Origin of the sequence: Vibrio sp. vnigr-6D03 (assembly GCF_002835515.1) — a bacterium.
In the GTDB taxonomy this organism is placed as follows: domain Bacteria; phylum Pseudomonadota; class Gammaproteobacteria; order Enterobacterales; family Vibrionaceae; genus Vibrio; species Vibrio penaeicida.
Window position 1 is genome coordinate 713 of sequence record NZ_PIZL01000018.1, and the last position, 57671, is coordinate 58383.

The window sequence follows — 57671 nt, forward strand, 5'->3', positions numbered from 1 at the left end:
TTAGCTTGCATTCAATGAACAACATCTTAGCCAACAAAACCTGCTGCAACCAGACCACAGAACCCAAAACACCGGATCAGTCGAAAATTTAGAAAAACGAACCAAGAGCAAAGCTTCAAAATTCACTGAACCCAATTAATTTTGAAAGCTTGTAACGACTTGGTTTGCTGAGAATTTCCCACTTTGAATCAAGTTAAGGAATCGAACTCAAAAACCCTAAAGCCAGCAACTTTCGAGAACCTGACAGCCCTTGAATTATCAAAGCGCTATAACGCCCAGTTAAGTAGCCAAAAACACACAAATGCTGTTTCTGCAAACTACCCTAACCACTAAACTCAACGCAAACTAAAAATGCCACGCGTTTTTGGTCTGCTTGAACTGTTTGTTGTAGCGCAACGAATAACAAACTAACTTGGCAGTGACGCATTTAACTTGCATTCAATGGACGCCATCTTAGCCAACAAACCCTTCTGCAACCAGACCACGAAACCCAAAACACCGATTCTGTCGAGAATTTAGAAAAACAAACCAAAAACCAAGCTTCAAGATACGATGACCTCTATTAGCTTGAATATCCTACAGCAACTTGGCTTGCGGCGCTTTTACCACCTTGATTCAGGTTGAGATATCGAACGAAAAACGCTGAAGCCAGCAATTTTCGAGAACCTTACAACCCTTAAATTATCAAAGCGCTATAACGCCCTGTTAAGGGGTTAGCAACGCAATACTGAAGCTGCCGCAAACCACCTTAATCACTTTAACCAACGCATAGTAAAAATGCCACGCGTTGCGAATCCCTCTTGAACAGTTTGTTAGCTTAATTGCCACGATAAGGTATCGGTGTTTTTGTTACTTGCACTGCCGATAAATTGGATTTAGCAAGCAGCAACTCGAGTGATTTTTTCGCAAGATCCGAATGAGGGTTTGGACCAATGATCAATTCCTTTACACAACTGCTATTAACATTTAGCCGAACATAAGGAATTAAGAAATAGTCAGAACTACGTAAGTGGATATTTATATGTTCTTGCCCATAGACAACGTACCGCCACTCACACTCTTCCTTAAAGCCTGCATCTTTCATTAGTGTACATGCAACTTGAGCTTTCGAAATAAAGTCTGAGATTGCGGACTGATTATCACCGTTCGGAGACATGGGTTCATTGATATAGTCTGTCAATAAATCTTTAGCATATTCATATTTAAATTCATCATCATATATAACTGGGTAAAGAAGGCTCTTAGTATTAAGCTCTGATTCAAAGTTTGGAGAAATACCTATAGAGACACCATGCCCATTAGGGGTATAAGCTCTCCACTGACTCAATAGATCTTTCTGACTTGTCAATGAAAGAACAAAAACTCCAGCGTCCTGCGCGAAGGACAAGTTTGTTCCAATTGTTTCAGTGAATCGGAAAAAAGATTCTAAACCACCTAAATGTTGTAGGATTAGGGGATTTCCTTGATTTTCAACTTTAAACTCAGTGAAAACATCTTTGAGCACTCTGAACCCATGAAAATACTCCTGATGATCATTGAGAAAATTTATTTCACTAACCCAAAAAGATAGTTTCCCACTTCCTTTTACAATGTTATTGATTGCATCAAATGATGTGTAATGCCAAAGAGCATCAGGTTTGTCTTGATGCAAGTATTCAAGGTAGTCTTTATACAACTCTATCTCCATTACCTAAATTATTAAGCTAACGCCCAGTTAAGTAGCCAAAAACGCACAAATGCTGTTTCTGCAAACTACCCTAACCACTAAACCCAACGCAAACTAAAAATGCCACGCGTTTTTGGTCTGCTTGAACTGTTTGTTAGAGCGATACAAACAAAAAACTCGCTTGGCAATGAAGCACTTAGCTTGCATTCAATGAAAGGCATCTTAACCAACAAAACCTTCTGCAACCAGACCACAAAGCCCAAAACACCGATTCAGTCGAGAATTTAGGGAAACGAGCCGGAAGCCAAACTTCAAAACCTGATGAAGCTGAATGGTTTTGAAACCTACAACGGCTTGGCTTGCGAGGATTTACCACCTTGACTCAGGCTAAGGAATCGAACTCAAAAACACTGAAGCCAACAACTTTCGAATTCCTTAAAAACCTTTAATTATTAAAGCGCTATAACGCCCAATTAAGTAGCTGACAACGCTACCAATACACTCAAATTTACCACCATAATCACTGCACCTAAACCGAGTTGAAAATGCCAAGCGTTGGCAGTCTGCTTAAATTGCTTGTTAGTTTGCCACCGTGATGAAGCCCAGGTTTAGCGCCAAGGTGCTGAACTAGAGACGAAATCACTGGCTTTGAACGCAGAGATAAAACTGGAAACTACAGAACTCAAATCCAATCAACAGACGAACTTGGCTAAGAAGACTTTCGTAGAACTTAACGACCACAAGCAGCGAACTTCAAAGCTTACCGATGATATTTCAGAACCAAAGAGACAGCGCTAAAGAACGTTGAGAAACGAACCTTACCAACGCAAAAGAAATGAATAACACGGCAGCCAATTAACCACAAAATTGGCTACGTGTGATGAGAATTCGATGACAAATATTTGGGGGGGCTTACAGGTGAATAGCAAGGATGCAGAACCAAGCTTTTAGACCATTAATGCTTTTCTACCCTTTGCAAACTAACGCCCGCTTAAGCCGCTGCCAACGCAATACAACGGCTACCGCATTGCGCCTTAAACACAATTTTTCCTGCAAACCAAAAATGCCACGCGTTGGCGGTTGGCTTGAAGCGCTTGTTAGAGCGATACAAACAAAAAACTCGCTTGGCAATGAAGCACTTAGGATGCATTCAATAAACAGCATCTTAAACAACAAAACTTACTGCAACCAGACCACAAAGCCCAAAACACCGATTCAGTCGAGAATTTAGGGAAACGAGCCTAGAGCAAAGCTTCAAAATTCAGTGAATTCAATTGGTTTTAAAACTTTCAGCAACTTGGTTTGCGACGACTTTTCCATCTTGGTGCTGGTTTAGGAATCAAACTCAAAAACACTGAAGCCAGCAACTTTCGAGAACCTGACAAACCTTGAATTATCAAAGCGCTATAACAACTTATTAGACAGATACAATCCGCCTATCTCTATAGCTTGTATCCACCTAACATGCTTACGCTCTGTTCTTAAACTATTTTAAATTCATACGATTATGCCACGAAATTGATTTCATAGGGTTGTGAAGTCTGGAAAATGTCGAGCTAAAACGAGATTGTACAAAAAAGTATCAGATTGGTTGTATGTACAGTAAGAAATGATGAAGTATCGCAACGGTGAAATGTATACGTATAAAGCATAAAAAAGCTGCCTGCCTTGGGGGAGACAGACAGAAATGTAGTGCTCGGTTAAGGGTATATGCTTTTATTGTTCGAGCCGCTTCCCGTTCGGAACTCTAAGATCCTTATGATCTGAAATCCTTAGTATTTTCCTGAAAGCAGTGACCCAAAATCAGGAACGTGGGTGTCAATGCCTAGCTCTTTCATCATTTTGTATGCGGTAGCAACGGATGAAGAAATAACAGGGATACCAATGCGATCTTCGATAGGCTGTATCGAAGGTAAGGAAGGCATCTGTACGCATGCAGACGCCACCAGCACGTCTACCCCAGAAGTTTGCAGCTTCTTGGTTATCTCAATAGGCGCTTTCGGATTTTGTGTACCTACCTCTAAGTTATTCGATATCTCCAATGAAAGGCTATCAACCACTTCAATCCCCTCACTTTCAATATAATCAATCACAAGCGCGGTGAGCGGTTTCATGTATGGTGCCAACAGCGATATTCTTTTAGCTCTTAATGCATGAAGCCCTTCAACCAATGCGCCAGCGCTCGTCACTACAGGGCAGCTAGCCCCATTTTGTGTCGCCACATCACCCAAGCGTTTTTCCGATTCTCGGTGATACTCTCGCCCCATACTCATTATCGCAACCAAGCAGGCATACCCCATCACATCCACGTGCGCATCGGACAATTCCAACGCGCACCGCAAGCTGTCGCTGTCCATTTTTTCCAATTCAGATTTAGTCACGTTCTTCATTCGCATTCGCGAAGAATGAAAAGTAAATCGTTCAGGGTGAACACTTTCTCGCGCTCGGAAAATCGCGGGGACTTCCGTTTCCATTGTAATGTTGGAAGACGGAACAATTTGACCAATACGGAAACGTTGTTTTGCCGTCATAAGTCACGCTCCTTTACTGAATGAGTTTTATCTGTACTTGTTTCTGCGGAATTATCCAAGGCGACATTATTCGAGGCTTGTTCATCACCATCGTAAAAATGGGCAGGCTGAATCGGATTGCGATTCACATGAAGTTGGAACACGTCGAATCGATTGTAGTGCCCCGTTATGTCATGCATCTGCCTTGGTTGAATACACTTGTTTAGATCAATCTCCGCATAAACAATACCTTCTTCATCAATGAGAGGCTCACCTATTACGCGTCCATCGGGGCCAATAAACCCAGTGAACGCACTGCTATTTCGCTTCAAGAGCGCTTCAGATTCTGGGTGCGTCTCTTTAAATGTGTCGATGATTTCCTGCGAAACGGTCGAGCAAGACACCGCCGTAAACACCTTACCTTCAAACGAATGCGCAGAAGATCGGAGCTTTATGGCTTCTGCCATATTGTAATCTGGCGGTGCGACGGGCAATGAAATGTAGTTTGCGACATGCATCAGTTCCCCCTGAGCAAGCAAAGAGAAGCGAGCCAGAGTATTGGTATTCTCACCACAAGCTAACGCCCCAAGCGGACCAACCGACGTTTTATGCACTTTCAGTTGCGAACCGTCTCCCGGTGCCCAAGTGAGCTTTTCCGCCCACGTTGGCACGAGCTTTCGGTGCTTCCCTATTATCTCGCCCTCATCGCTGATAATTACAATCGTGTTATAAAGCGTCCCAACGCCCACCGAACTTCGCTCGTTCACACCAATCACTACATTCGCCTTAAAACGAGCGGCTTGCTGAGCAATTTTCTCGATTTCCGGACCAGGGATCTCAATTGCACACTTACACAGCTTTTCAAACCATGGGCTGCCTTCTGGCGGCGTCATGATCCAGTTCCAATAGGGGTAACCGGGAATGAAGACTTCAGGAAACGCAATCAGTGTAGCACCCTCTAACGCCGCCTCTTCGATGAGATCGCATGCCTTATCAACGGTCGCGTCTGTATCGAGGAAAACAGGCGCAGCTTGAATGGCGGCAGCTTTAAACACATTCAGTTCTAATGCTGGCATAACGCCCCCTCACTTTGCCGCAACAACGGAATGTCTGAGGCTGCCTACGTGCTCAAGCTCAGCCTCAATTACATCACCGGGCCAAACCCACTCTTGAGGTTCACGCCCAGCCCCCACACCTTCTGGCGTTCCCGTTGCAATAATGTCGCCGGGTTCGAGTGTGATCCCTTTGCTGATGTCGTTGATGAGTTCGTTCACTTTAAAAAGCATATGACGAGTATTCGAATCCTGTTTCGTCTCACCATTCACCTTTAAACTCAAATTCAAATTCTGTGGATCAGGGATTTCATCTGCCGTGACAATGCACGGGCCAAAGGGTGCGAACGTGTCTTGCCCTTTTGAATAGATCCATTGACCTGCACGGCGGCAATCTCTGGCACTCATATCAATAAGCAAGCTGTAACCAAACACGTAATCCAGCGCGGACTCTTCCGACACCCCTTTGGCTTTGGTGCCCATAACAACCGCCAGTTCGACTTCCCAATCCAACTGTTGGGTGATCTCGGCATTGTGCTCAATCACATCATTCGGGCCTATCACCGTCGTGGGCGGTTTTGAGAAAATCACTGGCTCTTTCGGCAAAGCTTTGTCGGTATCCAAAGTACGGCTCGATTCAGCAACATGCTCAACGTAGTTCAAACCAATTCCAAAAATGTTCTTCTTAGGACGGGGGATCGGAGCGAGTAATAACGCATTAGCAAGCGGAGTACAGCTGTCCGCTGGCCAATTTTTATCGTGGCTTTCGAGCAGTTCCGTAGCAACGCGAATGGCATTCGGTCCTAGCTCGATAAAAGACTGCATGCAACTGGGTAAATCAATATTGTTGTGGCTTGCGAGTTTGGATAGATCAATCACTTGGTTATCGACTAATGCCCCCAAACGCGATTCCGATTGAATGTGTGGGCGAAAAGTAACGAGACGCATAATAAATTCCTTTTTTTCGTGTGAATATTTGACTGAATAGCCTATTTGTTTAGGCTGATTAAATTAGCTATTCGATACGGGTTGATGCCCATCGTTTTCTGCGAGTGCTTCCTCTCGATACAAACCCAGAGCTTCAATGGTGGGCAAATCGCTGAAGCAAAACAGGCACGCATCTTCCGTATCAGAGGCGTTCACATGTTCATGAAATGCCCACGAAGGCACACAGAAGATGTCTCTTTCTTTCCAATCAAAACGTTTGCCGTTAATGATGGAATGCCCCTTCCCTTTTGCAACATGGTAGATAAAGCTGCCTGTGTGGCGGTGCGCTTTGCCCTTGAACCCGGGTCGTAGCATTTGCATACTCGCGCCCATGGTTTTCATCACGTGCCCCCCTGTAACAGGGTTGGTGTAATGCATTAAAATATCGTCGTAAGGGTTACCATCGGACACCGCCGCCATCTTAGTTAGCGCGTCGTAGGTGGGTTCCCATTGGTATTTAAATAATGGGGAATAGGGCTTATCCCAACTCACGTTTTGAGGGCGCAGTGCTCGCCCAGCCCAAAGCCCAATGGAGTTATCAACGGGCTGCGTGATCGCCTGATTTAAGTCTGGGTGAACTTCATAAAAGCCCGCTTCAAATGCGTTAACCAAAGGAATGTCGAGCCCATCTTGCCAAATACACGGCGTGCCACCTTCTTCAACTCCATGCTCGTGCCACGTACCATTGGGGGTGAGTACAAAGTCGTTAGCGCCAAGAGGCATTTTTTGCCCGTCCACAATGGTGTAAGCGCCACTGCCTTCCATAATAAATCTGAGAGCAGAAGAAGAATGCGCATGAGCACTGGCTGCCTCTCCGGGGAACATCACTTGTAACCCTGAATACAACCAACCCACTGCAGCGGCAACGTCTTGGCGACCCGGGTTATTTAAGTAAACAACGCGTCTGCCCGCTTGTTCTGGGGTGACCAGCTCCGCCGACTTAAGTACTTTGCTGCGAAGTTCTTCGTAACGCCACAACACAGGTTCAGACTCCGATTTTGGCTCCCAAGGTTCTATTTTGTTCGCCACCGTCCAAAGTGCGCCCGTATTAAGCGTTTTAAGATCTTTGTAATAAGAAACCAATTCAGGGGTATCGGCCACATTGGCTCGACCGATCACGTCTTCAAGATAATCATCGTAATTTTCGGTAGACATGGTGTTTCTCCTTTAAAGGGATAACGTTTCGCGTTAAGTAACGTTTATTTGTTGGATCTTTCCGTTTCAAGCACTCTGCGATCTTTAGGTAAAGCCGCTAGATAAGGGCGAGGCAATGGCAAAGGCCAATCCATACGGTTGCACTCTTCTATCAACCAATTTGGGTTGAGCATAAAAGGGCGAGCTAACGCACACAGATCGGCCCGACCCGCCGCGATAATGCTATTAACTTGGTCCGCGTCTGTAATGTTGCCGACCGCGATGGTGGGCACGTCGCCTTCGTTGCGGATCCGATCCGACATTGGGGTTTGATACATACGCCCGTACACGGGTTGCTGCTCTGGTGTTACTTCACCAGTTGATACCACGATCATGTCGGCACCCGCTTGTTTAAAGAGGCGAGATATTTCTATCGCTTCATCGACTGTGGTGCCGCTCTCCACCCAATCGGTTGCAGAGATACGAACGGAAATTGGTTTGTCTTGTGGCCAAGCTTCACGAACGGCAGCAAACACTTCGATAGGGAACCGGACTCGGTTCGTTAACGCGCCTCCGTAGCGATCTGAACGGGTATTACTGATAGGCGAAACAAAGCTCGACAGCAGATACCCTTGGCTTGCTTGAAGCTCTATCCAATCAAACCCCGCTTCATCGGCTCTTTTGGTGGCGTCCACAAAATCTTGAATAATATTGACCATGTCTTCGCCCGTCATTTCTCTCGGCACTGGGCTAACGTTGGGTAAGTAAGGAATAGGAGAAGCAGACACCGTCATCCAGTTGCCTTCTTTTAGCGGGTGATCCGGTTTTTCCCAGCCGAGTTGAGTGGAACCGCGACGCCCTGCGTGCCCTAACTGAATCCCAATGCGTGCTGAGCTGTTTTCGTGAACGTAGGCGGTAATGTCTGCCCACTTGTGCTGCTGTTCTTCATTCCAAATCCCAGCGCAGCCTTCTGTAACGCGGCCACTTTTCGACACCGACACCATCTCGGTCATCACAAGCCCTGCACCACCTAGGGCACGGGCACCTAAATGCACCGTATGCATGTCTGAGGGCATACCATTGTTGGCGCTGTATAAAAGCGTTGGCGACACAACCACTCGGTTAGCCAAGGTAATACCCCGAGCCTGATAGGGAGACAGCAAAGGCGCCGAGCTACCATGACTCGTTTTGTCACTTTGAGCCTGTTGCAACCATTTTTCGTAGCGATTAATCCACGCAGGATCACGTAGACGGAGGTTTTCATGAGAGATCCGCTGAGAGCGCGTCAGCAAAGAATACGCAAACTGCTGCGGCTCCATGTCTTCATAACGTTCTACGTTTTCAAACCACTCTGTCGAGTTCCTAGCCGCGTTTTGGATCTTCATGACTTCTACGTTTCGGATTTTTTTGTAGTATTCCAAGCCCGATTTAATGTTCGATTTGGACTGCCTTAAACATTGAGTCAGCTCTATGGCATCTTCTAAGGCTAACTTGGTGCCAGAACCAATCGAGAAATGCGCAGTGTGAGCGGCATCGCCCATAAGAACCAGTGGTACGGTTTTCTGGGAATTTTCATCCGGTTTAATCCAATGCACCCAGTTCTCGCAAATCACTCTAGGGAATTGAATCCAAATGGCAGAACCGCGCAAATGGGAAGCATTAGATATCAGTTTGTGACCATCCAGCCATGGGGAAAACAACTGTTCACAAAATTCGATGCCTTCTTCTTGGCTCATCTTATCAATGCCGGCTTTGTGAAACGTGTCGTCTGTAGTTTCGACAATAAAGGTAGATCGCCCCTCTTCAAACTGATAAGCATGGACCTGAAACCAACCGTACTCGGTAGGCATAAACAAAAAGGTAAACGCATCGAAGATCTTTTCAGTTCCTAGCCAGACAAAGCGGCACTTTCTTACGTCGATGTCTGGCTTAAATTCCGATTCGTATTTAGTTCGAATCGCACTGTTAATGCCATCGGAAGCGATAATCAGATCCGCGTCGTATTCACGAGCGATGTCTTTTTCGTTCTCTACATTGGTTTCAAAAACCAACTCGACCCCGACTTCTTCACAACGGGCTTGCAGAATATTGAGTAATCTCTTTCGCCCGATACCAATAAACCCATGCCCTGAACTGCGTATGGCCTCGCCTTTAAAATGGATATCAATGTCGCCCCATTTGCTGAATTCAGATTCAATGGTTTTTGCAGAAACCAAATCGGCTTTTTGTAAGTTCTCTAACGTGGCGTCGGAAAATACGACGCCCCAGCCAAAGGTGTCGTAGGGTCGGTTCCGCTCTATCACTACAATCCGATTTTCGGGGTTCTCCAGCTTCATTAATAAGCCGAAATACAGCCCAGCTGGTCCCCCGCCAATGCAAACAATATTCATAGAGTGCTCCTTTGTTTTTGCGTCCCTTCATTGGAAGAAGAGAGTTCGTTAGTCGTAGTAGGCTCTTGAGAAGAAATCGCTTGAGGAGAAGACAACTCAGAAGACCGCTCTTGGGCAGAGGTATTTAGAAAGTATTGGATAGCCACATTCAGCTCTTCAGGAATAGCAATCGAGCAGTGCGTTTCTAGCGAGGTTGTTACTAAGGTTTGTTGAACCTTCATTCTTGGATCGCCGTTCTGCCCGATGCAGCGGTATTCAAGGGTGAACGATTTCGTTCCGAGGCGTACCACATCGAGCTCTAGGTAGACGTCGTCTCCCATCTGGCTCACTGCGGTAAAATCTGCCTCTAAGTGGACAATGGGCATGCCGAATTTAGCTCGCCCAATGTAGCCAGCAAAACCGCCTTCTAATATGGAATCGACCCACGCTTCTAAAAGATCATTGAACATGACGAAGTACTGCGGATAGAACACGATACCTGCCGGATCGCAGTCCGAAAATCGTATTTTATAAGGTAAAGAAAACGAACGTTTCATTGTTCCTCCTAATTAATCTAATGAGTATTGGGCTTTAAGGGTGTTCAGCTTGGCGCCATGTTCGTCGGCCAGTGCGGCTTCCCTTAACTCCCTTAAGAGATCTGGTGTTAATTGTTTCGGGTAGCGCTCGGCGACAGACATAACTTGTCGGTAGTTATTCATCCCGCGTTTGTGTGTGTCTCCGTAACCCTTCACCAACCGTTGGCACAAGGCGATTTCTTTGGCTATCGCAGGGTTGGTGAGCGCGGCACGTTTGATCCGCTCAACCCAATCCAAAATGGCGGCTCGTTCGTTTTTGTAACGCAGAGTGATTCGGCGGCATTTACGCCAATTCGCCAATGAAAACAGTAATAAAAATCCCGATAGCGAGCTGGTTCTCACCACTCGCCCCTCTTGGGTCAGCTTTGTGACCAAGCCTGATAGCATCTTCGAACGCTTTAACCAACGCCCTAAGGAAGCGGGCAGCGGATCGCAGATTTCGTCCAACCCAGGGTGCATGAACTCCTCGATTTGCAGCAGCTGCGCTTGGGTCGCGCCCACCTCTTCTCTTACCCGTTGAAAACGCGATGCGCGCACTTTTAAATCCGCGACTCTCATTACGTCTTCATAGCTGAGCCAAAGCGCCAAGTGCCTCGCCACAACTTCTAGAAGCTGTGGGTGCTCAGTCAGAGACATTTCCTTCAGCAAATCGACGTATTCTTGTGCGTAGTTCAGATCCTGATAATCCAATAGTCGTTCAATGCCATTACTGATCGTCGCTTGGCACTCTTGCGGAAAGGTGCGGCTTAAAGGGTGAAGCGAAAGGCGTTGATATGTCGGCTCGGCGTCGGGCTGCTCTGTCGACCCATTCGATGTAAGAAGACACGCGGCGTTAAACGCATCTAAGCTTTCTTTTACTCCAATGCCACCTTGTTTGATGGTGTGTTCAAACGCTTCTTTAGAAAAAGGCAGTACACCCGATTCGCTCAATGCCCCAAACAGAACAGAGCTGATCACGCTTTTGTTTTCCGCCGCGACTTTTGCCATATCGAACTTGATCAAGCGCTTGGAGGACTTTTCTGCGTGCGCAATCAGAGAATGGCTGTCGACACGCCCGTCGCCCATATCGGAACGTTCTTGATAGGAATACACGCGGTGTGTTGAAGAAATCAGAACCGTTTGCGCTCGCGTGACCAGCCCACGTTGTATTGCTCGCCCCGCTTCCATGAGTTCGGAAGTGAGAACGATATCGACGTCTTCGGGAATAGGCATTAAAGCCAATACTGGTACGGCGTTATGCTTTTCCGCAATATCTCGGGAAAAGAGCTCGACATAATAGATGGTTGAGCCGGTTCGTTGGGCAACCCCAGGCACGGATGTCGTTTGGGCATAAAACCCATTCGCTTCGGCTAAATGTACGATCCAGTCGGCTAACACGCCTCCCCCTTCTCCGCCCATAGCAAGAATGGCAATTTTAATGGGTTTGTTCAGATTCATAAGTCCTCCTTACCCTTCTACGCGGCTAATTTGGCGCTCATAGATATCTTGAAGCCAGTGAATAATTTTGTTTTGAATGCGCTGCCACATGGCCTCTAGTTTTTTAGGGTGGGTAATGATTCGTGCGCGATAAAATGACGGGCAAAGCACCGCAGCGTGGGAAACCTCGCCACATAAGCCGCACCCAACGCAGCTATTGAGCACGGTGGCAACGGGGTCTTGCCTCAATGGATCGGGGTTTGTTTTTATGGAAAGCGATGGGCAGCCAGAAAGGCGAATACACGAATGATCACCAGTACAGGTATCCGAATCTATCCCAAAGCGTTCGCGAATGTTTCTGACGCCATTGGCAATGTCTTTTCGAACTTGTCGCTTCACCCTTCTCTGCTTATTGAGCATACATTCACTTTGGGCAACGATGACTTTAGGACCTCCTTCTTTCGTTGTGAGCGCTTCGCGGAGCGTTTTCATCATGTTTTTCAGGTCATAAGTTCGCTCAACGGTTTTTATCCATTTCACGCCAACGCCTTTGGCCGCTTTTTCAATATCGTGCCCGGTACTGCGGCTTTCGTTTTTGGCGACGGACGACAAAATATCTTGCCCGCCTGTTGCTGCGGTATAGCGGTTATCGACCACCAGCGTCACGTGATCGCTTTTGTTAAAAACAGCATTCGCGATACCACTGGTTAATCCGTTGTGCCAGAAACCTCCGTCGCCCATCACGGCAATGGCTCGCTTTTGAGATTCGGTGTGAAAAGCGGAAACGCCGGCACCGCCCAATCCATAACCCATTGTGGTGTTACCAAGATTGAAAGGCGGCAAAATGGAAAACAAATGACAGCCAATATCAGCACTGACGTGATGAGTTCCGATCTCTTTTTCCAACATTTTTAATGCCGTAAATACTGGGCGTTCAGGACAGCCCGTACAAAAACCAGGGGGGCGAGGGTTAATCAGGGTGTTAAGCGGCTCGGGCTCGACTTCCTTTACAGGGCTTGGCTCACTGATTTCAACAACCGAGATATTGGAGCCGATGGATTTGCAATCGGTATTGTGTGAAATGTCATACTGCCCCAAAAACTGCGATATCCCTTTGATCAGCGTTTTGGCGTTGTACTCACCCGCTAGTGGCAACACATCTTTACCGTGCAGTTCTGTGGTGATTTCTCTTTGCTTAAAAATGCTGGCTATATTCTGTTCGATAAAATTGGGTTGCCCCTGCTCGATAACCAGAACCGCATCCTTACTTTTGCAGAAGGATTCGAGCTCCTCTTCCACCAGTGGATACGTCACGTTCAACACGTATAAAGGGATGTCGGACTCGCCATAAATGTCGCTCACACCCAGTTTTTCGAGGGCACGAATCACATTGTTGTAACAACCGCCTTGGAGAATAATGCCAATGTTTTTTTCTTTGCCGGAAAAGAATTCGTTGAGCTGGTTTTGCTGAATGTATTCCACCGCGGCGGGCCAGCGCTTTGTGATCTTTTCTTCTTCATGCAAAAAGCTCGCAGGGGGTAAGACAATTCGGTCAATATCCCGATACGGGTTCTCTATTGCGTCTTTGGGTGTGTATTTCGCGCGAACGTTATCGGATGTTTCAAACTGCCCATGTAAGTGACAAGAACGTATGCCAATTTGCAACATAACAGGCGTGTTACTGGCTTCTGAAAGCTCGAATCCCGTTTTTACGGCATTCACAATGGCGGGAATATTGGGGCGCGGATCCAATAACCATATTTGCGATTTCATGGCAAAGGCGTGGCTTCGTTCCTGCATGATAGAAGACCCTTCGCCGTAGTCTTCCCCCACAATGATCAACGCCCCCCCCTTTACGCCACCCGAAGCCAAGTTGGCGAGCGCATCACTGGCAACGTTGGTGCCCACTGTCGACTTAAACGTGATGGCACCGCGAAGAGGGTAATTAACCGACGCCGATAACGTTGCCGCAGCGGTGGCTTCACTTGCGCTGTTTTCAAATCTCACATCGTATTCCGACAGCACTTCTTGTGCATCGGCTAACACATCCAATAGATGCGATATGGGCGAACCTTGATAACCCGCTACGTAATTCACACCGGATTCCAAAAGCGCTTTCGTCACGGCGAGTATCCCTTCGCCGCTAAACACTTCCCCTTCACCTAAACGAAGTTTGCTCATTTCGTTTACAAAAGATCGTTCAGCCATGTCTTCCTCTCACTTCCTTGTTGACCGTATTTTTCAACAGCGTTTGCTGCGTTGTGTGCGGTGCGATTGCAGCGCCATTGCGGCAATATTGGCGACAGCACTTTCTGCGCTCGTTGCAGTATTTCTGTTTGCTGTGTCCTATTAGTACAAAGCACCAGAGGCTCAACATCAATCGATAAGAAGGGGTGAAAATCGCTTTCTCGCGAGTAGTGGATAGAGGGTGCAGAGACTGGATAACTTCTTCGTGTATAAGAAAAAATTAAGTTTGGATGTGCTGGCAAAATCGCGCTGTAAACGAAAAAATCACACCCTAACGAAACGATAGAAGCGTGATTTGATTGAGGGGAAAATCTCTATTTATCGAAGCAAGAAATCAAGACGAAGAAAAAATCAAGACGAAGAAAAAAAGCGTTTCTTGAGCAGTTGCCGCGCGACCAAATAGCCCGACGTGGCACCTAAACCGGGGCCGGGGTGGGTGCTCGCGCCAATATGCAGCACATTTTCAACCGATGTTTGATGACATTTAGCCGAGCCAGCAGGAGCAAACGGTCGCAGCCAGAAAAACTGATCTGGGCTACACACACCAGAATACGGGTCGCCCCCCACTAAGTTGCAGTTCAACGATTCCAAGTCGGCAGGGCTGTAGGATTTACGCCCTACAATCAATGACGATAATCCCGGCATCACGTTTTCTAGTCGATCTTGCACACGCTGTGCGACCGCTTCACGGACTTCTTCTGTCCATTGACCATCTTCGGGTATTGGGATTTGATTGAGTTCATCCCCTTTCAACTTAGATGGCAGTTCTTGCATCTGAACCCACAGTATCCAGCCTCCTTCGGGTGCTCGGCTAGAATCGACAGCGGTCGGCTGACCAATTCCCAGCGTCGGTTTTGCAGGAATAACGCCGTTATTAGCTTGTGTGACCGACAAGCACACTTGCTCCATACTTTCGGTTAAATGCACAAGAGGGACATTCACCAGTTCCGGCTCGGTCCAAGGTGGTGGCGCACTGAGTGCAAAATGCACTTGCATGCCTCCCCGACCGAATTGATAGCCTTTTGCTCGTCTTCTCACCTCTAAAGAAGCCTGTTTTTTGTTTTTTAAAAAGCGCCCGTAAAGTTGATCAGGAGCGACGTTGCACACCACGTATTCCTTCGCAGAATAGAGGGTTTGGTTTGCCACAACACCCTTAGCTACCTCGGAGTCACCTTTAGCTGAAAAGAGACGTTTCTTTGGTTGGGTGACGATTTCATCTACATTTGCGTTGTGAATAATAGCGCCACCATACTCTTCGATAACTTGCGTTAGTGCATTCACGAGTTTGTTGCTGCCGCCTTTCACAACGGGCATTCCACCTGCGACAACCGCTGCGAACGTGAGCTTTCCAATCAGAGCCGAACTGGCTTCATCTGGTCCTAAACCGGTATGAAGAACCCAAGGCGCAATCAGCGCTCGGGTCTTGTCATGCTGAAATGTTCTAAGCGACCATCGACGGCAGCTTTCAAGGGAGTCCGACATAAAAGAAAGTAATCCGTTCGTTCCGCGCTTTCTCCATTCGCTAACAATCAATCGAATGAGGTTCCAACTGAACGGTTGGTTGTTGAGTAAACCAAAGGTAAGAGAGGCATCTTTCCCGAACAGCGTTTCTGCGCTTGTCCCGAACGCGCTGCCATCTCCCGGACAACAAGCCTCTAACCTTTTCACTGTGTCTTCAATATCACTTTTAAGCGCTAACCCAGTACCATCTGGAAAAACAATACCGGTTGAGTAGTCATTTTGAACAAACTCTACCCCTTTGCCATCCAGCGCTCCCTTTAACTCACCATACCCAGCCCCTCCCACAAATAAGGGATACCACATCGACATAATGTCGTGATGAAAATCCGGAAAAAGCTCTTCAGTTCGAATGCACCCGCCAGACACCGAATTGCGCTCTAAGATCAATACGGATTTGCCGTTCATTGCGAGGATCGCGGCACACACTAAGGTGTTTATGCCGCTGCCAATAAAAATCACATCTGCATCAATACTGCTTTTTTTCATGCTACTGCCCCTCTGCCTAATCCTTTATTCAATGAACAGATATACTCGATCTCAGATTCGTTAAACCTTGCTTAACCGCCGACCAAAGCAAGAACACGGAGCGGGCTACCCGAACCCCCTTCTATTTTCAGTGGCGCAGCAACAATCAAAGCACCAGTGGCAGGAAGCTGGTCCAAGTTTTTGAGGCACTGCAACCCGTATTTATTGGCGCCATGCATTAGGGTGTGGCAAGGCAGTGGCGTCGGCCAAATAAAGGACTGGCCCGCATCGGTATTAATGGTTTCGACACCGAACCCCAGCACGTTTCTCTCGTTGATCATCCATTCCACTGCGTCTTGAGTAGGGCCTGGGGTGTGAGTGCCGTCTTCCTTCATGTTTAAGAAAGCAGTAGGGTCGTTCACTCGTTTCGACCAATCTGTTCGAAACAGAACCCACGCCCCCTCTGGGATGGTGCCGTGTTGGCTTTCCCACGATTCAAGAAAATCTACCGTAAGTAACCAATCAGGGTCGTCAGTAACCTCTTGGCTAGCATCCACCACAACAGCAGGGGCGACAAAGTTATGGACGGGAATGGTATCGACCGAGTTTTTGGGGTGATCTTTTCCGCTGATCCAGTGGACGGGGGCATCGAAGTGGGTGCCTGTATGTTCCCCACAACGGAAGTTATTCCAGTACCAGCCCGGACCATTTTCATCGTATTGAGAAATCGTTTCTTTTTTAAATCCCCAAACCTGACCAAATTCTTCCGGTAATTGAAGGGCTGGGAATTCTTCATTCAATGTTTGGGTAAGATCGATAACCTTAACTCCACCATTACCCAAACTTTCTGATAGTGCATTTAGAATTGCGTCCGACATAGCTCTTTCCTTGTAATAGCAACCATGAGTTATGGTTATAGGAATTGAAAATGGCTTCTATCCGGATCAAGAAAACTGTATCCAATCGATGCACCAAACTGTTCAAACTGAGTACAAAAGAAAGGGAGATAAAAATAATAGGATGACGACAAGCAATATGAATAACTGCACGCACTTGCTTCTTGATAGGCTCTAAATTGTGGATTTATATAGCGTTTCAAAACACGTTTTTGAGTTACTTGTCAATTGATTTAGATTTGCGCTATGCTATTCATTCTCTCCTTTCGCACCAATATCACATCAAGTTGCACAGAACTCGCATTAATAGAAATCACCAATTGATTTTATAGAAGAAACCTATTTCCAATCATAAATGTAAAGACCCTATACTGCTTGTTGGCAGAAAAGAGCTTTGAATCTTGTATATAAAGGAAGCAAATATGCAGGTCGTCAAAAGCTTACTTATCGTCTCAATTGGGGTTGCGTCTAGTGCACATAGTACAACAATGACACGTGACAACGGCGCACCAGTTGGCGATAACCAAAACTCGATTACCGCGGGTCCTACAGGTAGTGTCTTACTTCAGGATGTGCATTTAATTCAGAAACTTCAAAGGTTTGCTCGTGAGCGCATTCCAGAAAGAGTCGTACACGCCCGAGGGACTGGTGTGCATGGTGAGTTCGTGTCTAGTGGGGACTATACCGATCTCACTTTGGCTGCACCGTTCGCCCAAAAAGGGAAGAAAACGCCTGTTTTTGTGCGTTTCTCTACCGTTGTTCACTCAAAAGGTTCACCGGAAACATTAAGAGATCCTCGCGGTTTCGCGACCAAGTTCTATACGGATCAAGGTAACTGGGATCTGGTTGGGAATAATCTTCCTGTGTTCTTTATTCGTGACGCCATTAAATTCCCGGATATGGTGCACTCTTTGAAACCATCACCTGTATCTAATGTGCAGGATCCGAATCGCTTTTTTGACTTTTTCAGCCATGAGCCAGGGTCTACCCATATGTTGTCTTGGGTTTATTCCAATATGGGTGTACCAGCAAGCTACCGAAAAATGGACGGTTTTGGCGTTCACGCATTTAAGTGGATTAATGCCGAAGGCGACGTTAATTACGTGAAATTCCAGTGGAAAAGCCAGCAAGGCACGCAGGGATTACGCCCGAAAGAAGTGGTTGAAATGCAAGGTAAAGATTTCAATCATTTAACCAATGATCTGTACAGTGAGATCAATAAGGACAATTTCCCTAAGTGGGATTTGTACGTAAAAGTTCTAACGCCAGAAGCTTTGATGAAGCTGGATTACAACGGTTTGGATGCCACCAAAATGTGGCTCGATGTCGAAGATAAAAAAGTCGGTACCATGACGCTAAACCGAGTACCCGATAACTTCTTCCAAGAGACAGAACAGTCGGCGTTTGCGCCTTCTAATCTCATTCCGGGGATAGAACCTTCAGAAGATCGCTTATTGCAAGGTCGAGTTTTCTCGTATGCCGATACTCAGCTTTATCGCCTTGGAGCGAACCACTCGCAGTTTCATATAAACCGTGCCCGTGTGGATGTGCTTAACCACAATCAGGAAGGGGCATCGAACAACGGCAACACTAAGTCGGACATTAACTATCAGCCAAGTCGACAGTTAGCGCTGGCAGAAGATACTCAGTTCCGAGCCGTACAAACAGAGTTACAAGGGACGGTGCAACAAAAGGCCATCAGTAACCCACGTAACTTCTTCCAAGCAGGTGTGTTTTACCGAAATCTAACACCTCAGGAGCAAGAAGATTTGGTGACGAATCTAGCCGGCGACCTTGGTCGAGTGAGCGACGAGAAAACCAAACACATCATGCTCAGCCACTTCTATCGAGCAGATGAAAACTTCGGTATGGCGATCACCAATGCTGTTAATGGTGACATCAATAAAGTGAAAAAGATCGCAAACATGTAGCTGATTTAAAAATGAAATAAGTACATCTAAGCCCCGTGCGCCACTTCCCCTGCTCTTTTCTGCCAATTAGAGTGGTGGCGTACGGGCACCTTAAACTTGGCTTTTTACTAAAACTAAAAAGCCACTAAGAACAGAAAGTCACTGAGAATAGATCGCTACTACGAACAAATCGCTACCGAGAACTAATCGCTACTGAGACAACTTGCTACTAAGACAAATTGCTATTGAGAATAGGAGGTTGCTATGAAATCCCTACTTATCCGAATCTTGCTTGTTAGCACTATCTGGCTGCCATCACTTAGCTTTGCAACTCAAGCATCCCAACCCGATTCGCTGGAGAGTCAGCAAAAGTCGTTAATTCAATATTTCTTTGCTGCAGCTCGAACGGGCGAAGAAGAGGTTATACGTACCTTTGTGAAATCGGGCTTCCCCATTGACCAAATAAACGCTCAAAGTTACACCGCACTTATGGTCGCCGCCTACCACGGGCAATCTGAAATCGTAAAAACATTGCTCCACTATGGCGCAGATACTTGCATCCAAGATAAGCGCGGTAATACCGCCATCATGGGGGCTTTGATTAAGGGAGAATTTTCTATCGCTACTACCTTGTATGGCTATGATTGCGACCCTACGTTACGAAACAAAGCAGGCATGACATTAGAAGAGTTTGCTGAGTTTTGGGGGCAAAAAGACTTGTTAGTAAAGTAAGAAGCAGGTTGCGTGTTGCAGGTTGGAAGTAAAAGGTAGGTCTTGAGGTAAAAGGCTAGCTCGTCAGCAAACAAACCAGCCTTTAGCCTCGCATGTGAACCATTGAGTTACCGAGAACTAGAGCTAGAAGCAAATATGCATTGCTGCTGGTTGGCCAATTTCGCTTGATACATGGCGCTATCGGCCGCCTTTTTCACTTGCTCTAAATCCTGCCCATTTTCCGGCGCAATGGCAGCGCCAATACTGACACCAACGGTATAATAGTGCCCATCGTACATGATGGGCTCACTCATCAACGTTTGAATTTTACTGGTTATGGTTTCTATATCCTCTTTTTCACGAACCTGTTCCAGCACCACAATAAACTCATCACCACCCACTCGGCTCGCAAACCCTTCATGTTTCACGACGGTTTTTAGGCGCTCTGCGGTCACTTTCAAGCAGTGGTCTCCAGCATCGTGTCCATAGGTGTCATTCACTTCTTTAAACTTATTCAAATCCAAAAATAAAAGCCCGACATGATACTGAGTATTTTTATTCCGCTTGAGAGCCTGATAAAAAAGATCTCGCATTAATTTAAACGTCGGTAACTGAGTGAGGTCGTCGTGATTTGCTTGCCACTGAATATAGTCTCTTTGAAGCTGCAGCTCGTGCATTAAACGCCGAGTGGCATCTCTATATTTATACAGTGAATAACTGGTAATACTGAAAAACATCATCATGCAAATCACATAACCCGCCCAATGTGCAGGGCTGTGAATCAGGTCGACCACCAATATTTTGGGCGTTAGATAGTCCATTATAAAGGCAATTCCCACCAGCACCGTAAAAATGGACACCGCCGCAATATAGCGATTCGTCCACGTTTGGCTGAAACACATTGAGACAACAAAGATAGACAAAGGAAAGAGCAGAATACTGCCAGCCATAGGCCCTATCGATATAAACCCTAAAGCAAAATTAATGAATAGGATCACTACAATAAAAATGGCTTTCTTATGCGTTCTGATTTTTTTACGGCGAAACGTTATGAGTAATAAGCAACAAACCAAAAAAAAGTTGATGGCTAAAGTCAGGTTGAGCCCATAATTCCATGTACGTATCGCAAGAGCAGATAACCCAACGATACTGTACAAACTGCCTAACACGAGAATGAGATTAATCAGCTTCCTTCTCACCGACGCTTCTAAATGAGCGACTTTATTGTTCTTCAGGTACATCTTGATTCCCCACCAGATAAAGCAAAAAGCTTCTATAGTCTTAAGCAAAGTGTGGGTAATTTGGAATGGAGAACAGATTCAAAGCTGATATATTTTTCATAATTTCTCATTTATTAAGCAAATGAGAGACCTTGCATGAATTTTGAGTGACGAGAAATTGAAACTGACACGAGATTGAATTGCCTAACCTTAATAGACTTCAGTGAAAAAGTTGTTAATTTAGTCTCTTGGTTTGCAACCAATTTTTTACATATAAAGCTCAAATATAAGATATCTTACAATCTAGTTTTTATAGTTGAACAGTCATCATAGAAGCCCTAAACCACCATTGATAATGGTATTTTATAAAATTAACATCCTTGGCTGATTATTTATTAATTAGACCAGCAAGGATCTTTCTGTGACACTCTCTAAGCCCTTTTTCACCATTTTTGTGGTATCGACATCACTGCTTTCTGCGTTCAATTCCAGTGCTCAAATAACCCCTAAAGAGCCTAGTTTATTTGAACAATACAGCTGGGGTGCAATACCTCCGAAATACCAATCTTTCCTATCCGATCCGAACAACCAGCACATAACAAAAGCCGTAGTCACCGCCATTGGTACAGAAGACTACCTCGCGAAAGAACCTGTACTAAAACGAATCCAACCTGTGGTAGATGATTGGATTCAAGGCAGAAGAATGTTTTTGACCACAAAAGTGGGCGATGCATTAGAGCTCCTAGAATCTGGACAAGGAAACCATATAGACTTTCAACCAGAGCCCAATATTCAGCGATGCGCGATTATTTCTGGTGAGACCTGTTCTGAGAAAACGAAGCACCTACCCTATCAGGAGCGGCATAAGGCAGAACTTACCTGCAAAATTAACCATATTGAGCAAAACTGCCAAGATTGGCAGGAACACGCTACTCCTTTTTATAAAACGACTCAGATCATCGCAAGTCATATTGCCTTAGCACTCTGGATGGATCTAAATGACCGTGTTCCATGGAGCCTTACCAATAATACTTCTCAAGAGCTGCATTCTATGTGGAAAGAGAAAAACGTTCTGATGGCTTACACACCTTATGAAATGTTGAATACCAAGTCTCGTCGTTTTATCAACGCACACCCTTCACTCGATTCGGTGACAATTACTGATATTGCTTCGTTCTTCTCACCTAAATTTACCTATATCTACAATTCAGCTCCCTATGAGAACTACCAATGGTTAATGAAAAGCTTCAGCTCGAAAATTTCATCTTCAAGCACTCAAGAAGACGTGCTAAGAGAACTGTTTACACTGACTCAGAAATTTGAACACGGATCCAGCACCGACATCTTCTACAAGAACAAAGCTGGACAATCCAGCGCTATTGATGTGGAAAGTAGTATTGATGTACCCAGATACATGCCAGTTCCGTTTTCTTTCCTTCGATTGAGAACTCCGCACATGGCAATTAAGGGCTGCCACAGTGCAACTCGAATTGTCCACTCGTTAGCAAAAACGCTGAATATTCCATCATCGATTATTTTGGGTGACAACAAGTTGCCTGCCGATGTATCACCATTTTCTACGAGTCACTCCATGCTGTATTTTCCAACGATCGACCGTTGGCTTAGCCACGGTGATGATATCTATGGTGAAAGGGATCTTTTCCGATACATAGAAGATAAACTGGACATCACCATCCCGAAATCCCAGTTTACCCAAGCATCTGAGCTGGCTGCCTGTCGTGGGCAAGAAAGCGTTGGGTTGTGTATTTCTTCACGTTGGAAAATCAATAAAACACTCGACGGTTACCTCGCTGACCCAGCCAATCACAAGACCTGTCTGGAAGTCATTCGCGGTACTCTTCCAGGTAATCACGACGCGCTTATTTTCAGTGACAGTGAGCGAAGCGCCATGCTCTCAAGGCTAGGTTTCTCAAACGATGCGTCATTCGAGCAGGCATGTAAAAAAAAGTGGAGCGATATCTTTGGTAGTTAATGTCTGTTGGTAATTAAAGGATGTTGGTAATTAGCTTTGTTGATCCAAATCTTAGCTTTTGATTTTTCGAAAACACATCAATTCGTGAAGTGCCTCATAGTTAGTTGATTTGGAAAAAGAATCTTGATTGAAGACGATATGCATTAAATATAATATCAATGAAATTTTTATTCTTAGTAATCATAATGATAGAAGTAATATATAATTTCATTTGGGTAATGATTGGCATATCGTTTTTTTTCAGTATCGCCATGATATTTGTAAGGAAAGATCACAAAAAAAGCATTAATACCATCCGGAAAAGTGGCTCGTTTAGAGAGCTAAGTGATGAGGAGCATAAAGCATTCAAATTTTTGTATGGCTCTGAACCCTCGGATAGCAAAGTTTATTCATTTAACGGTCAAGTAAGCCCTGTTTACTTTGATATAGAGGAAACAAAAAGAGTACCTGACCTCATTCATGTAGATGGTTTTCCAGTAACCATTCATCCTCAAGCAATTGGTTTTGCCAACAAAAACCGCTCTAGCCAAATCACCTGCGTTATACACAATGGTCATCTATACGCAGTAATGCTGAACGAGTACACATTGGAAAAAGTTCATGGGTATTTAGATGAGATAGACCCAGAGCTAGTGGCGGACCGTTTAGAATTAGAAATACTCGATCAGGAAAGGTTGGTCACTGAAGATGAATTCAACGCGCTAAAGTCGCAACATTCTGTCTGGATATACCTATTCTCTTTCGTCCCTCTTTGCCTACTTTTATACTTCGGGCTTAGCAACGAAATAGTGCTTCCAACCGTTGTATTTTCTTCTCTGTATCTATTGGCGATATATTGGATTTTGTATTCAACGTCCAAAACCACAGCTAGTAAACAAACAGTGACAAAGGCAAAAGGGAAAGTTGAGTCCATCCGCCAACATTCAAATCACACCACGATTGGATTCGAGCATTTTGAGCAAACGGTAGAGTTTCAAGCCCCCATACGCTGGGCTATGGCAGTCAATGTCGGCGATATTGTCGAGTTTGAAACGATTCAAGATACTCGGGAAATGCTTTCTTTAAAAAACGAGTGGTTTCGAACGTACGATGATCAAAAAACCTCATGTGCCGAGAAGAAGCAATGGGGATTCATGACGGGTTTTCTTATGCTGAGTATCATCGCAACCAGCACAATCAATTGGTCTGACATCAAAATAGGATTAAGCCTAAAGGATAATAAGAATGTACTGATCATTGATTCCACACCGCAACAAGTAGCAGAGCAAGCCGAAATGGGGCAATACGTCAGTTTAAATGGATACCGACACTGCATTGTTGGAGAAAACGCTCACGCGAGATGTGAATTCTTCGGTTTCAGTTTAACCCAACCCGATTTTCACTTTAATGACATTGCACCAGGTTACTCAAAGCCCTTAGATACATACCATAAGCTAGACCTCTACCCTCTAATGTCTGAAGGTGAATACCAGTTCTTAGCATCTATGGCATTAGCTTCTGCTGGCAAAGATAAATACAAATATACGGTCGTCGATAGAAAAGCAAACACCTATTACGATGAATATAAACTCCAAGAGCTCGCTCAATTTGTAGAAAAATACTGCCTGACAGAAATTGATTGTGACCGAGCTAAAAATGCCATTATTTCAATCTGGAAGAAAGACTCGTCCGGGCGTTGCCTGAACAAAGAATGTTGGGCAGATATACTAAATGGAGAGACCGATTTTGGTTTTGCATTAATGAGCAAAAAAGACGCAGAAAAAAGTCTAGGCACCGCGTTTAAAAAAATACACTTCACTCAAAAAAGGCAGTTATTTTCAGCCTACATGGATAAACTCAGCAGTCAAAGCCAAGTGTTTGTTTATCTTACATCTAGAGAGCGCCTTTATTCTCCTCCAATTGGATCTATGATGAAAAAATGGTCTGGAGACGTGAACAGTAACTTAACTTCAACAAAGCTAAATACACTTTTAGAAGACATAAACACGTCTTCAAAGATTCAAACGCGAGGCTACATTACCGAAATCGGAAACCACAAAGGTAAACCTGTTATTCACATCAATACCAACATCGCTGAATCTCTAAAAACAACCATGCTGGCAGTGCTAACTCTGGTCATCGTTTTTGTTTCGGCACTGACCTATCACCTATTCCAACTTTGGACCTTGCGACGAACACGCAAACCGCATAAGAACAATGGCGATACTGTCGAAGTCGCCTAACGGAACGACCAAGGAATAACCGAGCCATCGTAAGCTAGTAACAACTCACTTTTCGATGGTTCGGTACTTTTGATCACTGTTAGTAAATCATACATTCTTCATTGAAGTATTCATTGAGCTTCTAACCAATTGGAAAAAATGAGCCGATTAGAAAGGCATACTCAATAAACACCTAAAGCTAAACCCCATAATCTCGTGCTAAAAAAATAGTACAAAGCCTAGATATTTCCGACTATTTCCTCGAAATGAAGAAATGGTCGAAACTCTTCTTTTTAATGAACATTCAATTTCATATTTAATGAGCCAATAATCAAACTATTTTTCATTCTTTGTTCAAAATAAATACTGATAGCACAATCATTTTCATAATTACTCTTAATTGAGCTCGCAAAACAAAATCAAACAGTGAGCCAATAAATAAAGCAATGTCAGCTTAGTTAGGAGAAAAATATGGAGAACTTGACCCACCAGCAAGCATCGCGTTTTCTGGACATGGCTACCATGGGCGTTAAACAGGATGAACTCGCAACATTTCAAACACTGGACGACAGAGATTCATGGATAAACCTACAAATCGAACTCCCCCATTTTAACCAATTAGAGCGTACTCAGTACCAACAAACACAACGCAACTTGAACGAGCCTACCCAAGAGTGTCGCGTCGGCGCTTGGTTCGATTCCGCGTTATGGGATCCGGCACAGCTAAGGCAGCGGGTCGCATTCGCACTCAGTGAAATCTTTGTCGTAAGCGATCGCGACGCTAATCTCACCGAGCATCCTGAAGCACTAGCCCATTACTATGATCTACTGCTCGATGGGGCATTTGGTCGATACATCGATTTACTCAGAAGCGTAACGCTTTCCCCTGTTATGGGGACATTTCTGACCATGGCTGGCAATAAGCCCGAAAACATGACTGGGCAGCTACCGGATCAGAACTACGCTCGGGAAGTGATGCAGTTATTTTCAATTGGGTTATATACCCTAAACGATGATGGCACTGCCGTATCGGACGGCACAGGAACCCGGCTTGAAACCTATACCGACCAAGACATTGAAGCACTTTCTCGCGTGTTTACGGGTTGGGAGATCGACGGAGAAAATCTGATCAGCCCCATGGTTGAGAATAATGAATGTCACGACATGAATGAGAAGTGGATTCTGGGTGAGCAATACTCTGCTGGGCAAACCGCTTTGCAAGATCTAGAACAATTTTTACTTCAAATCAGCCGCCACCCAAACACTGCCCCATTTATCTGCACGCTATTGATTAAGCGCTTAGTCACTTCCAACCCCACCCAAGATTACGTTGCCCGCGTCGCGAGTGCATTTACCGTATCAGATGGTGATTTGTCTTATGTTATTCGAGCAATACTCACCGACCCTGCGACTCTGGAGCCAGCTAGCCCTGAACTTGCCAAAGTACGAGAGCCCATATTGGCAATGACCTACCTGTACCGCGCAATGGATGCCTACCCCGGCAAAAATGGCGATATTGTTTATAACCCTATGGACTACAAAAACACGTTCAGGCAATACCCTCTCGGCGCGCCGTCGGTGTTTAATTTTTTCCAACCCAGCGATACCCCATCGGGTGGCTTGCTGGATCGGAACCTTACTTCTCCTGAGCTTTCAATCATCGACTGGCAGTCACTCATTGATTTATCGAACCTCTTTTACCGCTCGCTATTGGATTTTGGTCAAAACCGCAGTAACTCGAATGCGCAAACAGAGCTCTACATTGCCCCCGTTGACTTAGAAGAACTGGCGGAAGCAGGGAAACGAGATGAGTTAATCGAAGCCATCAATACACGTTTTCTCAATGGGAGTGGATCGCCTAATGTCCTTGAGCGTGTTGCTGCGATTTACGATGGACACAACAACAAGTATTACGCCGTGCCAAAAATGCTGTTTATGGCGCTGATTTCCCCAGAATTCATGGTACAGGAGTAACCTTATGTCTATTACACGCCGAGATTTTTTAAAAGGTTCATCAGCAACTGCCCTTTCTGGCATGGTGCCTCTATCTCTAACGATACCCACATCCAATGCGCTGGCAAGTGAACATAACGATTACAAAGCGCTTGTCTGTCTATTTTTGCATGGCGGCAATGACTCTTTTAATTTGCTGATACCCGATGGTGGTGCCCACTATTCCGATTACGTTACCGCCCGACCTGATATTCACGTATTGCCAGAAGACTCGTTGCCCATTCCCAACACAGAGGCAAATCAAGCAGTCGCACTTAACGCAGCGATGCCGAACCTCGCCGCCATGATGAACGAAGGCACCGCCACCACATTGGTCAACATTGGTACCCTGATAGAGCCGACAGACAAAACCAATTGGAGTGATGTTAAAAAACCCAGCAATTTGGGCGCTCACAATAAACAGCAAAAAGCGTGGCAGACCAGTTGGGGGGACGGCGAATACCACCCATATGGCTGGGCAGGCATGATGATGGATATTTTAAGTAACGATGCCGCCATTGTGTCGGATTCTATTTCCTTTACCGGAAATTCACTGCTCACCGGAAGCAGTTCAAACGATATTCAGGTGTCCTCCGGTGGCGTGAGAGCAATGTACCCAATCAGCCATTCGAACGGAGTAAACAATCAGTTTAAAAAATTAACTGCGACAACGTTTGATTCTCCCTTCCAACAAGAATATGTAAATCGGTTGCAGGGCATTCTCGATTTCCAAGTAGAAATTGACACCATTCTTAATACTTACCCAGCTGATACGCGTATCCCCAGTTCCTATTTAGGGAAGCAACTTCAAATGGTTCGCCGGATGATGCAAGCTGCGAGTTCGTTAGGGCACAGCCGGCAAGTATTTTTTGTTCACATGGGCGGGTTTGATAATCACAGCAATCAAAGAAGCAAACATGATGGGCTACTGGGTGCGATAGACCAAGCGGTGGGCGCCTTTCACATGACCCTAGATGAGCTCAATTTATCTGACCAAGTGGTGACATTTTCGATGTCGGACTTTGGTCGTACGATTCAAAATAATAGCAATAAAGGCACCGATCATGGTTGGGGCAGTAATCAAATTGTGGTGGGTAACGCCATTAATGGCGGCGTGAATTACGGTACTTTCCCTGAGTTTGTACGAGATGGAGAGAACGCTTACGAGAATAAGTTCATTCCTACTCAATCTTCCGAACAGATGGGTGCGACGCTCTGTCGATGGATGGGACTAAGTGAAGAAGGGGTTGATGTGATTTTCCCATCACTCCACCCACAGAATACGAACCCATTTGACAGTCGATATTTAGGGTTCTTGGGAGATTACCGCTCTTCCTCTCTAGAAAGTGAGTTATTGATAAAAAACGTAAACGCCTCTGTAACGCGCGTCAATCACACACCACAAATGGCAATCGACGGAGACATCACCACGAAATGGACAGCAAAAGGAACAGGCATTCATTTCCTTGTTGAACTCTCGAGCACAAGCTACGTGACTCAACTGCTTATTGCACAGGCTAAAGGGAATGTTCGCCAATACTTCATTGATGTAGAAGTCAGTAATAATGGCATCGATTTTGAGCCGTTAAACAGCACAGTTACCCCCGGAAACACAACGGAGTTCATTCCTATTTCCATTCAGAGATCTGGCGTTAACTTTATTCGCCTTACCTGCAACGGAAACAATGATCCTGTAAATACACACTTGCAAGCGTGGAATAATATTCAAGAGCTAAAAGTGTTAGGTAAGGTGAATTGAACGGGAAAGCATTCTACCAAGGAATAACCGAGCCATCGTAAGCCAGCAGTTGCCCACTTTGCGATGGTTCGGCACTTTCAATGACGGCGATCAGATCGCGTGCAACTCGCTCTGGAGTAAACAACTTACCTTCAGGAACATTACGCTGAAAAGGCTCAGAGAGATGAGTATCGGTAGTACCCGGATGCAAAGCGAGTACAGTTGCTTTGGGAAGTGTGCGACCCCACTCGATACTCAGTGTTTTAATGATCATGTTCAGCGCCGCTTTGGATGCTCGGTAGCTATACCAACCACCTAAACGGTTATCGCTGATACTGCCGACTTTGGCTGAAATCGCGGTAAACATAGGGTGGCGACTTTTTCTGAGTAAGGGAAAGGCGTACTTGGCTAGCAAAAGCGAAGGCAGGGCATTCGAATTCATCGCTTCTATAAAATACGCACTGTCTATTTGCTGAATATTCTTTTCTGGTGAATGGTCGTGTGAATGCAAAAAGCCAGCAGCGTTGATGACCCAATCTAGTGTCTGAATTTGACCTAAGGCATTTTTTACGGAATCGTCGCTAGCAGCATCCATTTGTATCCAACGTAAATTCGGATCAGATAATTCTGGCAGGTTGCGTCGATACGTCGCGAAAACGCTATCTTCGGGGTATTCTTTTAGCAGGTGTTTCACCATTGCAAAGCCAATACCTCCGTTTCCTGCCACCACCAATCTATTCAAGTTAGAGCTCCTCAATACGTTGTAAATTCATATCCGCGGTCTTTAAGATCGCCTCTTGCACTTCTAAATCCATGTTGTCCCAGCTTCTGTAGATCATTCCGATACGTGGGTTCTTACTAAGCAATTCTCGGTGTTGATTCATGAATCGCCAGTAAAACCCATTAAACGGACAGGCTGTATCACCGCTTCGCTGCTTAACGTCGTAGTGGCACCCTTTGCAGTAATCACTCATTTTATTGATGTAAGAGCCGCTGGCTGCATAAGGTTTGGTCGCAACAACGCCACCATCAGCAAACAGTGCCATCCCACGAGTGTTCGGCATTTCAACCCATTCAATCGCATCTACGTAGATACCCAAGTACCAAGCATCGACTTCATCAGGATGACACCCCGTTACCAGCGAGAAATTCCCCGTGATCATCAAACGTTGAATGTGATGGGCATAAGCGTAATCTAACGACTGATTAATCGCTTGTTTCATGCAGTGCATACGGGTCTCGCCCGTCCAAAAGTAACGGGGAAGCGGGCGCGTGGCATTCAAATGATTCTTCTGTGCGTATTCCGGCATGTTTGCCCAATAAACCCCACGAATATATTCTCTCCAACCGATTATTTGACGCACGAACCCTTCGATTTGATCAAGTGATACCAAGCTATTGGGTTGTTCATAACAAGTGAGTGCGGCATCTACGACTTCCATAGGCGACAATATTTTTGCATTGAGCGCAAAAGATAGGCGGCTGTGATACAGACTCCATTTGGCTTTATGTTGCTTGGTCATCGCATCTTGAAAAGTGCCAAAAAGGGGTAAGCAAACCTGGCAAAAATGCGCCAACAAGTTCAGTGCTTGAGAACGATTTACCGGCCAGAGCAGGGAGCCATCGATATGCCCGATGGTTTTTACATCGTGCCTTTCCAAACGCTGCAAGATGCCATTAACATCGTTAGCGAACACAAGTGGCTCGGGAAGCTGTTCAATATCAGCGGGTTTGAGCTTCTTGCGATTATTAGCGTCGTAGTTCCACTTACCTCCAACAGGCTTATCGTTCGCATCCAGCAAAATGCCATATTGCTTACGCATGCGCCGATAAAAGTGCTCCATTAAAACATGCTTCCCTTTAGGAAACTGGGCAGGAATGAGCTCCGCATTCAGCATGAAATGTTCTGTGTCTGCATTTCGAACTTCTACTCCCTCAACGCTTAAAGATTTTAATTGCTGAGCTAAGCGAAATTCATCTGGATTTTGGTATTCAAGATATGTTGCCCCAGTTTGTCGACACAACTGGGTCAAAAGTTCAGAGAGGTCTTTGTAGGCTTGTGTGTCATCCAACGTCATATACTTAACTTGATGACCCGAATCTAACAACCAACAAGAAAAAGCTTCCATTGCAGAGAAGAAAGCACATACCTTTTGTATGTGGTGTTGCGCGTAATCCGTTTCTTGTTTTAGCTCCGCTATCAGATAAAGCGTCGATTCATCCACTTGGCGAAACCAAGAATGCTGATAGTTCAGTTGATCGCCCAAAATTAAGCGGATTTTTTTTGTTTTCATAAAACCTCAAAAGTCGGTGTTTTGATTTCACCCTCTTTTCTTACGTCCTACGAATTCAACCGATCACCCATTTTTTCTATCTACTAATCAATCGTTTTTCTACCAACTAATCAATCGCTTTTCCACTCTCACTAAAAAGGCAGCCGAAGCTGCCCTATCTATACGCTTATAAAAGCGAGCAATACACGATCACTTTCCAAGTAGTGCGTCCAAATTGACTTTGTTACCCAAAGGCTGAACCTGAATATCGGCATAGTTCATACGAATAGCTTCAAATTGTTTTGCTAATTCGCGGACATGGGCTTCATCTTTGGCGATAAAGGCAACATGGTAAACAGGTCTTGTTACGCCGTCACTTACCTGTTGAGTATTCAAATATGCAGAGGTCAAAAAGCCCGCTTGATTTAAGCTAACCACACGCTGCAGATCAATCCCCAGTACTCGGTCTATTTCTATTGGATCAACACCTTCTTTCCAAGTCATGGTAATACCATAGTTGTACACCATAGGCGTTTTATCTAGCCACTTTTGCCCCAATGCTTGTATCGCGGCAATCTTCACTAGATCTTGTTTGTACAAAGGCAGCTCTTTAAGTGTTGCTCTTACTTGCTGTTCATTGTCTCCACTGATCACGAAGCGAATCAAGCGAGTGGGCTTTCCGTCCAATTCGCTATCATAAATGTACATATCTTTAACATCGCCTTTTTCAATCAATTGTCCGAATGCTGCCTTTTGCTCAGGCATCGCTTTCAGTACTTTGGATTGGTCTTTCGTGTTCCATGCCAATTCAACACCAAAATCGACCGCATTGGCCGACATTGTGAACAACATAGCGCCTACCAGAAAAACAGCTTTAGAAAATTTATTCATGGTTTACCTCAATTTATAATGATTTTCGATATCTTCGCTGGGTACAGAGTTTGCGAAGAGACCGAGTGTTTGCCTTCCAGCAAATATATTTTGTGCCTACCAACGCGATCGATAGCTTCGGTGACAAGAGCGACAAGTCTTTTCTGCCTGCTTTAACCCTTGTTCCGCTAACGATAAATCCTGCTCTTTACTCCCTTGCTGAAAAGAGACATACCCGTTGTGAAGTTCAACCAACAGGGCATCAAACTTTTCAGGCTTACTCCAAACTAATGCTTTTGCCTTACTCCCACTCTCGCTTCCGTGTGGAAACGCATTGAACAATAAACCGCTGTTTTCAACCAGAACATCACTCGCTTTAAGTGCCGCGTTCCAATCTATTTCAGACTTCCCGATCAAATCGACGGCTTCATCGGTCTTGGTTTCAATAATCGAAAATGCTTCTTGTCTCGATTCAATGGCATCGCCGTGCTTTGCCAATACACAGGCTGGCATAAACAACGCCACGTATGTCACTAGCTTGGTAAACCTTTTGTTAGACGCTCTCATCTTTTGGACACCTATAAGTTCGATTGACGCCGTTATGTGCGCCTTTTTGTTACGACCAAAATAATTTACAACACAACAGTTGCATTTGCAACAGTTGCAAATTACATTATTGGGAAAGCAACCAACTAAAGGGCGACATTATGAAAATTTGGGATTTACCAACTCGTATTTACCACTGGCTACAAGCCGTATTATTTATTGCACTGTTAGGATCAGGTTTTTCAGGTAATGGACCGCACATCCAAATAGGACTAGTACTTTTCACCTTGTTGATGTGGCGGATATGCTGGGGGTTAATAGGGAGCACAACCAGTCGTTTTCAACAATTTTTGGCATCACCCAGTACTGTCGTTAGGTATGTTAAGACCGGAAAGTCGAACCAAATTGGACACAACCCAGCAGGCGGGTGGATGGCGTTCTTGATGATATTCGCGTTGTTATTTCAATGCTTATCTGGAATGGCAATCGCAGGGCAGTTTGATGGGTTAGCATTTGCCGAAAACGTCTTAACAGACGATGTATTTTTCGTTATTGAAAGCATGCATATGATCTGTGCTAGGCTCCTTCCGGCTCTCATTGCTTTGCATGTCGGAGCCATCGTTTTTTATAAATACAAAGGAATACCACTGACTTTGGCAATGGTGACTGGCATTCAAAAACGCCTAAACACTAACGTAACCGTCTATTTTGCTTCGAATATTCGTGCCTTAGTGGTGCTAGCCATCGCAATTTCCGTTACCATTGCAATAGTTGCACTTGCATAAGAGATGACTATGAGCGAAATATTTGAAAGAGAAAAAAGCTTTGGGTGGAAAGTGAACGTTGTCGCAGCGCATGTCGCAAAACTACTGGAACAAGAACTGGCTAAACACGATTTTCCAAAAAGTTTTTGGCCCACCATGATGTGCCTTTGGGAACAAGAAGGCATGACTCAGCGAGAGCTTTCAGATAAATCTCGTATCGAAAACTCTACGACCACCAGAACCCTCGATAAACTGGAAGAGCGTGGCTGGGTTGAAAGACAAGCCGATCCAAATAGCCGCCGTTCTTACCGAATCTATCTAACAGAGGAAGGTCGAAAACTAAAAGGGACTTTGCAGCCTTTGGCTAACCAAGTGAATCAAAAAGCGTTATCTCACTTAGAAGAAAAGGAACAGCAAGAATTACTTCGTCTACTCACAAAAGTCATGGACGGTGTCGCCGGAAAGTAAGCGGATTCGGCTAGAATATATTCAAGGTGCTAGAGCTTCTTATCTATAGATTGAGTATTGCGGTAGGGTAACAGGCAAATTTCTGTTAGAGTCCTGCCCTTCTGAACTAGACCCAACCTGCTTCGGTAAGCGTAAGAATTTAGGAACTTGCTATGATGACAGATGAAGAAAGAATTGAACTACAACAAAACAACCCATTGCACGGGCTTAAGCTAGAAACCTTGCTGCAAGAATTGGTCGATTTTTACGGTTGGGATATTCTTGATACTGCAATGCGATTCAACTGCTTTAATACCAAGCCATCGATAGCAAGCAGCGTTAAATATTTAAAAAAGACCGATTGGGCGAGAGAGAAGATCGAAAACTTCTACCTTTACCGCTTCAAACGTATGCCACGAGCTTCCGCTGAAGAATATGACTTGCCGCCCCGTGCTCGCACGTTTCCACATGGTCTTAAGCCGAAAGATCCAATGGTATTAACCGTTGATTCTATTTTAAAGTCACAAGCTAAAGCGGCTTCTGCTCACAAAGAGCGCTCCTCGAAAAATCGAAACTTCCGCCGCCAGAAATAGCACGGACTAAAAAGCCAAACAGAGTTATTCTTGTTTGGCTTTTTTGATCAGGTATTCCACAACTGAGGTTATTTATCCGGTGCGTTTCCTACCTGCTTTTCTAACGCCAAAATCGAAGCTCTAACACTCTCTGGAATATCGGTTTTAACATTGTCTTTAAAATCAAACATCACTCCTGTCGCGGTGCCGATTGTCGCGACTTTTCCCCACTTCTTACTGAATGCCTGGTATTCCATCGTAATACGATCATCTTGGATGTCGATAACTCGGCTGCCAATAAAAAGGGTGTCTGGATAGGTGATCGGCAATTTGTACCGACACTGTGTATCTCGTAACACGGGACCTATGTGCGTTTTAGACATATCGACTAAAAGACCGATTTTATTGAAGTAATCGAGTCGAGCGGTTTCAAAATAGCGGAAATACACCACATTATTCACATGCTGAAGTGCATCCATTTCTCCCCAAGCAACTTGAATTTCAGTTACCACAGGAAAGTCTTTAAGCATTGAATCCATACTATCCATCCTTGATTTAGAGTTTTTATACTAGTTCCTAAATTCTGATATGTAATACAAATGTTTGAAAATTGTGAAATAAGTAAATTAAAAAGCACCGGTTCGGATTGCGGTCACAGTGACTTCAATCAATACATCCCCTTCTAGATCCACACCTAAGCACGCTCTTTGCGGCCAGTGGTCGGGGTTGCTTCCCATCCAATCGCACCAAACTTTGTCCATTTTAGGCTTATCGGACATGTTAGCGATGTAAACCTGAGCAGATACGATTTTGGATTTGTCACTGTTCAATTCATTCAGGTTATTTTGGATGGTTTTCAACGTAAGTTCGGTTTGCCCAATAATATCGAGAGACGTATCTGAAGACGTGGCTACCGTCCACACAAGATCTTTGTAAGCCGATGATTTGTTTCTTCCCTGGTAATTACCGCGTTTCCTTTCAATCATGGTCATTGCCCTTTCTCATTTCTGAAGCACGCATTATTCCTTTTTCTCGTCAACATTGCTGCAAAAAGTCGACGTTGAATGCACTTGAAAAACTATATCAAAATACGAGCAAGCAAATATCTCGGCAACCATTTGATATAAAACAAATTTTATTAACATTGCTATCAATTATGGTTTATGCCGTTCTAGAGCTTGTTAAATATCGCTTCCATCCTTTACTACATTTAACTTACGGATGTTTTAAAAGACATCATGAGCCTTTCATTATGAAAGGATGACATAAAGCTAACCCGTCTCTAACACAAATGTTTGAAATAAGGACTAATCCTAATTCAACATCAAAACTCTGCTCATTTCTCTAATAACATAGAGCTCAATAAGCAAGGTGGAAATTTGACATAACGACAATATGAGAATTAGAAAAGCGATATGAAATTTAGAAAAGACATAAATGGGCTGAGGGCTTTAGCCGTAATCGCAGTGGTGTTATTCCACTTTAACCCGAGTTGGGTACCTGGGGGGTTTGCTGGGGTTGATGTATTTTTCGTCATCTCTGGTTTCTTAATGACCAGTATCATCTTTAAGGGGTTAGATTCTGGCGACTTTTCCATACTTCGATTTTATTTCGCCCGCGCTAACCGCATTATCCCTGCCTTAGCGGTGATGTGCCTTTTCCTACTTATCTTTGGGTGGTTTTACTTAACACCAGTCGACTATAAAGACCTCAGTAAACACACAATAGGAAGCATCGGGTTCTTCTCAAATTTGGTGTATTGGAAAGAGTCGGGTTACTTCGACGCCGCCTCTCACGAGAAATGGCTACTTCATACTTGGTCACTGTCCGTTGAGTGGCAGTTTTACATTATCTACCCTGTTATTTTAGTCGCGCTCAAAAAGACCTTATCGCTAGAAACATTAAAGAAAGCCGTATTAGCGGCTACCGTGATTGGCTTTTTAGGCAGTGTTCTGATGACCTATCGCTGGCCAGATGCGTCTTACTACATGTTGCAAACTCGTGCTTGGGAAATGCTTCTTGGCGGCGTTGCATTCTTGTACCCACTCTCTTTGAGTTCAAAACACAAGGCAATTACCGAATATACTGGTCTGGTGCTCATACTGGCGTCGTATTTTCTGATGTCCGAGCATTCTTTATGGCCTGGGTATTTGGCACTATTTCCTGTTCTTGGTGCGTATCTCATTATCGCCGCGCAACGAGATAGCAGTGCGATAACACATAACGTATTCATGCAAAAAATCGGACTTTGGTCTTACTCCATCTACTTATGGCACTGGCCGTTAGTGGTAGCAGGGGTTTATTTTGAATTACCTTATTGGATGTGGATCGGCATTCCAGTTTCCGTGCTATTGGGATTTGTTAGCCACGCGCTGATTGAATCAAAGCGTCGAGCCATTCCTGCATTTAGCATTCGCCCATTGCTCACCTATCAGCCACTTTGGTTTGTAGCCATTGTAGGCATCTTAGGCTCCGGTATCTTTATTACCAAAGGGGCTGAGTTCCACTATGATCCAAGCGTACTGGTTGCCAGTAACGAAGCGAATAACAAAAACCCAAGAAGAGACGAATGTTTAGTTCGAAACAATCGAGATGAGTTTTGCCAGTATGGCGAAGGAAAAGTGGGCGCCATTGTATTGGGTGACAGCCATGCCGCCAGCATTGTGCGAAGTGTCGAAAAGGTGTTGGATGGTGAAAGCTTAGCCGATTGGACGATGATGGGCTGCCGAACTATCAAGGGGATCTATAACACTAGAAACCATGGCATCCCTGATCATTCCTGCGGCGATTTTATCGAAGGTAAGCTCGCTAAACTGCCTCAATACCCTAACGTACCGGTGGTGATTCTTAATCGTTACGCCACATTGCTACAAGGTCCAAATGAACCTGAACTGGCTCATCGAAAAGATAAGGTAGAAGAGTTTTTCGAAGGTGAAGAGATCATTGATAAGCGCGGCGAGGCTTATTCAACACAGGCGCTCGGTAAGATGTTCGACACAATATGCGCGATTTCTGAATCGAATCCAGTATACCTATTGGAACCCATCCCTGAGTTAAAACGCAATGTCCCAAAAACCATGGCAAAAGAGTTACTCTGGGGAAATACCGAATTTAGGGTATCCATTTCAAGAAGCGAATACGATGAGAGAAACCAAGCCGTATTTCACATGTTAAATACACTGCAAAATCAGTGTAATGTGCAGATTTTGCAGACATCCCAATACTTCTGTGATGATCAATCTTGCTATGGCGACATTGATGGTCGTCCAGCTTACTTCGATGATGATCATCTTAGCGAATACGGCAGCATCGCGCTTTTATCTGAATTTCGTAAAATTGTTAACTAACGGCAGTCTAGGCTACGTCGCTTTCTACACAAACCGCGCCTACTAGACAATATACTCAAACCACCTCAAGGTGCAGGATTCAGAGCTCTATCTTCTGTGTCAGTTCAAGGAGAAGAACGCAGTGGAATGACGAGTCCTTTCCGAGTTCTTTGACGATGAAATGGGACAGAAGATGAGCTCCCAAAGGCGAGTTTGCTTGGTTTTCATACTGCGTTACCAATTCTTAATTTAGAACCACTAGATCTGCAAATTGGTGCCTTGCCTGAAAACCAAGCAACTCTCGCTGAACCTAGCATCTTGAGGTGATTTGAGTATAGAAGGCGAGAGATACATTCGCGAGTTACTCAAAACCCGTGCTCACTCAAAAAACCTATTTGTTCAAAACCTTGATTCACTCAAAGCCCCTATTCACTCAAAACCAGAGTATCGAACCCCCGAAAGCTGTGCCATTTCTTTATGCCATGTGGCCAAGTCTTCTTTATTGAACTTCGAAAACGAATCATGACCACAAGCGCGCGCCATTACCTGCATAAGCTCCGTAGAGGCTTCAAAGAAATTCTTCAACTGGTTCGATGCTTTAGCTACATTCAAACGCTGACGCAAATCGGCTTTTTGAGTGGCAATACCGGCCGGACAATTGTTGGTGTTACACATACGTGCAGCGACACACCCGATAGATTGCATTGCACTGTTCGATATCGCGACACCATCGGCGCCAAGCGCCATCGCTTTTACAAAATCCATAGGGACTCTTAGCCCACCCGTTACGATCAATGTCACCCTGCCGCTCGCACCTACTTCATCCAAGTAACGTCTTGCACGTGCTAGGGCGGGAATAGTCGGAACGCTGATATGATCTCGGAACATTTCTGGTGCCGCGCCTGTGCCGCCCCCTCGCCCGTCTAAAATGATGTAATCAGCGCTGGCGTCCAAAGCAAACTGAATATCTTTTTCGATGTGGTTTGCACTGAGCTTGAACCCAATGGGAATACCGCCGCTCACTTCCCTTACGCGATCAGCAAATTGCTTAAAGTCGGCAGCGGTGCTCAAGTCTTTAAACGTAGGGGGGGAAATTGCAGATTCGCCTTCCGGAATCCCCCGTACTTGTGATATTTTCCCGATATTTTTCGTCCCCGGTAAATGTCCACCAGTGCCCGTTTTAGCCCCTTGCCCACCTTTGAAGTGAAAAGCCTGTACTCGATGGAGTAACTCTTCTTTGTAGCCAAAGCCTGCACTCGCTAGCTCGTAAAAATAGCGTGAATTTGCCGCTTGCTCTTCTGGTAACATGCCTCCTTCACCGGAACAAATCCCTGTACCAGCGAGCTCTGCGCCAGTGGCGAGTGACACCTTCGCTTCTTCCGATAACGCACCAAAACTCATGTCAGACACAAACAACGGGATTTTGAGTGTCAGTGGTTTTTTCGCTTCTGGACCTATCACCAATTCTGTATTCACAGCCACGTCTTCTAACAAAGGTTTTGTTGCCATCTGAGCGACCATCACTTGAAGATCATCCCAGTGAGGCAACTGGTATCGCGGCACCCCCATTGACGTCATGGGTCCATGATGGCCAAGCTTAGACAAGCCTTCTCGAGCCAGTTGATGAATAAACTCTACGGTGGGTTCTTCTTTTGTCGCTGTGGCGGCGGGTGCCGAAGCACTACCTGCCTGCTGAATTTGTACGCCCGGTCCTTCTTTGCCTACTTGTTCAGTGCTGAACTGTTTATGGCTACCATCGCAAAAAGGGGTATTTGCCGAATGTTTACATTGGCATAGGTAAGATTCTCCATCAGTTTCTGCGGTAAATTTTTTCGGTTTGAAATCCGTTCCTGCATGGGAACCATCACAAAACGGCTGACTTTTGGAGCGTCCACACGCGCAGAAGTAGTAGTCGTCTCCTTTTTTAAGATCGACTTTAACGGGCTTGTTATCAGCCACTACAGGTTTGCTCATCAGGTATTCCTTATTGTTTCCAGTGTGTTCATTGGCATCACCTCCTAGCAAAAAGTACTGGGGCTGCCTTATTTTTTTATTGGCGCAACGCCTTTTTAAGCATAGGTTGATGAGCAAGAAATGAACATTTCAAGGTATGAGATTGACCGTTCTAAAAATTAGAATGTTTGAAGAAAATGCCAAAGTGCTCACTTCAGGAATTGAGATTCCAAGAGTTTGCACGTCTGACGGTTTGGAGAATGGGTTAGAGGAGGTAGCTAAGAGCTAAGCTTTCGTTTGGTAGCTAAGCTTTCGTTTAGTAGCAATGCATTCGAAGTTCTTGTACAAAAGCTTTTGCTGCAAGACCAAGCCTGTCTTCGTCATCAAGAATCAAATACATTTGAGCCGTTCTTTTGTTGTTAAAGGCGAGTGGTAATGCTTTCAGCTTTCCGTGTTCTATTTCAGAGGCAATGGCGTGTTCTGGCAACCAAGCAAAGCCAAAGCCTTCCGTAATCATTTGAATTGACGTTTTCACATTGTCGACTGTCCACCGTTGGTCAGACGATTGCCAACCATCGTCTTTCTTGTCTTTTGTCGCAGAATCGTGAACCACAATTTGCCTGTGACCTTTTAAATCTTCAAGCGAGAGCTCTCTATCCAGTTGATGAAGGGGGTGAGATGGATTGGCCACTGCCATAAACTCGACTCTGCACAATTCTTCATTAAACCGATCGTGCAAAGCAAAACCAGAAATTGCGAGGTCTACTTGAGCTTGCTCTATCACTTCGCTTGATCCCCAAAGGGTAGTTTCACTGAGTTCTATTCTTAACAGAGGAAAAACCTGAGATACCTTCTCGAGCGCTTGATAAATCAAAATGGGAGGGAATGTTTGGTCGACAGCGATCTTAAGTTGTGTTTCTGCTCCCTCACTCAGCATTTCACTTAATGCCTCGACCTTGACGGCTTCATCAAGCAAATTACTGGTTCTTCTAAGTACCAACTCCCCTGCTCGGGTTAACTGTGCTTTACGACCGACTATCTTAAATAGTTTGAGGTTAAGGGACGTTTCCAGCTTTTGAATTGCATGGTGAATACTCGAAGGGCTTTTGTGTATCGCTTCTGCCGCTTGATTGAATCCACCATATTCAGCCACCGCGCGAAACATTCGCCACTGTTCTAACGTTGTTTTTAGCATCCATGCTCTCCAAAAAAATAAAGAGTGCAGGTGATCCCACACTCTTTATTTTTAAGCGATGACTAAAGCCAATGCAAATTCTGCTATTGAGCGATATCTATTTCTTTAACCTGTGGCTGGGGTTTATTCATGACTTTTGCGATAAGCGGAGCAGTGTATCGAATGGTTTTCACTGCGTTTGCCATGCCTTTTAATCCGCATGGTTGCTCATTACATTGGATATCCGGGTTTGAGAATGTGTAGGTACGTTTGCTTACTCCGAATTTATGTCCATAAGCCATGGTCGTCGCAAACTGACCGTTTACACCATAGCCATAGGCACCTGAATAAGATTTTCCATTGGTATGTGGCAGCTTGCCTGAGTACTGCTCGCGTGCATGATACAGCCCCATATTGTGCCCTAGCTCATGAACGAAAGTGTCGTCTTTACACTCGTTGGTATAAACGTGGCTATAAAGCTTTCGTTTAATGTATTTTGGGGAATTATCGTGGTAGTACTTGGTGAGCAAGTGCGCCCGACCACACTGCCTAGATATAGAGTTGTACGTTTTATCGCCTTTGGTGATTTTTTCTTTGGTGTAATCAGGCGAATTTTTGATGTCTAAAGTACGAAACAGCGTCACCATATCTGCGCCCAACTCTGCCCGTTTCCCTTCGACACCTTTGAACGCTTTGTTTGTATAGCCTTTGGTATCTGGCGTAATGTTGTTCAGCGCCACCTCTTGTGAGATTTTCTGCACTTCTTCGTCGTATTTTACTTCCATAGTACCGACGAGGTTGATGCTAACATCCGTCTTGCTCATTTGATGGATCATATTGGCAACGTTCACTTTGTGTTGAATCGCGCTAATAGGATCATCACTGTAATGCGCTTTTAGCCCAGGAGTGTAAACACCAAGCAAGTCAATTTCGGTTACCATCGCTTCAATAACCTCTGTTGGCTGTTTTTGCTCTGCCTGAGCGTATACGACAGGTGTGAAGAATCCTGCGGTCAAGACTGCCGCAATGCCTACTTTATTCATGTTCGTCCTTTTATATAACGAGTATTGAGGTGATTTGTATACCCAAATGACCTAAAGGTACTGGGTATATAGTTTGAAATATTATTGAGGAGAAGGTTCTTCGAAGTACTCTTGCGGTACTTCATACAACCACGCAGTATTATTTAACCCTGTAACTTTATATTCAACATCAGGGTGAGCGATAAAACCAAATACATTTTTCTCACCAAAAGTAAATACAGCCGGGTAATTGTAACCGTTAGAATTAAAAATTCCCGACCAAGTTTTTGTATTATTTACTTGCTTTTTATCTTGAGTAATTGAAATTAAAACTTCTTCACCATTGGGAAGCAATAAACGTACGCTATCTCCAGACGATAAACTTGAAAACTCGCCAATATTACGAAATTCGATGGCGGATAGATTTTCATCACCTACGCTAAGCGGTTTAATTTTGTCTATTGGTAATGTATCCGTCACTTCAAACCAAGGCTCTTCAAGTTCCAAATGAACATCCTCGTCCAAATCGGGATGAAGGCTATTTGTCTCTGCGCCTATAGGAGAGCTGGCTGCGTTGTTATTTGATAATTGCTTAACGGCGCCACTCTCGGTTTCCCTCTCTGCATGACGCCCAGTGTCGTTTTGGTGTGATGAATGAGAACCCGTATTATTTTCAGTTCCTTGTTTTACTTTCTGGTTTTGTTGTGAGGGGTTTTTATCATCGAGAAATACCACAGCAGCAACACCCAAAATCAAAACGAAGTACAGTATAATTTTACTCATAGCAATCACCCTTATTTAGATGAGTGCATTATTAATTTAGTCTGCAAATTTATAAAAATAAAAACGTTATTAGTGAATACACTATGGCTGAAAGTCACACTTTTAAAAAACTTATTTGTTTATCGTACAGCGAACACAGTCTCGCTCTTAAATATAAGACAAAAACTAACGAGTTTCAGAAGATTTATTAATAAAGATTATCGTGAATTTTCGTTAACTGCCCTTTTGAAAATCACTATATTCGTTGTATTACTTTTACTTTATGTCTCGATTATTGATCCCATTACACACGCTTACAGAACTCCTTTGCTGAATTTGTATAATTCTTCGCTATAAATGGACTTTCACAAAGTGTAATACCTCAATGGTCATATTACTTCGATTGCTACGCGGTTACCTCCAACACTTAACAACACAGACCAAGCGGTGGCATCTACCCGCGCTGTTCATTCTATGTGCGTCAACCAGCCATTTAACGCTGGCGGAATCAATAGAAGTGAAGAACGAGGGCATCACTCTGGCATTAGAATTTTCTGAACAAGCCAAGCACTACGATAAAGATCGATACGTTCAAGCCGCCGAAGAATGGTTGCAATACGTGAAGTCAGTTGGGGACTCACCTCACCATACGCTTACCCTTCACATAAAGATAACCGACAGCATTCAACCCGATGGTGAAGCCATTATCGACGAATACGCCGATATAAATGGTGCGGCGTTTCCTGTAACGGCAACAATGTGGATTCATTCACGAACCCATGCTGACTCATTTGATCCAACTGACTATCAAACCACTTTGCGACATGAGCTTGCGCACGTATTTGGTATTGGCATTCTCACCGTCCCCTACACTGAAGCGCATACATTGATGCAAGGGCCTGCCTATTGCTTAAAAGAAAGCCAAGCCGTACGTTGGTATAACCACCTATACGACAACAACTACCCCTGCTTGCCTTTGTCTTTATCGGGCGATCATTTTTATGATCACTATCTAATCGAAGACCCTATCCGCTATGACCTTCATGGTAATGCTATTCCCCCTCTTACACCCGAGGTGGCGGCCAATGGTGAAAAAATCGGCATTATTACCATCGCTTTACTTGAGGATTTAGGCTACGGAGTGGAATACCCTGAAGTCTCTTTTTTGGAATAGCCCCATAGGTTTAGTGTTTTTCCACCGCTTAAATAGGCGTACACTCGTTTCACACCAGCCTATAACAAGAAGGATTTAAGCAATGATTGAACAAGGACAAACACTCCCAGAAGGTTCACTGAGCGAACTAACAGCAGATGGCATGGCAACCCATGAGGTTACCGAGCTGTTTGCTGGGAAGAAAGCCGTGTTGTTTGCCGTACCTGGAGCTTTTACGCCGACGTGTTCAGAAGCACACTTACCTGGCTATGTCGTACTTGCTGATCAGTTCAAAGAAAAAGGGGTAGATTTCATTGCCTGTGTATCGGTTAACGATGCATTTGTAATGCAAGCTTGGGGAGAGGCGCAAAACGCTAACGAAATCCTAATGTTGGCAGATGGCGATGCAAGCTTTACCAAAGCACTTGGATTGGTAAAAGAGACGGGATCATTTGGTGGCATTCGTTCTGAGCGCTATGCGATGATCGTTGAAAACGGCGTAGTGACCACACTGAACGTAGAACCGCCTAAAACGTTTGAAGGCAGTAAAGCAGAGGCGATTCTGGCGCTGCTTTAATCGTTGAGATTAGAGCCGCTAAAGGCAGGCTTGGTCTGCCTTTTCTTGGGTTCATTCCACCCACTTTTTCATATCAAAAAACAAATCATCTTCAGAAATCACGTCAAAACCCAGCTTTCGATACAACTCTAACGCTGGCACATTATTTTTAAAGCAGCTAAGAGTAACGGGCAGCGCTTTGTCTTTCGCTTCTTGCTCAATCCTGTTCATCGCTTTTTGCGCAAGCCCACGCCCTTGTGACTGTTTGAATACAACGAGTAAATGAACATGCACACTTTCGGATGTGGATTTGTGAATAATTAAGCCTGCTCTACTCCCCTCAGACTCTAACCAATAGAACCATTCTGGTTTTAGCCTATTGGTGAATCCATTGCATTGATAATCTTCGTCCCAGCCCAATGCTTCATCAATGGTAGGCTTCATGTATTCTTTAAAAATAGGGTAGGCAGTCGCATAGTCGTCCTCAGAGAGAGGCGTTAAATTTAAATTACTATTCAATGTTGTCTTAATATCCGTTCTGGCTATACGTCCAAATTCACTGCTTTAAACGTAGGTGGAAGTTGATGGGAACATTCAAACAAATCGTGCATATCAGGATGACATAAGCCAAACAAAGGAAGCGATGCTGCACCTATAGAAACGGTGTGAAGGCTGTCTTTAGCAAGCGTAATTCGCTGACGAGTCCGCTCGTGGCGCTCACAAATAGAAGGAAAAAGCGGCAGTGTTGCATCCACCAGCCTTTCCATAACACGTTCGGATAGCTGACTTCCCAACACTATGCTTTCTGGCTCAAACAAGTTTTCAAGGATGTTAATGGCAAATCTTAAGCGTTGACCGGATTCATCAATCCAACGTTGCACTACTTCATCATGCTCCCAGTGCTCATCAATAAATGCAGGAAGCTGAAGATCTGAACCAGAATAATTCAGCATGGTTTTTAGTGCTTGCAGCGACAAGTGAGTTTCAATGTAATCTGTCGAACCTGAATTGTGCCAATGAATTCGACCAATTTCTCCGGCATTACTCCATGCCCCTTTATAAGGCTGGTTGTTGGTAATAATACCTGCACCCAAACCATTACCAATATAGAGGTAGATAAAGTTGTCCAGCCTGTCTCCACGGCAACTAAAACTGTGGCTGATAGCGGCAGAGGTTGCATCGTTTTCCAAATAAACCGGATAAGCCAGCTTTTCACTCAATTTGTGCGTTAAATCCAGCTTGCCCCACGCTTGCCAAGCATTGGCAACTGGGTGGTGTTCCGTGTCATCTTTAAGCAGGGTCGCTACGGCCACCCCCACTCCTATGAGCAACTGGCGAGAATTCGGCACTATATCGAGCAACCTGTTTACCACCCTATCAAGTTGGCTTATCACGTAATCAGGCTCTAGGCTTGTTAGCTCAGCTTGGTAATCTGCCAGCAAATTTAGATTGAGGTCCACCAAACTTGCATTCACAAACCCCTGTTCAATCTGTAATCCAATAGACAAACACGAAGCAGGGTTCACTTCTAGCAACGTTTGGGGCTGCCCTCGCTTACCTTGCACCTTTCCTACTTCTAGGACATAGCCTGTTTGAATAAGCTCTCGAACCAAGTTGGTGATAGTTTGGTTCCTCAGCCCAGACTGCTGCGCCACGCTCACACGGCTAACCCGAGGGTGCTGTCGAATAATTTCGAATACCACACTCAGATTTGAACGCTTGGTATGTTCGTGGTTCTTACCTTTCACCTTGACTTCCTTGTTGTACTCTTACTTTCGAAAGTTTATCTGTGCCTAAAATCAGCGATTCCTTAGGTTACCTCTGATCGGAGGAGAAACAAGTTAACAAAATCCCACAATTGGAAAGCCGTTCGGTTTAATGATGAAAATATCCCCAAGTAGCGCCAATCATCCTTTTACCCTAACTCATTGAATTCACAAAACCTACGAAATAAATTCAAATTTAGATCACAATTAACTGATCAAAAAATATACAACAATGACCTTTCTATCATTTAATTCCATTCAATGGATTTATTTACTCAACTCGAAAATGTGCGATTCCGACGTATCCGCAAATTCAGGTTGACTCGGGTCGAAAGACCCTAACACATGGAGGTGATATGAATAAGTTCTTACCACTTTTAGCGCTGAGTATATTGGCGGGTAGTTATACGCTTAATGCTCAAGCTGAAGAAGTCACAGTGTTTTGCAGCTCATCTGGCGTGGAGTTACAGCTCTGCAAAGATGGAACGAACGCATGGGCAAAAGAAACCGGCAACGAGGTGACTGTTGTTACCTTGCCAGCAAGTTGGGATGACGTATTGCCTCTTTATCAACAACTGCTGACGGCTAAATCTAAAGATATAGATGTACTTATCTTGGATACCATTTGGCCTGGGGCGTTGAAGTCTCATCTTCTCGATATGAATGAGTACGCCAAACCAGAGAGTATTTCTCAACATTTCAAAGCTGCGGTAGAAGGAACAACAGTTAACGGTAGAGTCCTTTCTCTTCCTTGGTACATGGACACTGGCATGTTGTTCTACCGGAAAGACTTGCTAGAAAAATACGGCTATAACCCACCCCAAACCTATCAAGAACTCACAAAAATTGCGCAAGACGTTCAAGCGAAAGAGCGAAAATCAGGAAATCCAGATTTTTGGGGATACGCCTGGCAAGGTCGGTCATATGAGGGCTTAACGTGCAATGCGATTGAGTGGTTTGGCTCGACCGATGGCGGCACAATTATTGATGAAAATGGCGACATTACCGTCAATACTTCTGCCAATCGCGAAATTCTACAAACAGCGTCAAATTGGATAAATACAATCAGCCCACTGGGCACGCTAAACTACGACGAAGAGTCGTCTCGTGGTGTTTTCCAAAATGGGAACGCCCTTTTTCACCGTAACTGGTCGTATGTATGGAGCCTTGCCAATTCGGAAGATTCCGTCATCAAAGACAAAGTGGGTGTGGTTGCACTGCCGAAAGGCGCCCCTGATGGCATCCACGCTGGCTGTTACGGCACCGCACTGCTTGGAGTATCCAAGTATTCTCGCTCTCCTGAAACCGCAGTGAGCTTAGTGAACTACCTGACGGGTATGAGCGAGCAAAAACGCCGCGCCATTGAAGCCAGTTACAGCCCCACTCTACCTGCCCTGTACAACGATTCTAATGTTTTAAACGCAAATCCGTTTTTATCCGACATGCAGACATCGTTCGCCAATGTGGTTGCCCGCCCTTCACAGGTAACTGGCGATCAGTACAGCCGAGTGAGTAACACCATTTGGAAACAAGTTCATAAAGCGCTGTCCGGAGAGGTCAGTGCCGATAAAGCGCTTGAACAAATGGAGTCGGAGCTGAAAAGGCTGAAAAAACGCGGTAAATGGTAAACCATGCCGTGCTTTGGCAGGCAGTAAAGCGAATTGGGTTGCTGCCTGCCATACTTTTACTGGATTCAGATGATTTCGTATCGAACATAGATAAGGACGACAAGCTGTTATGTTGAACTCACCGATTAGACTTGGGCTGATTGGGCTAGGAGAAGCTGCGCAAAGCCTTCATTTGCCTACTTTGTTTCACCATCCCGACAAATTTTGCGTCACCGCAGTATTCGATATCAGCCCAACCTTGGTCAACGAAGTTTGCCAACACTACCACGTGAAAAGCGGCTATCACACCGTTGAGGAAATCGTAAAAGATGACGCTGTTGATGCGGTCATAATCATGTCGCCTGATCCACTTCACTTCGAACATACCAAACTCGCCATCGCCCACAACAAACCCGTCCTATTGGAAAAACCCAGCTGTTTGTTACCACGCCATGTTGAAGAGCTCATCAAACTGGAAAAACGGCATCAGGTTTCTGTCACCGTTGGTTACATGCGTGTCTATGCTAAAGCCTTTTCATTGGCTCAAGATAAACTGGATGATCTGGGAGATATAAAAAGCGTGCGCGTTAGGGATTTACAACGTGAAGGTGACCACTTCCTTCCGCAAGTCTCTGATTTGTACTACCCAGACGATCACGATAAACGACAAATCGAACACGCTAAAGAAGCCGAACAAAAGCAAAGAGAGGAGTTACTCGGCAGTCGAGCGCACTCCAACTTATTGTGGAAAACTTATCGCGTGCTAACGGGCGCAGCCATTCACAATTTGGCCGCGCTGCGGCATCTAATTGACTCGCCTAAAAGAGTGGTGAGTGCGTTTGCTAATTCCAACGGCGAACACATTTCCATAACGATGGATTACGGATCCTTTTTTGCCACTTATGAAATTTTAATCGATAACATTCCTCGCGTGGATGCCAGTATCGAACTGACCTCAGATACCAAGAGGCTCAAAATCAATTACCCAACGCCTTACATTCGAAACTTGCCCACCACTCTTGAGTTTCAAAGTGGAGAGGGGCACCACCCAAGTGAAACCCATGGTCCATTTTACCAAGATCAATTTAACCTTGAGCTTCTGTATTGGCACCAAACCCTTACCCAAAACGCGCCGGTTTTAACAGGTCTTAAAGCGTCTCAGAAAGATCTCAATTTAGTCATGCAAGCCATCGACTCCATCGCAATCAATCTTGGAATCGACGACATCCCTAGCGATACAACAACTAATATGGTGGGAGAACACAAATGACTAGCCTGATAACGCTCGCCACCTGCCCTTGCTCTTGGGGAGTTTGGTACCCAAAAGATCACCAACAACCGAGTTGGCAAAAATTCTTGGATGAAGCCAATTTTTGTGGATACCGCACCATTGAGCTTGGCCCCTACGGTTACCTTCCGACGAATATTCGGGAGCTCAAGTACGAACTGGAAGCCCACAACTTGAACGTTTGCGGCGCTGCACATATGTCGGATCTGATTGTCCCTAACGCTTTAAACAACATTCGATTGGACATCAATAATATATGCTCAACCTTAGAAGCATTAAACGCCCGCTATTTTGTGTTTATGGATGGCGATAGCCTTTATAAACACCCAAGTGATCGCAACCTCAACCTTACGGATTGGAAGCACATCATTAAGGTGATTTCTGAATCAGCAAAAATTGTTAAGGAAGAGTATGGATTGGATTATGTGTTTCACCCGCATGTTTCAACCTGTATTGAAAACGAACATCAAATTATCCGGCTGCTGAACGATACCCACCCCGATTACGTGAATCTCTGTTTCGACACAGGGCATCATCTTTACACGGGTGGAGTACCAGAAGATTTCATTAAGGAATTCGGTTCGCGAATTCGCTACTACCACTTGAAAGACATGAATTCGGCTATTCGAGAGAAAGTGAAGCAGAAAAATCTCAGTGATGACGACGCTTTTGAACTTGGGGTTATGGTGCCGCTGGGGGAAGGCAACGTTAACTTCGATGCAGTTAAAGCAGAACTGGACAGGCAAAACTTTCGTGGTTACGCGGTGATCGAACAAGACATCTACCCAGATATTCACAATATGGCACTCACGCATGCCAAAAGTAACCTCGCTTACATCAAACAACTTGGAATGGGGGTGTCATGACCCCCAACGCTCTGAATACATCCAACGTCCAACCCGCCAATGCCTTTGTGGGTATCGACATTGGTGGCACAAAAATGGCGTCGGCATTGGTCGATATCAACACAGGTGACATCCTGTGCGAAACTCAGATTGCCACACAAAAACAACGCCCAAAAAAAGACATCATTACTGATATTCACAAACTGCTGTCTTACCACCTTGAGTTTGCGAACATCAAAGATATTCCGGTAAAAGGGTGCGGCATTGCCTTTCCAGAATTGGTGAACAATTCAGGAGAAATCGTCAGTGATTGGAATTTCGATCTCCGTTCACTAAGCCACTCTGATTTTCCTCTTAACAATGTGTTGTTTGAGAGTGACGTGCGAGTAGCTGGCCTAGCTGAAGCGAAATTGGGAGCGGGTAAACCATACCAATCGTTCGTCTATGTGTCTCTGGGGACAGGGCTGGCTTACACCTTATTTAATAATGGGGTGCCTTGGCGAGGGAAAAACGGCTACGCCATTCATTTTGCGAGTAGTGCCCTCACTGGGTGTACAGCGGATATGAAGCCGCTGAATTATCTGCCTGAAGCGCTGGTATCTGGCGCGGGGTTACTAGATTGCTGGAACATGAGCCACCCCGCGCAGCGCTATCACGATTTACCGGAACTGTTATTGCAAGCTGAAATGGGCGCATCGAAAGAGCGCCAATACATTAAACTCGCTGGAGAGGTTTTGGGTAGTTTACTGGCACAAATGGTCAATATGTTAGACCCAGAAGCCATCATTTTTGGTGGTGGCTTAGGCTGTGCTCATGGCTTATACCATCACTGTATTGAAGCTACTCTGCGTGACCGAATATGGGCGGAAGAATGCAAAACTATTCCTGTCCATAAAGCGTATTTTGCAAACAAAGCAGGGACGATTGGCGCGGCGCTTGCCGCATCTAAAATAGCGAAAGGTTAGGTATTTAAGTTCGCAGAAATAGGTGTGCTTTTAAGCTGCGAACAAGGAAAGCTTAAACAAACACGATCTCAATAATATCTGGATATGTAGACTCTGGGAAAAAAGGAAGACAACCCATGGAAGTTTTGTCTTTACATCAGGTAAACAAAACATACAGCAAGACCCCCGTTTTGCGAGACATCAACCTATCGATTCATCAGGGCGAATTCATTGTGTTCGTTGGTCAATCGGGTTGTGGAAAATCGACCCTTCTGCGCCTTATCGCGGGGCTTGATCTTCAAACATCTGGTGATGTACGAATAGACGGTACAAACGTCAATGACGTTGCGCCCGGGCAGCGTGGGTTAGCCATGGTGTTTCAGTCCTATGCGTTGTACCCACACATGAACGTTTGGGACAACATGGCGTTTGCCTTAAAAACAGCTCGGCTTCCCAAACAAGACATTTCAGAACGTGTCACAAAAGCCGCCGATATCCTCAAACTGGGGTCGCTACTCGATAGAAAACCCGCTCAACTATCAGGCGGACAAAGACAGCGTGTCGCCATTGGCAGAGCGATAGTTCGTGAGCCTAAAATCTTCTTGTTTGATGAACCCCTAAGTAACCTAGACGCCGAACTTCGCGTAGACATGCGGGTCGAAATCGCCACACTTCATAAAAAACTCAACGCCACCACCATTTACGTCACACACGATCAAGTCGAAGCCATGACGTTAGCCGACAAGATCGTTGTGCTCAATAACGGTGTCATTGAACAATTTGGATCGCCGCTTGAGTTATACAACCACCCTATAAATCGATTTGTGGCGGGGTTTATAGGTTCACCAAAAATGAACTTTATTGAAGGAGAGATGAAGGCTGACGGCTTTCATTTCCATGGTTACCACCTTGATATGGTGGATTCCAAAATAATGGATAGAAAAATAACGCTTGGCATTCGCCCGAAAGACCTCTCTCTAACAAGCAACCCAAAGAGAGCCGATCTAAAAGCCAAAATTACTCACACCGAAATATTGGGTGATGAAAGTTACGTGTATTGCAACGTAGGGACACGCATCAAACTTGTCGTGACACTGGATGGGCAGCAGCATCTTGAAGCTAACCAAGAGGTGTTTCTGGTTTTTAACTGGGATCATGTGCATTGCTTCGATACCCGTGGCATCAATATCGATTGCCAAAATATCGATTGCCAAAATATCGATTGCCAAAATAGCGTTCGCCCAAAAGGCGATAGCGAATCCACTCAGCCGCGAAATACGGATGAATAGGTTGAGCCCGTATGAATAAAGAAAGTAAACCATCAGTCGGGTTCCGGCTCAACCAACAAAAAGTCTACGAAGCGTGGCTGTATATTCTCCCTATGGCGCTAGTGCTAGCAGTGGTCGCCCTTTATCCATTACTCAAGAATTTTTACTTCTCGTTTACGGATGCTTCGTTAATGGAGCCCGAACTTGCGAGTTGGATAGGGTTAGAAAATTACACTTACTTGCTCACTGATTCATCTTGGTGGAATTCGGTTTGGAACACGCTTTATTTTGCGGTGGTGTCTGTGGCACTAGAAACCGTCATTGGGCTTGGTATCGCTCTAATTTTGAATGCGAACTTGCCTACCAAAGGCATTATGCGTGCGGTCGTATTGGTACCTTGGGCTATCCCTACCATCGTCTCTGCCAGAATGTGGGAATGGATGTTTCACGATCAATATGGTGTGATCAATCAAATTGGCATGTCGATTGGCATACTGAGTGAAAAGATCGCATGGACAGCAGATCCACAATGGTCGATGGCTGCGATTATCTTCGTCGATGTTTGGAAAACCACCCCCTTTATGACGCTGTTGATCTTAGCTGGTTTGCAAATGCTCCCAAAAGACATCTACGAGGTGGCGAAAGTGGATAATGTCCCTGCTTGGCGCGTCTTTTGGCACATTACCTTACCCCTGATCAAGCCAGCCATTTTGGTGGCGGTAGTATTCCGATTGTTGGATGCGCTGCGTATGTTCGATTTGGCGTACGTGTTAACAGGAAGCAGTGAGTCAACGATCACTATGTCGATATTTGCGCGTAAGCAGTTGGTTGATTTTCAAGATATGGGGTACGGGGCAGCGGCTTCAACTCTGTTGTTCTTCATTGTTGCCTTAGTGACGATCGGGTATTTGTACTTATCCCGCAATAGCTTAATGTCTAAGGAGTCAAGATGAAGAACTACACCAGAAATCGCCTCAGCAGAGGGCTGTTCTACATTTTGGTCGCCATTATTGCGGTGTATACCCTATTTCCATTCTATTGGTCTATCGTATCCTCGTTTAAGCAAGGGGCTGATTTATTCAAAGTCGAGTTTTTCCCAAGCATCCAGTGGGACAACTACATCAGCGTCCTCAGCAATGGTACGTTTTTACGCAATATTCTTAACTCGGTTATTGTCGCGACCGCCGTTGTCGCTGTGTCGCTATTTCTTTCTGTCACAGCGTCTTACGCTCTGGGACGAGTTAAGTTTAAAGGGAGAACCACGATTTTGATGGCGATATTGAGTGTGTCTATGTTTCCTCAAGTCGTGATTCTGTCTGGGCTGCTGGGCATGATAAACCTGCTTGAACTGTACAACACACTCTGGGCGTTGATCCTTGCCTATATGATCTTCACCCTGCCCTTTACCGTTTGGGTCATCACCACTTTTATGAAGGAGCTGCCCCAAGAATTAGAAGACGCCGCAAGAATGGATGGCTGCTCTACCTTTCGAATAATTACCCACGTGTTCTTCCCAATACTGGGGCCGGCTTTGGTTAGCACAGGTTTGCTGGCATTCATTGCGGCATGGAACGAATTCTTGTTCGCCCTAACTTTTGTCCTCAATGATGAAATGCGCACGGTTCCTGTAGCCATCGCACTCATTTCTGGCGCTAGCCGTTACGAATTACCATTTGGTGCCATTATGGCCGCTTCCGTCATTGTGACTGTTCCACTCGTTGTATTGGTTTTAGTGTTCCAACGAAAAATTGTATCTGGGCTGACAGCTGGTGCGATTAAAGGATAATTTATGAACGTCACTCAATTGAAAAACCACCAAGAAGTGTCGGCTTACCTTGCCCGTATGCTCACTAGCCAAATTCAAGTCACACCAGATTCAAGGATCATACTCGCTTCTGGTGGCACACCGTCTTTAGCCTATGAAATTACTGGAGAACAGCTACTAGGAGTCGATACCTCACGCGTCACCATCATCAAGCTGGACGAATGGGTTGGGCTACCCGAAACCAGCGGCAGCAGTTGCGAGTATCAACTGACCCATGAAGTGATAAAACCGTGGGGGATAGAACCACACCACTATATTTCTTTTAATGGCTCCGCGAGTGATATTTTAAGTGAAGCGCTGCGCGTTAAAAGTCGGCTAGCCGCATGCCAACCTGCACACCTTTGCGTTTTGGGGATAGGGCTTAACGGACATATTGGATTCTTAGAGCCTTCCCCTTCTTTGCCGCATCGCTCAAGCGTTGTACCACTGCATGCTATGTCGAAAAACCACCCTATGGTCAAAAATCAGTACGAGGTATCGCTCGGTATCACCATTGGAATTGGCGACATTATGGAGTGTGAAAAAGTCGTCTTAGTAGCAACGGGGGAACACAAGCAACAAATTCTCGCTCGATTGCTGGAGAGTGACATTTCCACGTCACTGCCTGCTAGCCTATTGAAATTGCATCCCAACGTTGAATTGATAGTAGATGATAGCGCGATGTTTTAAGGCGACGGGTTGCGTTAATGCCGACTGACTAAGTACTAAAAGACTAAGCGTGTTGCAGATCATGTAACTGCGCATACTTACCATTCTGTTTTAGCAAGTTCTCATGACTTCCAGTTTCAATGATGCTTCCCTTATCCATAACTATAATGGTGTCACAATGGCATATCGTATTAAGTCGATGCGCAATACTGATAACCGTCCGTCCTTTTGTAATTTCAGGTAGTTTTGAAATTATTGCCGCTTCCGAATCATAATCTAACGCGCTAGTCGCCTCGTCTAGTATTAATACCTTAGGGTCTGTAATTAATGCGCGAGCGAGAGCAACTCTTTGCCTTTGCCCACCTGATAATAATCCACCACTCTCTCCGACATTGGTGTCATAGCCTTCTGATAAATCGATTATAAAATCGTGTGCTCCCGATAGTTTTGATGCATTGAGGACCTCTTCATCAGTCGCTTCAGGCGAGCATATCTTAATATTGTCCAGAATGGATCCGGAAAACAAGCAGCTATCCTGAAGAACTACACTCATATACCTACGAATCCCTACGGAATCTGTAAGCTGAATATCAGCATCATCTATAAAAACTTGACCAGAAACAGGTGAATACAAGCCTTGAAGCAATTTGGTTAGTGTGCTTTTCCCTGATCCCGATCCACCAGTGATGCCAATAAAAGCACCAGAACTGATATGTAAATTAATGCCTTTTAACACCTCCTGAGACTCTCCAGGATAATGAAATTTAACATCTCTAAACTCGACACTACCTTGTAATGCATCAGAGCTAGCTAAGCCCTCTGAATACTTTTCTTCTGGTTCATTTAGAATTTCACCGACTCGGTTTACTGCGATCAAAGAATGTTGAAATTCCTGCCATATTTGTGCAAGCCTCAATACTGGTTGGGTAACTTGTGATGAGAGCATATTAAACGCGACCAATTCGCCCGTCGTAATTTGCCCAGAAAGTACCAAATTAACACCCCACCACAAAATTAGCGCCGAACTAACTTTCTGAATAAGGGTAACTCCTTGCTCAGAAATTACTGATACTATACGTGCTTTCATACTCGCCTTGAGCTGACTTGCGAGATTTTTCTTCCAACTTTTAAAAAAGGCATCTTCGATAGCTGACGTCTTTATAGTTTCGATTCCACTAATAGACTCTGTTAGAAAAGCTGTATTGTTAGCGCTTTCTTTATATTCATCACTCACTTTACTTCTTAAATTTCCTCCTACTATCAGCCAAAAAATAAAATAAAAGACCAAAGTTAGGAGTAATAAAGCTGTTAAAACTGGAGTTAGCAAAAAAAGGAAAAGTAAAAATACTGAAACAAAAGTTATATCCAAAATCAGTGTTAGAGCCGAACCAGATACAAATTGTCGAACTTGGTCTAACTCTCGGATTCGAGCAGTCACTTCTCCAGAAGGGCGAGTATCAAAAAAAGAAATAGGTAAAGAAATAAGGTGCCCATAAAATCTTGAGCTTATCTCCGAACTAAATTTATTAGACAAATGAGAATACAATACATTTTTAATATATCCAAATATTGGTTCGAAAAGTGCTAAAAATAACAGTGCTATGCCTAAAACATGTAAGCTAGACAAACTTCTATTGACTAAAACGCTATCTATTATTTTTGCGAATACGAATGGGGTAACTATAGCAATAACCTGAACAATTACTGATATTAGTATAATAGTTCGAGCTTGAGATAAATGTTTTACTAACGATGGCATGAACCAACGAAAACCATGTTCTGGTTGTTCAGAGCTAGAGCCTGTGTCCTGCAATAAAATTACTTTACCACTCCAAGAATGTGCAATTTCAGTTAGAGAAACAGAAATTACTTCCTTAGTACGAGGCATATACAACTGAACAAATTTATTATCACTATCTACAAGAGTATAATAGATGCCTTTTATCTCCAACAACGCGGGTTTTGGTAAGTCTACCAGTTGCTCTAACCTAACATCTTGAAGTTTAGACTTTAAACCTAACCACTTGGCACAACGACATAGCGCTAGATCATCCAAATGGCTAATTTGCTCTCCTAGTTTATGTTTAACAAAGTCGACATTAGCTTTTTTTTCTAGAATTTTAGCGGCATAAACTAGCGATATCAAACTATCCATTATTATCGCTCCCTCAGAGCTTCGTCTTGATATCTTTGTAGTGGGCTAAGAATGTACTCTATGATTTTTCTTTCTCCCGTTCTGATTTCTGCCTTTATGCTCATCCCAGCAGTAAGTGAGACATATTTATTTTCTACCTTAATACTATCCTGATATAATTTAACCCGAGCCAAGAAGACGTTCCCAATATTTGGATCCTCGATAGAGTCCCTAGATACATACATTACTTCCCCTTTGATTGTTCCATATTTGGTAAATGGAAAACTATCTAACTTGACTTCCACACTTTGACCGGAGTTAATAAAACCTATATCTTTGTTCAATACCTTAATTTCACCCTCTAAATTCGCCTTTCTGGGCACTATCACCATCAAGGATTGAGCAGGGGTGACAACGCCACCAAGGGTATTAACACTAAGTTGCTGAATAACTCCGTTGACTGGAGAAATAATAGTCTGGAGCCTTAACTTCTCCTCTGCTTTTATCAGGTCCTGGTTTATCTGAGAAATAGTCTTTACAACTCTATTTATTTTTTCGTGACACTCTCTTTGCATTCCTACTGAAATACTGTCACTTTGCTCATTGAGGCTCAGTAACCTAGCATTTAGTACTTTGGTTTCTGAGTTTATGCTGGATATTGTTCTATTAACTTCAAGTAGTTCCTTCTCTTGTGTCAGGAAATCCACTTCACTTATTGCTTTATATGACTTGAGTTTCTTGTTCGCATTCAAACGAGAAATGATGTTCTGTTGAAGACGTTTAAGTGAGGTGAGATCTTCCTTGTTTGCTTCTATCTGCGCGAATAAAACTTGCTTTTCTGCTTTAATCGCTTCCAGATCATTCACGTATTCATTATGTTCGCTTATTAAATAAGACAGAGCAGATTGTTTCTGGTTTGTCGTTGCATTTCTAGGAGGAATGAAAGAAGATACAGGATCGGGTTTTAAAAGTGCCTCTAACCTTGATTTTTCTAACATGTAATGGGAAAGTTGTTCTGTTAACCTAGCCCTTTCTGCTGTTGCGCCTATGGGGTTAAGCTCAATAAGCACATCACCTTTCTCGACAAATTGACCATCTCTCACGTGAATAGATTTTATTTCACCATGTTCTACCGCCTGTACAATTTTACTTTTGCTAGATACGATCAATTTTCCTTCAGAGCTCGCGTGTATTTCCAACTTACCAAATACTGACCACATCAAAATACCCAGAAGGAACGAAGAAATAGCAATAGCTGTTCCTCTTGCCCAGGGAGAAGGCGGCTTTTCAGTTATTTCAAGATA

47 protein-coding genes (1 of these 47 cut by a window edge) are annotated in these 57671 nt (G+C 44.5%); 21 read left to right on the top strand and 26 right to left on the bottom strand.

From position 1 onward, the window contains the following. Window positions 1-817: 817 nt before the first annotated feature. From CW749_RS14480 to CW749_RS14525, 9 genes are all read right to left on the bottom strand, one after another. Window positions 818-1675 carry a DUF2971 domain-containing protein gene (locus tag CW749_RS14480; RefSeq protein ID WP_180758396.1) on the bottom strand — a complete coding sequence of 286 codons (858 nt, stop codon included), beginning with the start codon at window positions 1673-1675 and terminating at the stop codon, window positions 818-820. Window positions 1676-3438: 1763 nt separating this feature from the next. After that, entirely contained in the window at window positions 3439-4197 is a 759-nt protein-coding gene (locus CW749_RS14490) for an aspartate/glutamate racemase family protein (protein ID WP_101112979.1), read from the bottom strand. Further along, window positions 4194-5252 carry a carbon-nitrogen hydrolase family protein gene (locus tag CW749_RS14495; RefSeq protein ID WP_101112980.1) on the bottom strand — a complete coding sequence of 353 codons (1059 nt, stop codon included), beginning with the start codon at window positions 5250-5252 and terminating at the stop codon, window positions 4194-4196. Before CW749_RS14495 ends, CW749_RS14490 begins: the two co-directional genes overlap by 4 nt. Before the next feature lie 9 nt (window positions 5253-5261). Further along, window positions 5262-6176 (bottom strand): fumarylacetoacetate hydrolase family protein, encoded by a 915-nt coding sequence (locus CW749_RS14500; RefSeq protein ID WP_101112981.1) that lies wholly within the window; start codon window positions 6174-6176, stop codon window positions 5262-5264. A gap of 63 nt (window positions 6177-6239) precedes the next feature. Then, window positions 6240-7370, bottom strand: coding sequence for a cupin domain-containing protein (locus CW749_RS14505; protein ID WP_101112982.1), 1131 nt, complete (start codon window positions 7368-7370; stop codon window positions 6240-6242). Between the two features lie 44 nt (window positions 7371-7414). Next, the gene (locus CW749_RS14510) at window positions 7415-9739 is read right to left on the bottom strand and encodes a bifunctional salicylyl-CoA 5-hydroxylase/oxidoreductase (RefSeq protein ID WP_101112983.1); all 2325 of its coding nucleotides are present in this window, start codon (window positions 9737-9739) and stop codon (window positions 7415-7417) included. Next, on the bottom strand, window positions 9736-10275 hold the full coding sequence (locus tag CW749_RS14515) for an acyl-CoA thioesterase (RefSeq protein ID WP_101112984.1): 540 nt from the start codon (window positions 10273-10275) through the stop codon (window positions 9736-9738). Before CW749_RS14515 ends, CW749_RS14510 begins: the two co-directional genes overlap by 4 nt. A 12-nt stretch (window positions 10276-10287) precedes the next feature. Beyond that, window positions 10288-11751 carry an indolepyruvate oxidoreductase subunit beta family protein gene (locus CW749_RS14520; protein ID WP_101112985.1) on the bottom strand — a complete coding sequence of 488 codons (1464 nt, stop codon included), beginning with the start codon at window positions 11749-11751 and terminating at the stop codon, window positions 10288-10290. Window positions 11752-11760: 9 nt separating this feature from the next. Next, entirely contained in the window at window positions 11761-13938 is a 2178-nt protein-coding gene (locus CW749_RS14525; RefSeq protein ID WP_101112986.1) for an indolepyruvate ferredoxin oxidoreductase subunit alpha, read from the bottom strand. Between CW749_RS14525 and CW749_RS28205 the strand changes: the two genes are divergently transcribed. After that, window positions 13937-14083: a hypothetical protein gene (locus CW749_RS28205; protein WP_180958412.1), complete on the top strand. Its 147-nt coding sequence runs from the start codon at window positions 13937-13939 to the stop codon at window positions 14081-14083. The two genes, CW749_RS14525 and CW749_RS28205, sit on opposite strands and share 2 nt — an antisense overlap. 245 nt (window positions 14084-14328) lie before the next feature. Here CW749_RS28205 and CW749_RS14530 read toward each other — a convergent pair whose 3' ends face one another. After that, entirely contained in the window at window positions 14329-15984 is a 1656-nt protein-coding gene (locus CW749_RS14530; RefSeq protein WP_101112987.1) for an NAD(P)/FAD-dependent oxidoreductase, read from the bottom strand. Between the two features lie 71 nt (window positions 15985-16055). After that, on the bottom strand, window positions 16056-16841 hold the full coding sequence (locus CW749_RS14535) for a cyclase family protein (RefSeq protein WP_101112988.1): 786 nt from the start codon (window positions 16839-16841) through the stop codon (window positions 16056-16058). A gap of 440 nt (window positions 16842-17281) precedes the next feature. Between CW749_RS14535 and CW749_RS14540 the strand changes: the two genes are divergently transcribed. Then, window positions 17282-18790: a catalase gene (locus tag CW749_RS14540; RefSeq protein WP_101112989.1), complete on the top strand. Its 1509-nt coding sequence runs from the start codon at window positions 17282-17284 to the stop codon at window positions 18788-18790. A gap of 243 nt (window positions 18791-19033) precedes the next feature. Continuing rightward, window positions 19034-19501 carry an ankyrin repeat domain-containing protein gene (locus CW749_RS14545; protein WP_101112990.1) on the top strand — a complete coding sequence of 156 codons (468 nt, stop codon included), beginning with the start codon at window positions 19034-19036 and terminating at the stop codon, window positions 19499-19501. A gap of 107 nt (window positions 19502-19608) precedes the next feature. Here the strand turns inward: CW749_RS14545 and CW749_RS14550 are convergent, their stop codons facing one another. Beyond that, a complete protein-coding gene (locus CW749_RS14550; RefSeq protein WP_101112991.1) occupies window positions 19609-20721 on the bottom strand; it encodes a GGDEF domain-containing protein in 1113 nt (370 codons plus the stop codon). Window positions 20722-21121: 400 nt separating this feature from the next. On the opposite strand from CW749_RS14550, the gene CW749_RS14555 reads away from it, so the two are divergent. From CW749_RS14555 to CW749_RS14570, 4 genes are all read left to right on the top strand, one after another. Further along, window positions 21122-22693, top strand: coding sequence for a hypothetical protein (locus tag CW749_RS14555; protein ID WP_101112992.1), 1572 nt, complete (start codon window positions 21122-21124; stop codon window positions 22691-22693). Window positions 22694-22944: 251 nt separating this feature from the next. Further along, complete coding sequence (locus CW749_RS14560) at window positions 22945-24915, top strand: hypothetical protein (protein WP_237322451.1); 1971 nt, start codon at window positions 22945-22947, stop codon at window positions 24913-24915. A 450-nt stretch (window positions 24916-25365) separates the two neighbouring features. Beyond that, a complete protein-coding gene (locus tag CW749_RS14565; protein WP_101112994.1) occupies window positions 25366-26868 on the top strand; it encodes a DUF1800 family protein in 1503 nt (500 codons plus the stop codon). 4 nt (window positions 26869-26872) lie between these two features. After that, the gene (locus CW749_RS14570) at window positions 26873-28645 is read left to right on the top strand and encodes a DUF1501 domain-containing protein (RefSeq protein ID WP_101112995.1); all 1773 of its coding nucleotides are present in this window, start codon (window positions 26873-26875) and stop codon (window positions 28643-28645) included. Between the two features lie 13 nt (window positions 28646-28658). On the opposite strand, the gene CW749_RS14575 is transcribed toward CW749_RS14570, so the two are convergent. From CW749_RS14575 to CW749_RS14590, 4 genes are all read right to left on the bottom strand, one after another. Beyond that, window positions 28659-29366: an SDR family oxidoreductase gene (locus tag CW749_RS14575; protein WP_101112996.1), complete on the bottom strand. Its 708-nt coding sequence runs from the start codon at window positions 29364-29366 to the stop codon at window positions 28659-28661. 1 nt (window position 29367) lies between these two features. Next, window positions 29368-30918 (bottom strand): cryptochrome/photolyase family protein, encoded by a 1551-nt coding sequence (locus CW749_RS14580; protein ID WP_101112997.1) that lies wholly within the window; start codon window positions 30916-30918, stop codon window positions 29368-29370. Window positions 30919-31107: 189 nt separating this feature from the next. Continuing rightward, window positions 31108-31788 (bottom strand): hypothetical protein, encoded by a 681-nt coding sequence (locus CW749_RS14585; RefSeq protein ID WP_180958413.1) that lies wholly within the window; start codon window positions 31786-31788, stop codon window positions 31108-31110. A 96-nt stretch (window positions 31789-31884) separates the two neighbouring features. Next, window positions 31885-32334 carry a cytochrome c gene (locus CW749_RS14590; protein WP_101112998.1) on the bottom strand — a complete coding sequence of 150 codons (450 nt, stop codon included), beginning with the start codon at window positions 32332-32334 and terminating at the stop codon, window positions 31885-31887. A 140-nt stretch (window positions 32335-32474) separates the two neighbouring features. Between CW749_RS14590 and CW749_RS14595 the strand changes: the two genes are divergently transcribed. The 3 genes from CW749_RS14595 to CW749_RS14605 all read left to right on the top strand — a co-directional run bounded on the left by CW749_RS14595 (window position 32475) and on the right by CW749_RS14605 (window position 34117). Continuing rightward, a complete protein-coding gene (locus tag CW749_RS14595; RefSeq protein WP_101112999.1) occupies window positions 32475-33098 on the top strand; it encodes a cytochrome b/b6 domain-containing protein in 624 nt (207 codons plus the stop codon). A 9-nt stretch (window positions 33099-33107) separates the two neighbouring features. Continuing rightward, window positions 33108-33545, top strand: a complete 438-nt coding sequence (locus CW749_RS14600) for a MarR family transcriptional regulator (RefSeq protein WP_101113000.1) — start codon at window positions 33108-33110, stop codon at window positions 33543-33545. 152 nt (window positions 33546-33697) lie between these two features. Continuing rightward, window positions 33698-34117 carry a VF530 family DNA-binding protein gene (locus CW749_RS14605; RefSeq protein ID WP_101113001.1) on the top strand — a complete coding sequence of 140 codons (420 nt, stop codon included), beginning with the start codon at window positions 33698-33700 and terminating at the stop codon, window positions 34115-34117. A gap of 68 nt (window positions 34118-34185) precedes the next feature. On the opposite strand, the gene CW749_RS14610 is transcribed toward CW749_RS14605, so the two are convergent. Together CW749_RS14610 and CW749_RS14615 are read right to left on the bottom strand one after the other, a co-directional pair. Next, entirely contained in the window at window positions 34186-34635 is a 450-nt protein-coding gene (locus CW749_RS14610; RefSeq protein WP_101113002.1) for a thioesterase family protein, read from the bottom strand. Window positions 34636-34722: 87 nt separating this feature from the next. Further along, window positions 34723-35082, bottom strand: a complete 360-nt coding sequence (locus tag CW749_RS14615; protein ID WP_101113120.1) for a RidA family protein — start codon at window positions 35080-35082, stop codon at window positions 34723-34725. Between the two features lie 429 nt (window positions 35083-35511). Between CW749_RS14615 and CW749_RS14620 the strand changes: the two genes are divergently transcribed. Beyond that, window positions 35512-37443 carry an acyltransferase family protein gene (locus CW749_RS14620; RefSeq protein WP_101113003.1) on the top strand — a complete coding sequence of 644 codons (1932 nt, stop codon included), beginning with the start codon at window positions 35512-35514 and terminating at the stop codon, window positions 37441-37443. A 408-nt stretch (window positions 37444-37851) separates the two neighbouring features. Here the strand turns inward: CW749_RS14620 and CW749_RS14625 are convergent, their stop codons facing one another. From CW749_RS14625 to CW749_RS14640, 4 genes are all read right to left on the bottom strand, one after another. After that, a complete protein-coding gene (locus CW749_RS14625; protein ID WP_101113004.1) occupies window positions 37852-39396 on the bottom strand; it encodes a glutamate synthase-related protein in 1545 nt (514 codons plus the stop codon). A 295-nt stretch (window positions 39397-39691) separates the two neighbouring features. After that, window positions 39692-40570 (bottom strand): LysR family transcriptional regulator, encoded by an 879-nt coding sequence (locus tag CW749_RS14630; RefSeq protein WP_101113005.1) that lies wholly within the window; start codon window positions 40568-40570, stop codon window positions 39692-39694. Window positions 40571-40653: 83 nt separating this feature from the next. Further along, the gene (locus tag CW749_RS14635) at window positions 40654-41592 is read right to left on the bottom strand and encodes a zinc-dependent metalloprotease family protein (protein WP_101113006.1); all 939 of its coding nucleotides are present in this window, start codon (window positions 41590-41592) and stop codon (window positions 40654-40656) included. 81 nt (window positions 41593-41673) lie between these two features. Further along, window positions 41674-42354: a hypothetical protein gene (locus CW749_RS14640; RefSeq protein ID WP_101113007.1), complete on the bottom strand. Its 681-nt coding sequence runs from the start codon at window positions 42352-42354 to the stop codon at window positions 41674-41676. A gap of 364 nt (window positions 42355-42718) precedes the next feature. On the opposite strand from CW749_RS14640, the gene CW749_RS14645 reads away from it, so the two are divergent. After that, window positions 42719-43507, top strand: coding sequence for a hypothetical protein (locus tag CW749_RS14645; protein ID WP_101113008.1), 789 nt, complete (start codon window positions 42719-42721; stop codon window positions 43505-43507). Window positions 43508-43589: 82 nt separating this feature from the next. Beyond that, a complete protein-coding gene (locus CW749_RS14650; RefSeq protein ID WP_101113009.1) occupies window positions 43590-44063 on the top strand; it encodes a peroxiredoxin in 474 nt (157 codons plus the stop codon). A gap of 51 nt (window positions 44064-44114) precedes the next feature. Here the strand turns inward: CW749_RS14650 and CW749_RS14655 are convergent, their stop codons facing one another. Both CW749_RS14655 and CW749_RS14660 read right to left on the bottom strand, forming a co-directional pair. Further along, window positions 44115-44561: a GNAT family N-acetyltransferase gene (locus tag CW749_RS14655; protein ID WP_201797011.1), complete on the bottom strand. Its 447-nt coding sequence runs from the start codon at window positions 44559-44561 to the stop codon at window positions 44115-44117. A 23-nt stretch (window positions 44562-44584) separates the two neighbouring features. Next, window positions 44585-45790, bottom strand: a complete 1206-nt coding sequence (locus CW749_RS14660; protein ID WP_101113011.1) for an ROK family protein — start codon at window positions 45788-45790, stop codon at window positions 44585-44587. Between the two features lie 374 nt (window positions 45791-46164). Here CW749_RS14660 and CW749_RS14665 point away from each other — a divergent pair, with 374 nt between their 5' ends. From CW749_RS14665 to CW749_RS14700, 8 genes are all read left to right on the top strand, one after another. Further along, window positions 46165-47436, top strand: a complete 1272-nt coding sequence (locus CW749_RS14665) for an ABC transporter substrate-binding protein (protein WP_101113012.1) — start codon at window positions 46165-46167, stop codon at window positions 47434-47436. A 109-nt stretch (window positions 47437-47545) separates the two neighbouring features. After that, window positions 47546-48685, top strand: a complete 1140-nt coding sequence (locus CW749_RS14670) for a Gfo/Idh/MocA family oxidoreductase (RefSeq protein WP_101113013.1) — start codon at window positions 47546-47548, stop codon at window positions 48683-48685. Then, window positions 48682-49569, top strand: a complete 888-nt coding sequence (locus CW749_RS14675; protein WP_101113014.1) for a sugar phosphate isomerase/epimerase — start codon at window positions 48682-48684, stop codon at window positions 49567-49569. Before CW749_RS14670 ends, CW749_RS14675 begins: the two co-directional genes overlap by 4 nt. Then, window positions 49566-50513: an ROK family protein gene (locus CW749_RS14680; RefSeq protein ID WP_101113015.1), complete on the top strand. Its 948-nt coding sequence runs from the start codon at window positions 49566-49568 to the stop codon at window positions 50511-50513. The genes CW749_RS14675 and CW749_RS14680 overlap by 4 nt, the downstream gene beginning before the upstream one ends. Window positions 50514-50629: 116 nt before the next feature. After that, window positions 50630-51781: a sn-glycerol-3-phosphate ABC transporter ATP-binding protein UgpC gene (gene ugpC, locus CW749_RS14685; RefSeq protein ID WP_101113016.1), complete on the top strand. Its 1152-nt coding sequence runs from the start codon at window positions 50630-50632 to the stop codon at window positions 51779-51781. 11 nt (window positions 51782-51792) lie between these two features. Continuing rightward, window positions 51793-52713 (top strand): sugar ABC transporter permease, encoded by a 921-nt coding sequence (locus tag CW749_RS14690; protein ID WP_101113017.1) that lies wholly within the window; start codon window positions 51793-51795, stop codon window positions 52711-52713. Continuing rightward, a complete protein-coding gene (locus CW749_RS14695; RefSeq protein WP_101113018.1) occupies window positions 52710-53546 on the top strand; it encodes a carbohydrate ABC transporter permease in 837 nt (278 codons plus the stop codon). The genes CW749_RS14690 and CW749_RS14695 overlap by 4 nt, the downstream gene beginning before the upstream one ends. A gap of 3 nt (window positions 53547-53549) precedes the next feature. After that, window positions 53550-54254: a 6-phosphogluconolactonase gene (locus tag CW749_RS14700; RefSeq protein ID WP_101113019.1), complete on the top strand. Its 705-nt coding sequence runs from the start codon at window positions 53550-53552 to the stop codon at window positions 54252-54254. A 43-nt stretch (window positions 54255-54297) separates the two neighbouring features. Here the strand turns inward: CW749_RS14700 and CW749_RS14705 are convergent, their stop codons facing one another. Together CW749_RS14705 and CW749_RS14710 are read right to left on the bottom strand one after the other, a co-directional pair. Beyond that, window positions 54298-56388 carry a type I secretion system permease/ATPase gene (locus CW749_RS14705; protein WP_101113020.1) on the bottom strand — a complete coding sequence of 697 codons (2091 nt, stop codon included), beginning with the start codon at window positions 56386-56388 and terminating at the stop codon, window positions 54298-54300. Window positions 56389-56390: 2 nt separating this feature from the next. Then, on the bottom strand, window positions 56391-57671 hold the 3' portion of the coding sequence (locus CW749_RS14710; protein WP_180958414.1) for an HlyD family type I secretion periplasmic adaptor subunit. It continues 63 nt past the right edge of the window; only the last 1281 of its 1344 coding nucleotides appear in the window; its start codon lies off the right edge, out of view — the gene reads right to left on this strand; it ends in the stop codon at window positions 56391-56393.

Bases quoted from the DNA above. Each gene is read 5' to 3' on its own strand.
- CW749_RS14490 (WP_101112979.1), bottom strand. From the start codon at position 4,197: ATGACGGCAAAACAACGTTTCCGTATTGGTCAAATTGTTCCGTCTTCC.
- CW749_RS14495 (WP_101112980.1), bottom strand. From the start codon at position 5,252: ATGCCAGCATTAGAACTGAATGTGTTTAAAGCTGCCGCCATTCAAGCT.
- CW749_RS14500 (WP_101112981.1), bottom strand. From the start codon at position 6,176: ATGCGTCTCGTTACTTTTCGCCCACACATTCAATCGGAATCGCGTTTG.
- CW749_RS14505 (WP_101112982.1), bottom strand. From the start codon at position 7,370: ATGTCTACCGAAAATTACGATGATTATCTTGAAGACGTGATCGGTCGA.
- CW749_RS14510 (WP_101112983.1), bottom strand. From the start codon at position 9,739: ATGAATATTGTTTGCATTGGCGGGGGACCAGCTGGGCTGTATTTCGGC.
- CW749_RS14515 (WP_101112984.1), bottom strand. From the start codon at position 10,275: ATGAAACGTTCGTTTTCTTTACCTTATAAAATACGATTTTCGGACTGC.
- CW749_RS14520 (WP_101112985.1), bottom strand. From the start codon at position 11,751: ATGAATCTGAACAAACCCATTAAAATTGCCATTCTTGCTATGGGCGGA.
- CW749_RS28205 (WP_180958412.1), top strand. From the start codon at position 13,937: ATGTCTTCCTCTCACTTCCTTGTTGACCGTATTTTTCAACAGCGTTTG.
- CW749_RS14525 (WP_101112986.1), bottom strand. From the start codon at position 13,938: ATGGCTGAACGATCTTTTGTAAACGAAATGAGCAAACTTCGTTTAGGT.
- CW749_RS14530 (WP_101112987.1), bottom strand. From the start codon at position 15,984: ATGAAAAAAAGCAGTATTGATGCAGATGTGATTTTTATTGGCAGCGGC.
- CW749_RS14535 (WP_101112988.1), bottom strand. From the start codon at position 16,841: ATGTCGGACGCAATTCTAAATGCACTATCAGAAAGTTTGGGTAATGGT.
- CW749_RS14540 (WP_101112989.1), top strand. From the start codon at position 17,282: ATGCAGGTCGTCAAAAGCTTACTTATCGTCTCAATTGGGGTTGCGTCT.
- CW749_RS14545 (WP_101112990.1), top strand. From the start codon at position 19,034: ATGAAATCCCTACTTATCCGAATCTTGCTTGTTAGCACTATCTGGCTG.
- CW749_RS14550 (WP_101112991.1), bottom strand. From the start codon at position 20,721: ATGTACCTGAAGAACAATAAAGTCGCTCATTTAGAAGCGTCGGTGAGA.
- CW749_RS14560 (WP_237322451.1), top strand. From the start codon at position 22,945: ATGATATTTGTAAGGAAAGATCACAAAAAAAGCATTAATACCATCCGG.
- CW749_RS14565 (WP_101112994.1), top strand. From the start codon at position 25,366: ATGGAGAACTTGACCCACCAGCAAGCATCGCGTTTTCTGGACATGGCT.
- CW749_RS14570 (WP_101112995.1), top strand. From the start codon at position 26,873: ATGTCTATTACACGCCGAGATTTTTTAAAAGGTTCATCAGCAACTGCC.
- CW749_RS14580 (WP_101112997.1), bottom strand. From the start codon at position 30,918: ATGAAAACAAAAAAAATCCGCTTAATTTTGGGCGATCAACTGAACTAT.
- CW749_RS14585 (WP_180958413.1), bottom strand. From the start codon at position 31,788: ATGAATAAATTTTCTAAAGCTGTTTTTCTGGTAGGCGCTATGTTGTTC.
- CW749_RS14590 (WP_101112998.1), bottom strand. From the start codon at position 32,334: ATGAGAGCGTCTAACAAAAGGTTTACCAAGCTAGTGACATACGTGGCG.
- CW749_RS14595 (WP_101112999.1), top strand. From the start codon at position 32,475: ATGAAAATTTGGGATTTACCAACTCGTATTTACCACTGGCTACAAGCC.
- CW749_RS14600 (WP_101113000.1), top strand. From the start codon at position 33,108: ATGAGCGAAATATTTGAAAGAGAAAAAAGCTTTGGGTGGAAAGTGAAC.
- CW749_RS14605 (WP_101113001.1), top strand. From the start codon at position 33,698: ATGATGACAGATGAAGAAAGAATTGAACTACAACAAAACAACCCATTG.
- CW749_RS14610 (WP_101113002.1), bottom strand. From the start codon at position 34,635: ATGGATTCAATGCTTAAAGACTTTCCTGTGGTAACTGAAATTCAAGTT.
- CW749_RS14615 (WP_101113120.1), bottom strand. From the start codon at position 35,082: ATGATTGAAAGGAAACGCGGTAATTACCAGGGAAGAAACAAATCATCG.
- CW749_RS14620 (WP_101113003.1), top strand. From the start codon at position 35,512: ATGAAATTTAGAAAAGACATAAATGGGCTGAGGGCTTTAGCCGTAATC.
- CW749_RS14625 (WP_101113004.1), bottom strand. From the start codon at position 39,396: ATGAGCAAACCTGTAGTGGCTGATAACAAGCCCGTTAAAGTCGATCTT.
- CW749_RS14630 (WP_101113005.1), bottom strand. From the start codon at position 40,570: ATGCTAAAAACAACGTTAGAACAGTGGCGAATGTTTCGCGCGGTGGCT.
- CW749_RS14635 (WP_101113006.1), bottom strand. From the start codon at position 41,592: ATGAATAAAGTAGGCATTGCGGCAGTCTTGACCGCAGGATTCTTCACA.
- CW749_RS14640 (WP_101113007.1), bottom strand. From the start codon at position 42,354: ATGAGTAAAATTATACTGTACTTCGTTTTGATTTTGGGTGTTGCTGCT.
- CW749_RS14645 (WP_101113008.1), top strand. From the start codon at position 42,719: ATGGTCATATTACTTCGATTGCTACGCGGTTACCTCCAACACTTAACA.
- CW749_RS14650 (WP_101113009.1), top strand. From the start codon at position 43,590: ATGATTGAACAAGGACAAACACTCCCAGAAGGTTCACTGAGCGAACTA.
- CW749_RS14665 (WP_101113012.1), top strand. From the start codon at position 46,165: ATGAATAAGTTCTTACCACTTTTAGCGCTGAGTATATTGGCGGGTAGT.
- CW749_RS14670 (WP_101113013.1), top strand. From the start codon at position 47,546: ATGTTGAACTCACCGATTAGACTTGGGCTGATTGGGCTAGGAGAAGCT.
- CW749_RS14675 (WP_101113014.1), top strand. From the start codon at position 48,682: ATGACTAGCCTGATAACGCTCGCCACCTGCCCTTGCTCTTGGGGAGTT.
- CW749_RS14680 (WP_101113015.1), top strand. From the start codon at position 49,566: ATGACCCCCAACGCTCTGAATACATCCAACGTCCAACCCGCCAATGCC.
- ugpC (WP_101113016.1), top strand. From the start codon at position 50,630: ATGGAAGTTTTGTCTTTACATCAGGTAAACAAAACATACAGCAAGACC.
- CW749_RS14690 (WP_101113017.1), top strand. From the start codon at position 51,793: ATGAATAAAGAAAGTAAACCATCAGTCGGGTTCCGGCTCAACCAACAA.
- CW749_RS14695 (WP_101113018.1), top strand. From the start codon at position 52,710: ATGAAGAACTACACCAGAAATCGCCTCAGCAGAGGGCTGTTCTACATT.
- CW749_RS14700 (WP_101113019.1), top strand. From the start codon at position 53,550: ATGAACGTCACTCAATTGAAAAACCACCAAGAAGTGTCGGCTTACCTT.
- CW749_RS14705 (WP_101113020.1), bottom strand. From the start codon at position 56,388: ATGGATAGTTTGATATCGCTAGTTTATGCCGCTAAAATTCTAGAAAAA.